Origin of the sequence: Shewanella sp. SACH (genome assembly GCF_001887095.2) — a bacterium.
GTDB classification, from domain to species: Bacteria; Pseudomonadota; Gammaproteobacteria; order Enterobacterales; family Shewanellaceae; genus Shewanella; species Shewanella baltica.
In genome coordinates this window covers 39,983-97,653 of record NZ_MPDG02000002.1, presented here as the reverse complement: position 1 = coordinate 97,653, position 57,671 = coordinate 39,983, and the positions used below count along the sequence as shown (strand labels likewise).

Genomic DNA, 57,671 nt, shown 5'->3' with positions numbered 1-57,671 from the left:
TCAGATCTAAAGGATGAGTATTGGGGATACCGTCGACCTTCTGCCAATGTAACTGTTTCACCTCAGAAGTAGCGAGCAAAGGCTGTTCGGCCTTTTGATACAGTCGAATGGGCCCAATACTGGCTTCAGGCGCTAAAGCATGCCATTGATGTAATATGGCTTTATCGACTCCGGGGAATAGCGGTAACAGGGGTAACAGGTTTTGAGTGTTAACTTGATTCACATAGGCAAAGAATTCGTCATGTTGACGCTTAGCCGCCAGCGTTAACTGCGGCCAATGCTCACCGTTAGTGACAAAGTCGAGCCCTGAGCTCTGTACTTCCCAGCCTGAGTCCTTTGGCTGCCAAACGATATCACCCGCTTGGATTTCAAATCGTTGTGGCACTTCCTTTAAGGTCCATTGCAACCAGCTCGGCTCAAAATGCACCATGGCAGAACTGATACTGCGATCGGCAAACGTAAGCCAAGCCTTAAGATTAACGACCCCTTCTAAGGGTAATTTTTTGCTCGCATCATAGGGATTAGGCTGACGCGATGCCCACTCACCTAAGTCTAATGAGTTAGCCGCCAGATAAATCTGCCCCGTTAAGCTGTCGGGATTCGCGCCATCGCCATTGAGATCTAACTGTAATCCCAGAGATTCATGCTCAGAGGCATTATCATCAAGATACAGTTCCCCTGCACCGCGGTGACGCTCGCCGTTATTGCGCCAATTTAGCTGGCGAATATGGATCGGGCGAAACTCTTGGCGCAAGCTGAGCAGCTGCACTGTGGCATGGGTTAACGAAAATCTGTCGAGTTGCTTGAGCAATAATGCATAGAGCCAATCAACTTGCGGCGCTTTATTGGTTGCGGCAGGATTATTTTCGGTCAGCTTGTCCATGTTTAACGCGATATGGACACCATCAAAATTGACATCTTCGATACGCGGCGTGAAGGTCAGCAGCGATTGCCAAAAATCTAACTTCACTTGCACATTCTTGATAATCAAAGTGACGGGCAGTTGTTCCTGCGGCGGGATCACTAGATTATCTATGTTAATTGCCGGACCAAACGCTTGCCAGTGGGCGGATAATTCCCCCACTTGCACATCAACCTTATATTCGCTTTTTACGTAATCAACCAGTTGCTGACGCACCCCATCAACCTGCGGCAATAAGCCACGGATCAAACTCACTGCAAGCGCAAATAGCACTAAGATTAGCGCGATAAATTGCCAACAAAAACGACTTAGTTTTTTTGCAGTAAAAGGTGCCGCCACTACATCATCACCACATCGTATTTGTGCTGTGAGTACATAGGCTCATTTTGCAAACGGATACGCTTACCTATGTAAACCTCAAGTTCAGCAATCAGATGATTTTCATCGGTATGCAGGCTTTGATACACGGCTGGCGAACAGTACAACAGGAATTCATCGGCATCATAGGCGCGGTTTAAGCGGATGATTTCGCGAAACACTTCATAGGAAACGGTCTCAACCGTCTTCATGCTGCCCGTGCCATGGCAGGCGGGGCATTCGCCGCAAACCACGTGCTCTAAGCTCTCACGAGTTCGTTTACGGGTCATTTCAACTAAACCTAAGCCAGAGAAACCGCTCACATTGGTTTTCACTCTGTCTTTAGATAAAGCACTGGTTAAGCTGCTGAGCACCCGAGCCTTATGATCCGCCGTCATCATGTCGATAAAATCGATAATAATGATGCCGCCGAGATTACGCAGACGTAACTGCCTTGCTATCGCTTGGGTCGCTTCGAGATTGGTATTAAAAATGGTTTCTTCAAGATTTCTGTGCCCAACAAAGGCGCCAGTATTGATATCCACAGTCGTCATGGCTTCGGTCTGATCGATAATCAAATAGCCACCAGACTTGAGCTCAACCTTACGACCAAGCGCACGTTGAATTTCGTTCTCCACATCGTAGAGATCGAAAATTGGCGCAGGCCCTGAATAATGCTCAATCTTCTCGGCAATTTCAGGCATAAACTCTTGGGCAAAGGACTGCAACTCGGCAAAGGTACGGCGAGAATCGACCTGAATACGATCAAGCTCAGTGCCAACAAAGTCACGCACAATCCGCACAGGTAAGGCTAAATCTTGGTATAAGAGCGACACGCCACTGCGCTTACGTCGCTCACTGACCTTTGACCAAACACGCCTTAAAAACGCCGCATCTTGGGATAACTCATCCTCACCCACGCCTTCAGCGGCGGTGCGGATAATAAAACCACCGTCATCATCGACATAGGGCAAAGTGATTTGTTTAAGGCGACTGCGTTCTTCTTCAAGCTCGATACGCTGGGAAACGCCAACGTGGCTAGAGCCAGGCATAAAGACTAAATAACGGGAAGGCAAAGTGATATCGGTAGTCAGGCGTGCGCCCTTAGTCCCCAGCGGATCTTTAACCACTTGCACCATAATGTCTTGTCCTTGACGGACTAATTCGGCGATATCACGGACAACAAAATGACCTTTCTCAACATCGGCGACACATTCAGTGTGCGGCACTATGTCGGACGCATGTAGAAAAGCGGCTTTATCTAAGCCAATATCGACAAAGGCGGCTTGCATACCGGGCAACACACGGCTGATTTTACCTTTATAAATATTGCCAACTAAACCCCGTTTCATCCGGCGTTCAATGTGCACTTCTTGCAGCACGCCATGCTCAACTAAGGCTACGCGCGCCTCAGAGGGGGTTACGTTGATCAGTAATTCTGAACCCATCTTGCGCTGTATTTTATTTGGATTTAAGCGACTGGTATTCACGACTCACCCCATTCGGGAAACTAGATTAATTAATCGAAGTTACAAACTAGAAGTTACCCACTATCTAAGCATGAAAACCGAATAAAGGATCAAGGCTAAGGGTAACTTCATGGAGATACTCGATTAAGAGCCTAAAACCTCCACAAGGTTCATTCTAACCTCAAGCCGCAATACCAGTAACAAGGCGTTAAATCAGCCCAACCTCGGCTAACAACTCACGTGTTTCAACCAAAGGTAAACCCACGACGCCAGAATAACTGCCTTCAATCGCAGCCACAAAGCAACCGCCAAGTCCTTGGATACCGTAACTACCGGCTTTATCCATTGGCTCTTGTGAAGCGACATAAGCGTCGATATCGGCGGCCGATAAAGCGCAAAAACGCACTTGTGTTTCGACTAAGCGCACTGAGGTTTTGAAGCTTAAATCTGCATCTGCTTGGTAAGTCAGCGCCACAGCGGTCATTACTGTATGCGTTCGGCCAGATAATTCAATGAGCGTACGCTTAGCATCGGCCACATCCAGTGGTTTGCCTAATATTTGGTTTTCAAGCACAACGATAGTATCAGAACCTAATACAGCAGGCTGTGACATATCTGCGCATAATGCCAGTCCAGCATGGGCTTTTTCGGCGGCTAAACGTCGTACATAATCCCTTGGCGCTTCACCTTGCTGCACGGTTTCATCGATATCTGGAGCCACTTGCGTGAAACAAAACTCAGGACGACCGAGTCCAATGTGTGCCAATAATTCTTTGCGACGTGGCGAAGTTGAAGCTAAAACTAAATCCACAGTTAGCGAACCTTATAATGACGTCGAACCCGACGTAGAATCCAAAATATCCAAGGCCAGATCACTAATCCTGAAATCGCAGGTAAGAATAGATCCGTATCGAAGACCGCCTCTTGCATGACAAACTCGACCCAGTAAATCACTAAGTGATACATACAAATGAGCAGCATGATCACCAACGACTGTTGCCACTTAGGGAAATTTCGCAATCGCTGGCAATGCAAGATGGCGACATAAATCACCAAAGACATCGCTAAAGAGCGCACACCTAAGGTGGCACCCAATAAAATATCCAACACTAGGCCTAAGACCCAAGCAGTTAAAATATTGTATCTATGGGGTAATGCGATAGACCAGTAGAGCACAATCATCAACAACCAGTCGGGACGCCAAGCATCGACCACACTCGGCAAAGGCATAATCTGGCTGATCACGCCGATAAATAATGTCACCCAAACAATGAAGCGCCCATTGGCGGCTTGAAAACTCATTGGTGCACCTCAGTCGCTGGAGGAGTGGTTTCCGTTGCCGGTTTGGCCACAGTGGCTGCGGGTGTAGTCACAGGCTTAGTCGCGTCTGCAGATGTGCCTTCCGCAGGACTAGCACTGCCTATTTTTGATGAGTTTTCGATAAGCGAATGATCCGCAGCAGGGACTGTGGGCTGATTAGGCAAGGTCACACCCGAATCGGGAGACGGCCAAATCAACAACACATAACGAATACGATCTAAAGCGGCTAACGGTTGGGCCGTGACTCGAGCGTAACTTTGGCCATCTTCAGTCAAAACCTCCATGACTCGCGCAACGGGATAACCTTCGGGGAAACGATTGCCTAAGCCTGAAGTCACTAATAAATCGCCGACACGAATGTCAGTACTCTTGGCCACATGGCGCAGTTCTATCTCATCAAGCTCACCCGTACCATTGGCGACAAGGCGCACATCATTACGGGTAATACGCACAGGTAAGCCGTGTGATACATCGGAGAGCAATAACACTCGGCTGGTCATTTCACTGACCTGCACCACTTGGCCAACAACTCCTTGCGCATCCACCACGGGCTGACCGACAAATACACCGCTACGGGAACCGTGATTCAGCACCACGTAATGATGGAAAGGATCGCTGGCGACCTCTAACACTTCGGCCACCATCTTGCGCGAATCCAGATAGGCGGGTGAGCCTAACAGTGCACGCAAACGCTCATTTTCTTGGCGTAAGTGTTCGAAACGCTGTAAGCGTTCACTCATCAACAGTTGTTGCCTGAGCAGCTCTTTATTTTGCAACGCCAGCATATTGCGGGTGGCAAAACTTTCAGATGACCAGTCAAGCGCCGCACCGGGCACGCTGGCTAAATACTGTAATGGACTAAAGACAGAGGATAGGTTTTGCCGCACAGGATCGAGGCGATGATTAGCCACAAGCAAGGCCACCGACAAAATAATTGCCAGTGTCAGACGGAATTGGTTTGAAATACCACGAACAAAAATTGGCTTCATAGGAAAGCTAAGGCGGTGATTAACCGCCCTATACCGAAGTTAAATTAGGTTTCTTCGGAGAACAGATCGCCGCCGTGCATATCAATCATTTCGAGGGCTTTACCACCGCCGCGTGCTACGCAGGTCAATGGATCGTCCGCCACCATTACTGGAATTCCGGTTTCTTGCATTAATAAACGGTCTAAATCACGCAATAACGCACCACCGCCAGTTAACACCATACCGCGCTCAGAAATATCTGAAGCTAATTCTGGTGGAGATTGCTCTAACGCCACCATCACAGCACTTACGATGCCAGATAATGGCTCTTGTAAGGCTTCTAAAATTTCGTTGCTGTTCAGTGTAAAGCTACGAGGTACACCTTCAGCCAAGTTACGGCCGCGGACTTCGATCTCTAGCACTTCATCGCCAGGATAAGCAGTACCGATAGTGTGCTTGATACGCTCAGCCGTGGCTTCACCAATTAAGCTACCGTAGTTACGGCGAACATAGTTGATGATCGCATCATCAAACTTATCACCACCGATACGGACGGAAGACGAATACACTACGCCATTCAGCGAAATAATCGCGACTTCAGTGGTACCACCACCGATGTCCACTACCATAGAACCCGTCGCTTCAGATACAGGTAAACCCGCACCAATCGCAGCAGCCATAGGTTCTTCAATCAAATATACTTCGCGAGCACCAGCGCCCATGGCTGATTCACGGATCGCACGGCGTTCAACTTGAGTGGCGCCAACTGGCACACACACTAGAACCCGTGGACTTGGACGAAAAAAGCTATTGTTGTGCACTTGTTTGATAAAGTGCTGCAGCATTTTCTCAGTCACATAAAAGTCAGCGATTACACCGTCCTTCATTGGGCGGATAGCTTGGATATTGCCAGGCGTTCTGCCGAGCATTTGTTTAGCTTCTGTGCCGACCGCGGCAACAGATTTCTGACCGGAGCCACCACGCTCACCACGTATAGCAACAACAGAAGGCTCATTGAGCACTATGCCTTCGCCACGAACATAAATTAATGTGTTAGCTGTACCCAAATCGATCGATAGATCATTAGAAAAAATGCCGCGTAGCTTCTTAAACATGTAACTAGCCTGTATTCTGTGGAGTCAGAAGAAAAGAAAAATCAGCTAACTTTATCAATGCCACCCTGATTCCACAAGACCGAGGAGGTTAACAATCGCTAATGAAGTGATTTTTTTTCAAATCGTCCTCTAAAAAACAGTATTTAAGCGGAAAATACTGTTTATTGACGAAAATATCGACAACCGAAAACGAAGAAACATACAAACCAACAACAAATGTCAAACTAAGAAATTGCATTTAGAAACTGTCACTAGGGTTTCAATCGACCTTCAATAAATGAAACTGATGCGCATTTCATACGAAAGGCTCAGTTCGATTCAATAGCTGGAATAACTCAGATTAGTTTACCTCACGCCAATAGATAATTTTGTCATGCCCTCGGTAGCGACCAAAATACGCGCTCGCCCGCGGTTCTGTGAGAACGCTTGGTGATACGCCATTCCAATTCCAGTACCATTCTAGCCATGGAGGTACATCCAAGGGCGCCGTCACTTGACCGCGGTATGGCACGCCACTTGAGGTGACCGCTTGCCAGAGCAACTCAAATTGGCCAGCTTGGAATGTTGCAGTCCCGCCAGAACGAGTAACACCTTGTCCCGCCACTAAGTCGGGCTCAAAATTGTAGCCAAGGCCGGAATTATCAACCAGCGAACCCAAACCATACACTGCGGTGGTGCAGCTATCGTTGGTATTCAATACCCAACTGCTACCATTCCAATATTCAGCCCGAGTCGGCATACGCAGTATTTCAGTTTCAGGACCATAGGTGTTATCCATCACCATACGGCCATGACGAAGGGGTTGAGTGCTGATTTTCTTAGCATTACAGTTAGTGCAAGTACCTGTAGATGCCGCATCCATATCTGGCGAAGCGACATAGGAATAGATGCTATTGGGATGAGGATCGTTATCCATCAATTGCACGCCAATATCAAGCAGCTCGAAAGGGCCATCCTGATACAAATTCGTCGCCACATTTGGGGTTACCCGACTAAAGTTAGCAAGGTAAGTGCCATCGACCGTCGCCTCACCTTGACTCCAACTTTCAGCCTTTATAGGTAATGCACTTAAGCGACTCTGTAAATCGACCCCATTGTTATTGTTTTCTCCCACTAATTTGGCAGTGGCGAGGGAAAATGGTGGGAAATAGTTTTTCGTTATATCCCCCGCGATATTTAAAGCACTGAGCTTCATCGACATAGGGAACAGCTGATCCATATAGCTAAAGCTGCCACAGGCAGGTATGACCGATACGTTACTGACTAAAAATCTATCGGGCACAAAACGGCCAATATTAGCTAAATAGCCAATTGGAATATTTAAGCTGCTTGCCGTCCCTAAATAATTGGGAGTCGCCAGCGCCGCAATTTGGAACACGCCGACTTCGCTAATGGTCTGATTACTGATGGTATTGAGATTATTGGCCTGCGCCGAGTGACTGTAGGATGCCACGCCTAATACCCCATCATGGCCGCCACTGGCGATGCTGGGCGCCACCACTTTACTGGTAAGCTTCATTTGCGTATCAATAAAGTTAGGCGTAGGCAAATTGGCCGTGCAAAAATCCGTATCACCGTCTTTTTCCCATGCCATCGCTTGTACTGTCATGCTGAAACTTTGTCCGGCTTTACGGTAAGCATTGCAACTCATATTCGCACTTGGGCAACTGGCACTGGCGTCCACAGGTTTCACACACAATCCTGCGGGCACACTGACAAACTGATCAGAGCCTATCATCACGAGATCTTGCTCATTACCACTGCCGACATAGTTAGCATCGAGTTGCAATTTGCCCGCATCGGGGTAATTCACTGCAATGCTTGCTTGTCCGTTGGTATCAAACACCAGATTAACCGCCGTAGGCGAGGCACTCGAGGTGCCAATTGCCATATTGTTGATGGTGACGGCTTTAGGCGAGATAGGCGCGCTTGGGGTTTGGTAACTACTCCAGAAATTCAGCGTTTTGGTCTGGCTTTGGAAGCTTGGGACACACTGCTGCGTCACATCAGATTTTTTCACCGCTTTGACTAACACATTAATAGGTTTATTGGCCAGTTTATCGGGCACGTCGAAGATAAAGCCACTGTCGGCGAAAGTCAGTGAGCAAGCATTCTCGCTCAAGGATCCTGAGCCAACTCTACAAAGGGTTTTGCTTAATGGTTTAGTGGTGGGATTAGAGCCCTTCACGCCTAAAGTTACTACACCGGGTGTATTTCGCCTCAGTTGCAGTTGCGCCGTGCCACCGCTGAAACTCACTTGATTACCGCCAACCCATATTCCTTCGGAGGCGGATTCGGGTAACAAGGTCGCCGTCAAAGGATCGGTAAAGAGCTGGCTACAACTGGAGTTGGCACAGGCTCGAATCGTCACGGTTTCGGGATTACAGGTTAATCCCTGACCCGTGTGATCAAACTCAAAATGATCGATTTGGGCGCCAATAGGGTTGGATTTCAAGGCACAAATTTGCACGTTATCAATTTCATGATTGTTATTAGAGCCACCAGTAGATCCAGTAAGTGACATCAAGAAGTCACTGGGAGTCGCCGCCTGCCCTGATTGTGCAATCGCATTAAAAGCGGGGATTAAGGTGACAAACCCCGACCCTGTATTACGTTCAATCTTGACCACTGATTGGCCTGATAACTGCGAGTCTATAGTGATTTTATATCTATGGGCTGGCGAAACATTGTTACCATCGACCGTGGGAGATAAGCAGTTGCCACTGGTATTACTGTTGCCATCGTTACACGTGCCACGTAAATAATTATACCCTGATGTGCCTGCACCGGAACCACGAACTACAACCGACTGACGACGCTGACCCTTACTGCCACCTCCACCCTCGCCAGAGAAGTTACCAAACTCATCGATCCCAATACCCAACCAACCACCAGCAAATCCGCTTATGCCGGGTTTATAGCCATAACCTAACGGCCCACCGAAGGCGCCGGGCTGCGGCGTTATAGAAGCATCAGATAACACCACCGCAATGCCGTCGGCGCCACTTCCACCATAAGCATAATGATCAAACTGGATCTCGACTAAGTTCTTGGCTGCAGGGAATAATCTTTGATAGGTTGAGGCGGTGGACTGATCTGATTTCGCTTCTGTTAAGCGCATACGCCCACTAACAACCGAAGGAGTAAACGAACCACTACTGCGGGAAACCACCCAGTCATTACTCAAAGTGCTTTGGGAAAAATTATCATTAAAACATTGTAAAACAGGCGCGGTTTTCTCCAGTGCAACAAAGCCATAGTCTTCAGCAAGATGACTACGGTCATTATCGCCATAGGTATCCTCGTCGTTTACCATGCTGAGTTGAGTTGCACTCAGATTACAACGTCTTAACCAGCCACCATCGCCACCTCGACGAGAATCTTTCCCCGCAACTAAAGTTGGGGGATTAACAAATCCAGTCAGACTAGTGTTGTAGGCACATTGCTCAGCCAGCGTTTTAGTATTCCCCCCGCCAGTGTGGGTAAGTGCAGTACCGAATTGATAGTGAACATCCTCACCATTCAGTATGACTGTGCCAACACTGGATTTTACCGCTAAATAACCAATCGTTTCTGATTGTAAACTTTGCAGATTACCTGGTTTACATTGACCCCCAGAGCGAACTTCAGAGGTATCTAAATTAAGTTGAATACCACTCGAATTTAGCTGTGCCACGCTTGTCAGCCAACAGGTAGAATTATTACGCGTCTGCAACTGATTCAATACGACATTCAGTGAGGTATTAAGCGGCACACTCGTCCACGCAGAATTACTCATGTTCAATGCATTAACAGTAGAGATTCTACCTGCCTCAAGTTGACTGCCATCGGATAAAACATGAGAACCTGCCGTCACAGCAATCCAATGCACTTCCGGCATACTATTCGAAGCAATATAGCGGTTTGAAGGACTCGTTGGCTCACTTTGCACCCAAGTAAATCCGGTATTAGTCACAGATGACACAAAGGTTGATGCAGGTCCATCGTTGCTAGTATTCGCCGTTGATATTGTCGGCATAAGGAAAATAAGTGGTTTCACGCCAACAGGGAAAGCATTGGCAAACGTCACTGAAGTTGTGGTCGCTTTACCAAACTGTAATTGCAGCGGTGCAACAGGTAAATCTTCATTAATACTGCCACTACTCATAACTAAATAACGACTCGTGACACGACCATTGATAATCGAGTTATCATTAATAGTTAATGTTGCATCGCTATAAACTCGTCCATTGAGTAAAGTGCCACTATTTAGCTGAATATCGCTATAACCGAAAATAAGGGCAGAAGCCGTATTATTTTCATTGAATTTACTGCCATTAAACGCAAATTTCTGTTTAGTAAAAATGCGGACATTACCTTGCAAAATCACCTTAGCATTTTGGTTCAAGGTAAAACTATCTACCCAATAGTCCCCCTCGGGTAAAACGAGCGTCGCCCCGCCCCCAATAGCGATAGTATTGAATCGATACTCATTTTGAGTAGCCGATAAAGTCAGAGTACAAGCAGAATAAAGCGAAACATTGTCAAACTGACTTTGGCCATTACCACCAAGCGTTAATTGCTCGCCACTATTACAATAACCATAACCGCCACCAGTTCCACTACTCGATAAAAAAGCATTGCTCCCAGTTAATTTTAACCCTCGAATATCACTGCCATCGATAGTACATTTTCGCACTCCACCAGAACCGTTATCACAACTGTTATTAGCAAGCCCGCTACCATCGTTACTCGAACAATAATCTAATGCAGCACCACCAGTACCATTAATAATGCCATTACCGTTTATCATCAGCTGTGGCGATGATATCTGATGGCACACGTTAGAGTTATCGCCATGATGCCCTTGAGCAACCTTGGCAAAAATCACACTCTGGTCAATAGGGTCGAATGCCATCACAGCTGAGGGGAAACTCAAGATAAGTACTGCCAATATAGCACGATGAAAAAGATTAATTCCCACGGGCTTCTACCTCAACTTGTCGACTGACGCGCGTTTCGCCGCTTTCGCATACCGCTTTACTGCTGATCTGATATTGCGTGACTGCGCCTACCATATAAGCAGTACAAGTCAACGTCACACTACAGGCATGAAAACCAGTTACATCGGGCGGTGTCCAAACATCCGATGCTAAACACGCTCCGGCGTTACCATTCAATGGAAACAACTTAGCCAGCGCGGCATCGGCGCCACTGTTTGCAGCGGCAAAAGCACGCGTCCCCCATACTTCTTGGGTGAGCCCAACATCACCGTCTTCCACAATATTGATCAGTGCCGATGCCAGCAGAAACATCACGGTAATCACAAACACGCCAATGATTAACGCACTGCCACGCTGCCGCACAGGCAGAGCGTAAAATTTTGATCTTGATAATGATGATCTGGATACTGAGTTACGCCCTACCGAGCGACGATGTGAATTAAGGAACATTGATCACCTGCACTTGATGTCGATATTGGAACGTCTCACCATTAACATTAAATCTTGGCTGCAAGTGCACCATAGCATTATTGACTAGACTCGATGGCGTTAAGATCAACGGCAAGTCATTACTATTATCGAGGCGATTCGCCACACTTTGCGCCATTAGCACGCCCGTGCCCATAGTGGCTGGATTTGGTTGAACGGTATTAAAGTTATAACCAGCATAACGCACTATTTGCAAATGATTACCGCTTGCCCCCTTTTCAAAGCAATAACTCACAGGACTCGAACCAAAATAGATCCGTTGTCGTGGTGATGCTTCGGCAAAACGTGTTGGCGCAGTAAAAGTCAGTGTCACTTGATTACCCGAGATAGCAATCGTTTTAACCTGTGCCCGTTTTTGTCTCGCGCTGCTATACACATCGGCATCAACCAAGGGATAGATCCAAGCGAATTGATTCACGTGAATCGCACTCGCGGTATTATCTAGAATAACTATCCCAGTACTCGCGGCAGCTGCGGGGAGTATTGGCATAGTGAGATAAGTCGTGCTGGCTTCGATAGGCACAAACTCAATACATTGATAGGTCAGCGAATCGGTATTAACTCGCACGCTATTAGGCAAAGCACTACGCAGCTCACGGGTCATTCGCTCAACGGCAAAACGGCTCTGGCTTAGTACCTGATCGACTGAACTCGACTCCACAAAAATCCGCGTACCAAAAATAATAAAACTGCTCACCCCGACCACAAGAATCCCCAGAATCAAGATAACTGTGACCATCTCGACTAAGGTAAAACCTCGTGTGGATGTTTGCATACGCTTTGCTGAAAAAGAGCCCATTAGTAATTGCTCCTCACCAGATTGTAAGTGATCACTTCATTGTCCGGCGTCGTCACATTAATCGTGACTAGCTTAGTATTGGGCGCTGTACCATAGGCAACTGTGACACTTAAACGATAGTTAGGATAAGCAGCGGCATAGGTTTGGGTTGAGTTGAGCATAGTCGCTGTTTCATTTAAACCGTTGTAATCGTCCACATCGTTAAAGCTGTTACGACTCTCACCCACCTCTGGACCCAAGGAAGTGGAACAATTGCTTCCTAGCGGACTACCACAGGCCGGCGTTCCACCATTGGCATTAGTGTTTTGATCATAACGCTTGCCCCATATTTCATTCATCACCGAATGGGCAAGCTCAGCACTGCGTACTCTATGTAAGGTGCTGGCCGCACGATCTGCTTGGGGAAATAACATGCTGGTTAGCATCACTATCGCAATGCCAATCACCAGCATGCCAATCACTAATTCGATAAGGGTAAAACCCTGCTGTGGTTTGGCTTTTTTGGATACTTTTATTGATTTTTTTATTAAAAACAGTAGAGGATTAATTCGCATAAATATAACCCTCGCTGGAGACATTAATCATCACAGTGTCATTAGCAATCACATTAATGCATGGCCCATTACAAGCCAACGAAGTGCTACCATCGATATCGAAATCGAGGCTGAAGTTGCTGCTGTTAGTACTTACTAGCACTAATTGAGCACCACCTTGAAAAGCTTGGCTATAAAGCGGGTTTGGCGATAATGCAGTACCAGAACAAACCGCCCCATTTCGGGCAGAGAATTGACTCACTTGGTAACCAGTGCCAGAGACGGTTACACGAAAACACCTGTCAGTATTATTGAGCGCTTTTTGCTGTACTTGACGCAGCTCGCTAATGAACTCGTTACGTAGGCTATAGGCACTGTAGGAAGACTGGGTAAATAGGCGAGGCAGTACAACCACAGCAAGAATTGAAATCAAGATGATGGTCGTCACTAATTCTACTAAGGTAAATCCGGCCTGTTTTGACATAGAGAAGTTAAGCATCGCTCGGGTTAATTGCTGATTTCAAGTACTAAGTTCAGTTTCTGCCAACGGTATGATTAACGCAAATAAATGTCGGTAAATTATTGGCAGGCTCATTTCTTTAAAATCATGTAAGAACCACATTTTACCTAAAAAAAAAGCCTGCTAGGCAGGCCTTTTATTTAACTAATATTAACAATCTGAAGCATCAGGAACTGCGGATAAAACAGGAGCTACTGTCGCACTCGTAGCTTGTTCATAGGTGATACGACATTCTGCTGGAGCACCTTTTTGCCACATAGTCACAATACCAGTGCCTTCAAATATAATCCAATCTGCACCAGTGCTAGTAACAACTGTTGGATCTGTAGCACTGGTTCCTGCATCGAAAGAAATATCGATAGCATTTTCAAGCTCTGCTTCGTCAGCTTGTAAATAACCAAAATGTGTAACCGCTGGGGTACCGGTACCTATATCTACAGAAGGAGGAATTGTTGCATCAAATGCTTTTTTTTCTTCACCAGCTAACGCAGCTTTTGAATAAACTAAGCTATTTGCACCTTGAATTGATGCTTTTAAGCCATTCAGTGCAGAAACACGCGCATCACCTTGCAGGTTAATAAACTTAGGTGCCGCTGTGACAGCAAGAATACCTAAGATAATGATCACTACGACTAATTCAATTAAGGTAAAACCTTGTTGTCTTTTCATATCAAACTACCTTTCTTTATAAGTGAGTACTCGTGTGAGTACTGATTAAGTTAAGTCACTTCTGAACTAAGCTACTTAAAACATGAACAAAATAAAACTGTTAATTACAGCCTATGGCACAAATGGTGTTTGAGTAAAGCTTAACACTCTACCAGTACCAGGGTTATACACGATTCCTTTCGCACCAGCTGTTGATAAATCCGGTGTAGGAGTCGGTACGCCAGTTGTTTGATTTAGCACCAGTGAAGCCACTTGGTGATAAACACATAAATCTAAACCAGCAACGACAGTGCCTGTAATCGAATTAGCACTGCCACCTGCGCCATCAATCACACGCACGGTATAACGTTGATTACGCGCATCTTGAGTGTAGAGCACATTACGAGGAGCGCTCTGCAGCACGGTATTAAATACTTGTTGGCAACTCGCATCCGTCATCGCAGTCACATCCGTCACGGAAGTCCCTGTAGGATAACCAAAACGTGGATCGAGCGAAACTGACGTACCGTCGAGGATCACGCTGCTATTTTGGCGCCCATCAACTTCCCACTGCGAACGCACAAAGCTAACGGCAGTCGATAAACCACCGGCGACACCGTCAACACTGGCATCTTCAGCATCATCGGTGACATTTAAAAATCGTGGGATCGCGGTTGCGGCGAGTAGCCCTAAAATCACAATCACAATCACTAGCTCTATTAATGAGAAACCTGTTTGCTTAGTTTTCATATATATGCCCCATACCTAAGAAATTTTATTCTAACAGCTAAATCAATTTTAAAAAGCCATTGAGTTAACAATATTTTACGGTGCAGTTAAAAAAATGACCCTGCCAGAGTTCAGTTGATAGCCTAAACTATCGCCATTGTGTGACCGATAGTGACAGCTGTTATCCTTAACTAAGTAATCAGCAACCAGCCCTGCGTTATCCACTTCTGCGCCCATAAGTTGTTGCCACAAATCTTGGCAACCTTGGCCGTTTAACTGTTTAGGTTGCGGCCAACCTAAACCATTCACATCAACGACACTTGGCTCAGTTTCCTTGGCGGAATTGTCAAACGCCTCCCAATTCAACTGCAATTGTGGCGGCTTGCCCAAAGATAACCATTGGGAGCGCGCCATCACCAGTACATTTAAAAAACGCGCATGATCTACTTCTAATCCACGGGCCGCAATTTGCGGTAGGGTAAAAAAGTACTTAGCTCCAATCACCGCCATGATAACCAACACTAACCCTATGGTTATCATACGCCCATAGATGCGTAATAGATCGCTTTCTGCCTTTTGCTGAGTCTGCATTTAGCCTCAGCCCCACACATAAGATAGAAGATAAACATTATCCATATCGATTATTTACCGCCCTTGACCACATTAAGCATATCCCACATGGGCAGGTATATCCCTAAGGCCAACACGAGTACAATCATGGCCACAAAACCGATCAAAATAGGCTCCAATTTAGCGGTGAGGTTCTTTAAATCATAGTCTACTTCGCCCTCATAGAAGTCTGCCGCATCATTGAGTAATTGATCGATTTGCCCCGTCTCTTCACCCACTGCCACCATTTGCAGCACCAACGGCGTAAATAACTTACTCTGATTCGATACCCTTAGCATAGAGTCACCAGACTCAATTCCACGGCGCATACCGACTATTTTGTCGTGCATATAGGCATTATCTACCGCATCAGCCACTAAACTTAGGGCTTGTGTCATAGGCACGCCAGCGCTCAGCATCATAGAGAAACTGCGACAATAACGGGCTAACGTCGAACGCTCGATAATCGATCCTACGGCGGGGATGTGCAATTTCCACTTATCCCACTGTTTCTCGCCCTTTTCCGTATGGTGCCAATAACGGATGCCAATGATAGTGCCAATCAGCGCCACCAACATCAGCGCCCAATAATTCACAAACAGATTCGATGTACCTATCAACACTTTTGTCGCCCAAGGTAAGTCGGCGCCAAAGCGGGAAAACATCTCGGCGAACTTAGGGATCACCATGATATTGAGGATCACCATAGCGAGTGCAATCGAAATCAATACAAACATGGGATAACGCATGGCCGATTTAATTCGTCGCCGCGTTTCCTGCTCACGCTCGATATAACCCGACAGCTGAATAAAGGCATCTTCTAACTTACCGGTGTTTTCTCCCACGTGCACCATAGAAACAAACAAGGAATCAAATACATCGGGATGTTGATTCATGGATGATGACAAGGGCCGTCCTGCGGTGAGCTGCTCAGAAATATCGTTGAGCGCATCTTTCATCCGCTGGGAATGTGCCGTTTCAGACAAACCCGCAATCGCCCGTAAAATCGGGATGCCAGAACGAGTCAGAGAATACATTTGCCGAGTAAAAATCTGTAATTCTTCTAACGCGACTTTACCGCCAAACAGCTGGGTCAGTGAGAATGACTTAACCACTTTAGCGACTTTGACTTCGAGGGGAATAATCCCCCGCGCCAATAGCATGTCAGCGGCAGCACTTTCCGACGCGGCATCCAACTGCCCCGTAACGGATTGACCTTGACCACTGCGTCCACGGTATTGATAAATCGGCATAATTACGCCTCAACGCCTTGTTGGCTAATAATATCCTTCGACAAAGGTATCTGAGATTCACTCACGTCCTCTACCAGCTTAGCCACCTCTTCAATGGTCGTCATGCCTTCGCTCAAATATTGCAACGCTGACTCGGCGAGCGGGGTAAAGTTAGGGCTCTGCAACGCGGCTCTGGCGAAATCCTGCGGATTACCGGTACGCATCGCATCGATCATCTTTTCGTCGAGCTCGAGGATCTCAAAAATACCAATACGGCCACGATAACCACTGCCGTTACAACTCTGGCAACCGGTACCGATTCTAAAGTTTGCATGGCTAAAATCTTTACGACTCACACTACTCAGCCAAGCTTTTTCCTGCGGTGTCGGCTGATACTCAACGCCACAGTTATGGCAAACGCGGCGCACTAAACGCTGGGCAATAATCACCCTTAAGGCACTGGCAACTAAATAACTCGCAGCGCCCATATCGAGTAAACGCAGCGCACTGGTGACCGCATCGTTAGTATGCAAGGTTGATAGCACAAAGTGACCCGTCAATGCGCCCCTCAGACCAATCTCCACGGTTTCTTGGTCACGCATTTCCCCTACCATGATGATATCGGGGTCTTGACGTAAGGTGGTGCGCAATACGTTGGAAAAGTTCAAGCCAATCTTATGGTTAACTTGTACTTGGTTGATCCGTGGCAATTGATACTCGACCGGATCTTCCACCGTGATGATCTTACGGTCGGCGGTATTGAGCTCGCTCAAAATACCGTACAAAGTGGTGGTTTTACCGCTACCCGTGGGACCAGTGACCAACAACATGCCGTGGGGGCGTTTAATCTGTTTACGAATACGCGCCAAAATTGCGGGTGGCATACCAGTTTCGTTTAGGGTCAATAACCCCGCCGATTGGTCGAGTAAACGCATTACCACAGATTCACCGTGGTAAATCGGCATGGTCGACATACGCACATCGATATGGTGACCTTTAATTTCCATATGAAAACGGCCATCCTGCGGCAAACGTTTTTCAGAAATATCGAGACCCGCCATCAACTTAAGTCGCAACACTAAAGCCGCGGCAATATTAACTTCATTCAGAATCGTTTCGTGTAACTGACCATCGATACGCTGGCGAATACGTAGGGCTTTATCACCGGGTTCGATATGAATATCCGAAGCGCGCATTTGCACTGCATCCTCAAAAATCGACTGCAGTAACTTAACCACTGTGGTTTCATTGTCACTGTCGCCAGAAGTCAGGCTGGCTAAATCGAACATCTCATCGGCGGCGTATTCTTCTTCGAGCTTACCGGCGATCTGAGCAATTTGGTCTGTACGGCGATATAAGTTATCAAACGCTTGTAGCAGTTGCTGCTCGGGCGCTACCGCTAACTTCAAACGCTTAGGTGCGATAAGCATTTCGAGGTGATCGAGCGCCTGCAAATCGGCTGGATCACTCATAGCTACCAGTACGCTATCGCCCCTGTCTTCAACCGCTAAAGCGCGGAAACGTCGGGCTTGCACCTCAGGAATAAGATGCACGACTTCCGCTGGGATTGGCATTTTACTGATATCAAGCAAAGGCACATTCAATTGTTGCGACAAGAACTGCAGCAACTGATGCTCAGTAATCGATTGCAAATCAATGAGGGTACGGCCCAGTTTTTTGCCCGTATTGCGCTGCTCGCCTAACGCCTGTTGCAACTGCGCTTCGGTAATAATGGCTTCTTGAACTAACAGATCGCCCAAACGCATTTTTAATCTGGGTTTCATTGGCTATCTCCTAGCTGAGTCAAACGTTGTTCGATAAAGGCACTCGCCTGCGCCGATAAGCCTCTGTGGCCTAATGCAGTCCGATAGGCTTGGCGTGCTTGGGTAAATTGCTGCTGCGAATCAAGCGCATAGGCCAGCCCCATCCACCATTTAGCCTGTTGAGGTTCTTGTTGTAATAACTGCCTGTAGGCTTGTTCCGACACGGAAAACTGCCCTAGCTTTTGCGCCAGATCCGATTGTGCCATCCACTTTTGTCTCGCCAGCGGATGCGTATCAGGTATGTTAGCTAACGTCACTAATGCGAGATCAGCCTGACCAGCGGCTTGCTGAACCCGAGCGAGCAATAAGGCAAAGTCTAACTGCTGTGGGAATAACAGCATGCCTTGCTGTAACACTTCACTGGCTTTGGCTAATTGACCTTGGCCATAATGCAGCGCAGCCAATTGCTTGCGCGCTTCGTGCATGTTGGGTTCAAGCGCTAATGTTTGCTCATAATAACTAATGGCATCTTTGAGCTTGCCATCCCTTTCTGCCTCGCTCGCTAGCGTGAACCGCTTCTTTGCCAGCTGCTTTGGCGTTAACTTCACCTCAGTAATCGCCATTTGCCCTTGTTCTTTGGGCGCGAGTTGATGAGTCCCCGTATCCGCTTTAAATTCTTGTACGTTAAGCCCATTACTCGCGTTACCTTCATTATCGGCGGCCACACTGGCCCGCTCCGACATCATTAACGCAAAGGGCGCAGCTACAGTGACCTCGGCGCTACGCACACTCGACGTCGCACGATTTAGCTGCGAATGGCTTGGCTCGCTTACCGTATCGACCTTGTCATCTGCGAGTGCAAGGCTCACGTCTGCTTGTGGTTTTTGTTGGGGTTGCGACTGAGACTGAGCTTGTTGCTCATGCTCAGCTTCTTTTGCGGTTCCCAATTCTGGTGCCTGACTCGATGCCACTTCGGTGGCACTTGGTTCAAACTCTTCACTATTCGCTGTCATCGCTGCCGCAATCTTCTGTGTCGTCGCAAGCTTCAATGGTTCAGCAGCGGCATCGACGTTAGGTGAAGACTCTTTTGAGGCAACACTGTCGATCCGCACAGACTCAGTTTGGGCGGTTAATGTATGTTGTTCCTGCGCTTGAGATGAAGCTGTCGCTTCTGCAGGCTTTGCCATGAAAAATTGCCAGCCATAAACCGCGCCGCCACCGAGTAGCAGTGACACACCACAGAGCAGCAGCCAGTGAGATGATGAACGCCTGCGAGCTAAATATTGCACCTGCGGCTGAGCCACATTGCTGAGTTCATGCCCCTGCTGACGTTTGTCGAGATCCTGCAGCATCTTGTTGATCACGCTCATACAACACTCCTCAAAACGTGTTGTAATCCCAAACCGAACACCACAGTTATCAGAGTGAAAAAAGGTAGCCATTTCCACGACAATAACCGACGAACACTCGCATCTTCAGTGTCTTGAATCGCCGCTTTAACGTGGGAGGTTTGCACACGCGTAGCGCCCTCGCCGAAACTCAGTAACAAGGCTTTATGGGCAAGAATATTGATCAATCTGGGGATCCCTCGGGACGCATAGGCAATCTGGCGTGTTTCCCGTGATGTAAAGAGTGGTTCGCCCGCACGCCCTGCTATGGCTAATCTGTGACGAATATAAGCATCGGTTTCATCCCATGTCAGTGGGCGAAGGTTGTAGCTAAAAGTAATACGTTGTCTTAATTGCCTGAATTCTTGGCGTTTAAGTCTTACATCAAGTTCGGGTTGCCCAAATAACACCACCTGCAATAACTTACGCGTCTCGGTTTCGAGATTAGTGAATAACCGCAGCGCCTCTAAACTGTCGTCCGGCAATGCCTGCGCTTCATCGAGCACTAATACAATGGCGTGACCATGGGCGCTCAATGCTAAAAGCTGCTGCTGGATAAGTCCAGTGAGCTGCTGCTGGTCGATATTACTGGCGTATTTAAGGCCTAACTCACTCGCCACCGCCCAGCGTAACTCTGCAGGCGTGAGGTAAGGATTGGGTAAATAGGCGCAATGGAACTTAGTCGGTAATTCATTGATAAGCTTACGGCAAATCAGAGTTTTACCAGTCCCCACTTCCCCTGTCACCTTGATAAAACCTTCGCCCGTTTGTAGCGCAGTTTGCAACACTTGCAAGGCTTCTACGTGTGGCGATAGGCCGAAAAAAAATCCGGTATTAGGTGTCAATGAAAATGGGGCTTGGTTTAAGCCAAAATGCTTCTGATACATAGAAGCTTACTTTGTCTCCGGATACCAACGATCTAATAAGGTCTTAGAACGTTGTAGCTCAGTTTTCCAAGTATCGACGCCAACTACCGTAGGTTTTAACAGAATAATCAACTCGGTTTTTTTCTTTTGCTTGCTACGGTTTTTAAACAATTCACCGAGGTAGGGAATATCACCCAACAAGGGCACTTGCGATACCACTTCAATGCTTTCACTCTTCATCAAGCCACCGATGATGACCACGTCACCGGAAGCGGCGCGGATAACGGTATCAGACTCGCGAATTTCACTCTGTGCTAAAGGTAGCTCCAACGAAGCGTCACTCACTTTGATGTCTTTAGTCTGCTCTTTCACATCGATAACGGATGGATGCACGTGCAATAACACATTGCCGTCACTATCAATTTGCGGCGTGACATCTAAGGCAATGCCTGAGAAAAACGGCGTCAGCTCGACTTGTGGTGTGGTCACAGGTGGCGTGCCACCAACTGTCGTCGATGAAACGTCAGTGACAAAGTACTCATCAGTACCGACTTTAATCACCGCTTTTTGGTTATTCGATGCAGTCACCCTTGGGCTAGACAATACATCCACATCGCCTTGGGTATCTAACAGATTGATCATGGTCGTAAAGTCGGAGCCTTTAATGCTCAGCGAGGTCACGCCACCAATCGCCGAGGTGATTTTATCGCTTAAACCAGGGCCTTTCGAAGTCCCAAAATTCACATTCGTATTGCCAACATGACCAAGCACATTGTCCCATTGGATGCCCTGCTGATAGCCATCAGATAAAGTGACTTCGATGATCTTAGCCTCCAAGATCACTTGGCGCTGCAGATGACTCTCGGCAGAATTTAAGAAAGTGCGAACTTGGCGTAATTCACTTGGGAAAGCACGAATGGTCACTAAACCCGCCTGCGGTGTGACCACCACTTGCCGCCCATTACCTGTGTCACCAATAATCGCCGTCAGCGTTTCTTTTAGCTCGCCCCAAAAATCAGTCTTAGTGCGCGAGCGGATAAAGGTACCGTTACTGCTATCGCTGCTGCCATTGCTGCTGGAGTTACTACCATTACTGCTGTTGGAATTATTATTACTCGAACCACTGTTATTTGAGTTGTTATTGCTCGAATTACTATTGGAATTATTGCTATCGGAAATGCGTCCAGAACTCACTGAGGTCACTGATAAGCCGTCGCGCTCCATATAAAGATAATTCAGCGGGAAAGTCTCAGTACGCATTCCAGCGGGGAACACTCTTAGAATACGCCCTTCACGGCTCACTTCGTAACCGTAGATATCTTCAACCACTTGAATCGCTTCGCTTAAGGTTACACCTTTAAGAGATAGCGAAATCGTACCTTGCACATCAGGATGCACGGCAACACTCAGCGGCGTACCTTGGACTAAGCTTGGAAAAAATACTTTAGCATCCACATCATGAGCAGAGACATCGAAACGACGCTCAGTTTCCAGCGCAGGGGTTAAGCCTGACAGTAAAGCGCCCGAATTCAATTCTCGCTGAACCGCATCCGGCATAGTCGCAGGCGGTGGCGTCGTTGATGCCGTAGCCGTCGCCATTGAGGCCGCTAATTCCGCCTTACTCGCCTCCGGCTGTGGCCTATTTGTGGTCTGACACGCCACAAGGCAAAGTGAGAGCAGAGGTGTAAAGTATTTAATCGCTTTCATCTGAGGTGTATTCCCTATCTCTCTGTTATTGCTTGAAACAATGTCAATTTCCGTCCATCGGACAGCGACACATAAGCGGGGGTTATCTTGACAATACTCAGCCCCTCAATGCTGTCGCCAACCGACAATATCTTGTTATTTATCACAGCATAAGCCGTGTTGCCTGAACTCACTATACTGTTAAGTACCATTGCCTGAGCCTGCGCTTGACTCGCATGACCCACCACAGCAAAACCTTTACCGGGCAAGGTAGGGTCGCGCAGTGATTCAGCAGACGCCATAGGGCTGCTGACCAATAACAACACACTGATAATATAAGACTTATTTAGAGACACTGATAAAGTCCTTATTAATACTCAAGGTATAAAGTTCAATCTCTACTGTCGCTTGGGGATATTCTGCAACTTTATAGTCGAGACGCTTCCAATAAAGTTTATCTGGCATGGCCTCTACGGCTTCCACAAAGCGCAACACAGAGAAATAATCGCCCTCTAAGCTCATACGAATACCATGGCTATACAGATTGAGTTTCTTCTCGTCACCCACAGCTAACAGGGGAATAGGTGCTATCGACATAAACTTAATTAATTTAATCCCTTGCACTTGTCCCAGTAAATTACCCAGCAGCTCTGGCATATAGTCTGCCGGCACCATATCCACCATCTGCTCATTGAGCTGGGCATCTAAGGCTTGATTCTGTTGCTCTAACAAGACTAAACGCTGTTGGTAATCTTGATTGGGATCCAAGGCTAAACGTTGCTGATACAAGTCAACCTGCTGGGCCGAAATCGCGTTTTCCTGCTCTAAGGCTTTTAGCTGTTGTGACAACGCCACATGGGTTTTCCACAAAGACTCTAAGGGTAAATAACTCAGCATACCGACCACGGCCAGAATGGCGACTGAGATCAGCACTCGCTCACGGCGACTTAACGCATCAAACTGTTGTCCTAGTTGGGCTAACTTTTGCTTCATTGCGCGGCCTCCTCCTTGTTATCGCTCTTCAAGGTAAAGGCCAAAGGTTTATCTTCACCGCGATCCATGCTCATCGACGAGAAAGCTTGCCCCTTTAAAGTCTGCGTAGTCTTAAGTTTGCCAATCCACTGCGGAATGCTTTGGGGATGGTCGGCAAAACCTTCGAACATAAAATCTTGCTCATTAATGACGATATGACTAAGCCACACGCTAGCATCCGACACGACCGCTAAATCTTTAAGTACAGGCGCAAAACCTCGGCTGGTTAGAGAGGCCCTAAGGCTCAATTCACCCATGAGTAACTGCTTCAGCTCTAACTGTTGTGCCGCTAAATCCACTCGCGCAACGAGATCGGCATCGGGTTTACGCGCGGCAATTTGTGCTTCTAATGCCTGTTTTTGGGTATCGAATTGCAGCTTTTGCTGAGCAGCCAATTGCTGAGCCTGTTGCAGCTCACTGACTTGCCAGTAGCTATAACCGCCTAAAGCCGCAAATAGGACCAAAAATCCCGCAGCATAAGCCCCCAAACGTGCAAAGGTTAATCTCTGCTTCGGCGGAAGTAAGGAAGGAGTGTAGAGATTGACTCGGTATTTAATCACTCAGCACCTCTGGAAAATTCGGCGAAGGCTAATCCCGCCATTCGCGCGCCAACACAGCTTTTATCGATGACATTCACAGCTTGATTAAAGTTTGCCGACACTAGCTTAGCTAAAGTATCCACGGCACCATCAGCGAGAAGTTCAATAGAAGATACCGGAGCTTGCCTTAACTGGCTTTCAAAGTAATCCATAGAGCGCTGAATTTCTAAACTTAAATTGTCTGCCATGCCATAAGTTAACTCATCGGCTTGGGTCTTATCCAGCTGAGCAAATCCGCGCACACGCCGCTGCATATACAGCTGACCTTGCTTAACCACAGTCAATAACAACTCTTGCCCTGGAATATGGCTGACCACCAGACGAGCTTGGTTGTCATCACCAAATAAGTTGGTCATGGCTAACTCTTCGATACTGATACCGATAAGTTGTAAATTTTGTTCATGAATGACCTGTACCATACTCACGAGTTTAGCTTTATCGACCACTACCACATTGATTTTATTACTGGGAATGGGTGACTCGAAATAGTCTAAATGGATTTGCGGCACAGGTAGCGTAACCATGTCTTTAATTGACCACAGCAAGGCTTGGGATAATTCGACAGTATCGACATTGGGTTTATCGGTCAGCAGTAATTGATAAAGCCCTGAAGCCAAAATCAGTTGTAACTGGGCATTAGGGAAGGATTTAGCGACGGCAGCAAACGCCGATGACCAGTGTTCATCTTTAAGCTCAAACGGTAACCACTGCTCAGCACTATCTCCTTGAGCAGGTGCGTAAACCCATAATTTATCGGCACAAACATAGACGCCAAGGCTAGTCGGATCCGTTCTTTTCTGCCAAAAGGCGAGTCGACCTATAAGACTTTTTTCCATAAAGATGCCTGTAACCAACTGAATTTAAAAGCGTGAGTAGTCTCTTATGCTTAAACTTCCTGTTACTCCACTCTCCAGTGTTCCTTGCCCTATGAGCTGCTTTATACCTAATTTAAACGGCAAACGTCATTATTTTGGCACTGAATAGTTTAGCTGCAAATACTCGTATTTTATAGATAAATACGTGAATAATAGGATCTATTTGTCTCTAAGACGACATTAGTCACCCAAATACCGCACTTGCCTTACTTAGCTTCAATGGGTTCACTGAAATACATTCCCTGTGCTGCGCCAACGCCGAGGATTTGCAGTGTCTGCCATTCTTCGAAGACTTCAATCCCTTCGGCACAAACTTGCACTTCCGTTCGATACAAACCGCCAATCAAGCTACGAATGAATAATTGGTTTTCTGGGCGTAAATGAATATGCCGCACAATCGATCTATGTAGCTTAATTAAATCAAAATGACATTCACGAATATAGTAAGTGCCAACGACCTGCTGGCCTACATGATCGACGCATAATCTCGCGCCCATTTTACGGATCATATCTAATTTAGGCTGTAACTTTTCTTGATGTTGAATAACAATATCTTCCGACACTTCGAAAATCAGTCGCGTGGTCAGATGGCGATATTCTAACAGCGTCGTTTTTAGCCATTGGGTAAAAGCTCGACTCATTAGCGAATCCAAACTCAGATTAATACTGTATATCTGTGGCGCTGATTTCTTATTTTTTTGAGTATTCGACACGCCGTCCGATAATTCATTCGACAGTAACAATAATACCCGCTCAATAATTTGCCGTTCGACTTGCGGCATTAAACCACATTTATTCGCCATTGGAATAAACAGTGTGGCACGAATTAACGCTCCTTGATTATCCCGCGCCCGAGTAAATATCTCTTTATGGTGCTCATTACCATCTGAATCAATTATCGGCTGGCTAAAGGGGAAGAATCGCCTTTGCACTAATGCGTTTTCTAAAAAGCTACGCCAACGCACCGAGCCTTTAGCAAACTCTTCATCAATCGCGCCTTTGTCGTACATAAACCAATTACTGTTACCCTGTAATTGTGCCGCCCTCAAAGCCATATCGGCTTCTTCAATTAACTGCGCTGCATTGTCGCCCGCGGTAAAATAAGCGCATCCGAGGTGGAAAAAGTTATCGGTATTCTCGACTTCGGGTAACGGCTGGCTCAAACATATCTTAAGCAACTTACTGGCAAATTGGTCGGCTTCGATTAACGAGATTTGCGGCACGACTATGGCAAATTGATTGTGGGAACGACGGGCAAAAATACTGTTGGCTTGGGTTTGCAGTAATTGGCTTATCGCGTTAACAGTCGAGTTTAATAACTCTTTGGTTACCGCTTCACCTTGGGATTGCTGCAGTAAATCCAGATCATCCATCTCTAATAAATAAATCACCCCATGGGCGAGCATCGCCTGATTATGGCTAAGGGCGTCGAGACGGTTATTTAAGAAAAGTCGATTACCAATGCGCGTTTCCGCATCGAGAAAAGTATTAGAACGAATGAACTTGTCAAAACGACCGCGCTCTTTTTGTGCGTCTTGTAATTCTTCTAACAACTTGGTCAAAGCACGGTTAATCAGCCTTGGCTTGCCATTTCCGGGAGTCGCGAGTGCTTGCTCGTGCTTACCTTGCAGAATCAATCGACTGCGTAAGGCTAATTCTTCAATGCCATCCAATTGCTGGGAAAACCATAAATAGCCAAAACGCACTAAGGCAGCCACAGCTAACACACCGACCAACAGGATCAGGATTTCATACCAACTAAAAGTGTAATGCTCGAAGGGTTGAGTCAAAGTCAGCTGCATGCGCAGACCAGATTTTGGATCTAACACATGGTCATACACCATGGCATTTTGCGTAGTGAGATTGCCTTCATAGGCAAAGATCACTTCATCTTTCAAGGTCAGCCGAAAATCAACAGCATTGTAGGCGAGCAGCATGGGCGGCAGCCAAGCCTCCAAATCCCAATCGGGTTGGTGTTGATATTGGTCCACTAACATAGTTTCGAGTTCGGCGACTTTTTGCTGCTGAAATTTATAGGTCAGCTGCACGAAACTCATCATAGCGCTCAGCAAAAATACGAAGGCAATAGCTGCTAATGACATTAACCAAAAGCTGGTTAATTTTGTAGTTAACATTCGGGTGAATTTCATCTATCCGCTATCCTGCAGGATTATTATAATTATTTGTGCGATTTTAACAGGAGTACAACAAAGTTGTCCGTTGATTATTCAGTAGCATAACCTAAAAGGCAACCAAGACGCTGTGACTTTAATGTCCACTTAAAAACAAAAAAGAGGCTAATTAGCCTCTTTTCGATGTTTTTACCACTTTTAGCCTAGTCGGCGTATTTAGGTAAAGTAGGGATAGCAGCAACACCTGAGTCGATAGCCGCCTGTGCAACCGCACGGGCAACATTAGGCAATAAACGTGGGTCCATAGGTTTTGGCAGCACGTATTCGGGGCCAAAACTCAGTGAAGTCACATTAGGATAAGCCTTTAATACACTCGCAGGCACAGACTCTTTTGCCAGTGCAGCAATGGCATGAACCGCGGCGATTTTCATCTCATCATTAATGCATGACGCACGCACATCCAAGGCACCACGGAAAATAAACGGGAAACACAATACGTTATTCACTTGGTTTGGATAATCGCTGCGACCGGTACCCATGATCAAATCGCTACGCGTTGCGTGAGCCAGTGCCGGTTTGATTTCAGGATCTGGGTTAGAACAAGCAAAAATCACCGGCTTATCAGCCATCAGCGCAACTTCTTCTGCACCAATCACGTCAGGACCTGATAGGCCTAAAAACACGTCTGCGCCTTTAATAACATCAAGAAGCGTGCGTTTATCGGTATCATTCGCAAATAGCGCTTTATATTCATTAAGATCCGTACGGCCAGAATGAATAACACCTTTAGTGTCTAGCATATAAATGTTAGCGCGATTCGCACCACATTTGACCAGCATAGTCATACAAGCAATGGCAGCAGCACCGGCGCCCATACACACAAACGTTGCGTCGCTGATCAACTTGCCTTGAATTTCCAGCGCATTAATCATACCTGCCGCAGTCACAATTGCGGTGCCGTGCTGATCGTCATGGAATACCGGCACTTTACAACGGGCAATCAATTCACGTTCGATAACAAAGCATTCGGGCGCTTTAATATCTTCAAGATTGATACCACCAAAAGTGTCAGCAATCGCTGCAACTGTATTGATAAATTCTTCAGGCGTATTGTGGGTGATCTCAATATCAGTCGAATCGATATTTGCAAAATGCTTGAATAATAATGCTTTGCCTTCCATCACAGGTTTAGAAGCCAAGGGGCCTAAATTGCCTAAACCTAAGATCGCCGTACCATTAGTAATCACGGCAACCGTATTACCTTTATTGGTATAACGATACGCATTGTCAGGATTAGCCGCGATTTCACGCACAGGCTCAGCCACACCAGGGCTATAAGCTAGGGCGAGATCGTGACTCGTTTCGGCAGGTTTGGTAAGGCAAACTGCGGTTTTGCCTGGTATTGGAAATTCATGATAATCGAGTGCTTGTTGACGAATATCTGACATTTTAAAATCCTGAAATGCGACATTTATAATTTATGAGAGTAAGGCCTACCAACACACATCTAGTCTCACCAAAGGGTGATGTTAACAGTCTGGCTGGTCGGGGTAAGATACGCCAATAAGGGGAATTTTTAAATAAGAGATTCAGAAATTTCACTTTAGCCTGCAAATAGACCCTCTAAGCTTAGTTTTATAAACTTATCTCCTATAATAAAGCTACATTTCTTAATATATTTTGTAGGAAACAAACATATATTTTGTAGTTATAGCGCTAGTTGTAGCGCGTTAATCTCAAAAATGTTGGTTAAATTACAATATATAGCGGCTAGCATATTTATCTTATAGTTAATTGCTATAAATAAGTCGAATTACATACTTGAACTCGCAATACGCAATAAGTTGACGATTAATTGAGTGAAGTCGTACCAGATGGGGGATTTAACATAAGTATTAAGATAGGCGTAAATAAAGCGGTTCGGCAAATGATAGAAAGCAAAAAGGCGCCATAGGCGCCTTTTCTAGAAACATTGCAATCGCAATTATTTCTTTGCAAGCACTGCGAAGCGCTTGTTGAATTTGTCGATACGACCGCCTGTATCAACAACTTTTTGTGTACCAGTGTAGAATGGGTGACATGCACCACATACGTCTAAATGCAGATCTTTACCAGCAGTAGAGTTTACTTTGATAACGTTACCACAAGTACAGTTTGCAGTGATGATAGCGTATTTTGGGTGGATACCTGGTTTCATTGGGGTTACCTCAAAAGTGTAAGGCCATGTCGCTCTTCCAACCCGTAGTCGGACACCACATGCATGTTAATAACAATATGTTTAGGGCGCAGAATGGTACAGCATACCCACAAGGGATACAAGTAGATTATCTGAGCGTTTGACGGTTATTCTGCGTCTATTTTAACTTTAGTTCGCCGCTTCATTTTCCCGCCTCTTTAGCTTCAAACATCGCCTGCGCCTCTTTGGCGTTAGCATGCTGTGCCAAAATCATTTTTGAAGGACAGGACAGAGCCGCATTACTCTTGAGTGCGTTGATTTTATTTTTTGAGAACGCCGCTGGATTCGCCTCGTAGATCGCCAGCATAGCGCCATAAACACTCACGTCCCAATCGTTGGCATAGCGATTCGCGATACGCCACAAGGTCTCACCAGCAAGATAAGTTAACTGACAATGTTCAGGTATCTGCGAAGCTGTTGGGGACGTTTCAGCAGCATTCGCCTTGAGTTCGCTATGTGTTGTCTTCGCAGTTTCTGTAGCTACGACTTCAGACATAACAGTCTCAGGTACTACAGTTTCAACAGGCATTGTTTTAACGGCAACAGATTCAGACATCACAGTTTCAACAGGTGTTGTTTTAACAGCAACAGGTTCAGAGGTTTTAACCACAGGCTCTACCTCGGCAACCTGTGTATTTTGCTCATTCACTGCTTCAGGGAATTTAAAGCCAGTCACGACTTCAGGCGCTGGCACTGTGGGCTTAGTATTTACATGAGTATCTACATGAGTATTTGCAGCCGCGATAACTGCCGTCGCAGGCTTAGCCTCCAACTCTCGCGTGGATTCAGCGGCCACTTTTACAGATTGAGCATTCACTTTATCCGCACGCTTTTGCACCAGCGCTGTCGTCGTATTTTTACTGCCCGATGCCGCTTTTGCGGTTAGCGCGGCCGATGTTGGCTTAGCCTCACCAAATAGATTGATACTTTTGACCTCATACCAACGGTCGAGTCGATACTCCCTCACTAAGAGTTTAGCGTTGTCATCTTTTACATCTTCAACACCCGTGAGCAAAACTAAAAAGCGATTAAGCTCCTCAACCATTAACTTTTCTTCGCTGCCGGCTTGCTGCACTACAAACTCTAAGCGCGACATGTCTTGATTGTCCGCAATCACATTCACCCTGAGTTTAGGATAACCACCTAACTCAAACATACGGCTGTTAACGCTCACATGGGAGACTTGTGCCATGCTAGGTGCGCTACACACTAACGCGAGTAGACCTAATGATTTCACTATATTAGCCATTTATTTACTCTCAACTATCCTTGGTAAACCATCATTAGGGCTAGCCCTAGCCAGCCGCGCTGAGTACACTAAACTACATTCTTGCCTAAGACTTGCCTGCATATGTCATTGTTTGTCGAAGTTGCGTTACCTGTGCCTATGCGGCAAACCTTTAGCTACCGCGTACCCGAAACTTATCCTAGTACACCGCAGATAGGCGTGCGCGTTAAAGTCCCCTTCGGTCGTCAACAATTAATCGGATTAGTCACAGGTATCACAGATACATGTAGCTTAGCGCCTAAGCAGATTAAGTCTGTGCTTGAGTTTATTGACGATAAACCTTTGCTGCCTGAATCACTCTATAAATTAACCCTTTGGGCCGCGAGATACTATTTTTGCAGCCAAGGGCAGATGTTAACCCAAGCCTTACCAGTGGCCCTACGTAAAGGGCTCGATGCCGCGCCGCAAAAGATCCAATTCTGGCAATTAACTGAGATAGGCCAAAATATTGCGCCAGAAGCGGTTAAGCGAGCACCCGCACAGAAAAAATTACTCGAGTTACTCAAACCAGCCAGCTTAACCCAAGAAGAAGTGATCAGCTTAGATATTAGTAAAGCGGCACTTAAAGCACTAGAAGAGAAAGGCTGGGTGGCACACCACGAAAAAATTGCCGAGCTTAACCTCGACTGGCGCACCACACTCGAAATGGACGAAACGCCACATAAACTCAATAAAGAACAAGCCGTCGCCGTTGCCACTTTAAATCTGCAACAAGGGTATCACTGTACTTTATTAGAAGGCATTACCGGTTCGGGTAAAACAGAAGTCTATTTGGCGGTGCTAGAAGAAATTCTTAAGCAAGGCAAGCAAGCGTTAATTTTAGTGCCTGAAATCGGCTTGACGCCCCAGACTATCAATCGCTTTAAGCGCCGTTTTAAAGTCAATGTCGCCATATTGCACTCAGGGTTAACCGACAATCAAAGACTCGAAGCTTGGCGCCAAGCCCGCTGTGGTCAGGCCGCCATCATTATCGGCACCCGCTCGGCTTTGTTCACGCCGATGGCCTATCCCGGCATCATCATACTTGATGAAGAACACGACAGTAGCTTCAAACAACAGGAAGGCGTCGGTTATCACGCCCGCGACTTGGCAGTCATGCGTGGCCATTTAGAATCAATTCCTGTGATATTAGGCACGGCAACCCCCTCACTCGAAAGTCTACAAAATGCCTTAAGTGGCCGTTACCATCATTTGCAATTGGGTGAGCGCGCTGGCTCGGCTAAAAAAGTGCGCCAAGGGATTATCGACATTAAAAATATGCCGTTAAAAGCAGGAATGTCGGTGCCGCTGCTTAACGAAATCCGTCTGCATTTAGACGCAGGTAACCAAGTATTACTGTTTCTCAATCGCCGCGGCTTCGCACCCGCTCTGCTTTGCCACGAGTGTGGGCACTTACACGAGTGCGACCGCTGCGACGCGTTTTTCACAGTGCATCAATCCCTTGGTGAAATTTGCTGCCACCATTGCGGCAATCAATATGCCATACCTAAGCAATGTCACAAATGTGGTAGCACTATGTTGATGGGCCAAGGTATAGGCACAGAGCAACTCGCCGAGGCACTGCAACAGGAGTTTCCGAAACATCCAGTGGTGCGCATCGACCGCGATACCACTCGCCTAAAAGGCTCATTAGAAACCCACTTAAACGCAATTCATAAGGGCGAATATAAAATCCTCGTCGGCACGCAAATGCTGGCCAAAGGTCATCACTTTCCTGATGTGACGCTTGTTGGGCTACTCGATGTCGATGGCGCCTTATTTAGCGCCGACTTCCGCGCGCCCGAGCGTTTTGGGCAACTCTATACCCAAGTCGCCGGTCGTGCTGGGCGCGCCAGCAAACCCGGCACGGTATTATTGCAAACTCACCAGAGCGACAATCCTATTTTGCGGGATTTGCTGCATCGCGGTTATGGCGAGTTTGCCCGCAGCCAGTTAAAAGAGCGTCAACAAGCACTGCTGCCGCCAGCATGGCACATGGTGTTGGTACGCGCCGAAGCCCATTTAGCCAGTGATGCCGATAACTTTCTCAACGCCTTCGCCGCGCTCTTGCCGCAAGATAAAGAATTTGAGGTGATTGGTCCTATGCCAGCGCCCTTAGATAAAAAAGCCGGCAAGTTCCGTCGCCAACTGCTATTCCAAGCGAAAAACCGCAACCGTCTGCAGCAAGAGTTTGAACGTATTCATCCGCTTGTAGAACAGCTTATCGAAGCCAAGCGGTGCCGATGGAGCTTAGACAGAGATCCGCAGGATCTCCTCTGAGTCGAGTATTTGATAAGTATTTAAGTGCCATTTGATAAAAAATCATCGGGAAGATAGCAATTGTTAACCACAAACGGCTAAAATATGCGGTTATTCCCTGTATTCACTCTTAAAGTTAGTGCCGATTAGAACCCATGAAATCACATATCCAATCATTACTTGAACAAACTCTAGAATCCTTTAAACAACAAGGTATTGTGCCTGCTGACTTTGAAGCGCGCATTCAGGTAGATCGAACCAAGGATAAGAGTCATGGCGACTTGGCAACCAACTTAGCCATGATGCTGACTAAGGTCGCGGGCAAGAATCCACGCGAATTAGCCCAACTGATCATCGACACCTTACCGGCTTCGGCTTATGTGGCTAAGGTTGAGATCGCAGGTCCTGGCTTTATCAACTTTTTTATCAACGACAGCGCCTTAGCGGATCAACTGCAAAATGCCGTCAACGATGAGCATTTAGGTATCAAGTTACCGACACCGCAAACCGTTGTTGTTGATTACTCTTCACCAAACCTCGCCAAAGAAATGCACGTAGGCCATCTGCGTTCAACCATCATTGGTGACAGTGTGGTGCGTGCGCTGGAATTTTTAGGCCATAGAGTCATTCGTCAAAACCATGTCGGCGACTGGGGCACACAATTTGGTATGTTGCTGGCCTATATGGAAGAGCTACGCGCCAAAAATGGTGAGAAAGCGCAACTTGAACTGTCTGATTTAGAAAACTTTTACCGCGCTGCCAAACTGCGCTTCGACGAATCGGCCGAGTTTGCGACCCGCGCTCGTCAATTAGTGGTTGAGTTGCAATCTGGCGACGAATACTGCAACAAACTGTGGCGCGAATTTAACGACATTTCGTTGAGCCACTGCCATGAAGTCTACGCCCGTTTAGGTGTGAGCCTGACCCGCGCTGACGTGCACGGTGAAAGTGCCTATAACGCCGATCTCGAGCAAGTAGTTAAAGATTTAGATGCCCAAGGTTTATTAACCGAAAGCAACGGCGCCAAAGTTGTGTTCCAAGAAGCCTTCCGCAATAAAGAAGGTGAGCCACTACCAGTGATCATCCAAAAAGCTGATGGCGGCTACTTGTATGCCACCTCAGATCTTGCGGCAATGCGCTACCGTTCGAACGTGTTAAAAGCCGATCGCGTACTGTATTTTGTTGACCTACGTCAGGCGCTGCATTTCCAACAAGTCTTCAGCCTAGCCAAGCTGGCTAAATTTGTTCGTGAAGATATGTCATTGGAACACTTAGGTTTTGGCACGATGAACGGCGAAGATGGCCGTCCATTCAAAACCCGTAGCGGCGGCGTCGTTAAGTTAGTCGACCTGTTAGAAGAAGCCAACGTGCGCGCACTAGAACTCGTTCGCAGCAAAAATCCAGATATGGATGAAGTCACGCTGACTGAAATCGCTCGCGTCGTTGGGATCAGCGCCGTTAAATATGCTGACTTGTCGAAAAACCGTACCAGCGATTACATATTCAGCTTCGAGCAAATGCTCAGCTTCGAAGGCAATACAGCGCCTTACCTGCTGTACGCTTACACCCGTGTTGCGGGCATCTTCAAGCGTGTAACTGATCTGGATTTAAACCAAGCGAAAATCGTGCTTGAGCATGAAAAAGAGAAAGACCTCGGTAACAAGTTAGCGCAGTTCGGCGAGATCCTCAGTCGCGTTGTCGATAAAGGCCAACCGCACGTACTGTGTGCTTACCTGTATGAATTAGCGGGTGCTTTCTCAAGTTTCTACGAAGCGTGCCCCGTGCTTGCTGCCGATAACGACGCGCAAAAGAACAGCCGTTTATTACTCGCACAACTGACGGCTCGTACGTTACAAAAAGGCCTAAATCTACTCGGTATCGAAACCTTAGAGCGGATGTAAGCCATGAGTAATCGCGATTATGCCAATAGAAGGCCGCAGTCGGGCGCTAAACCGCGCCCAGTCCGCGCGACTCGCCCAACCCGAGCAAAGCCTTCACAATCTAAATCAGCGCCGCGTAAGAAGCTGCCGCTGACGCTGATAGGCTTTGTCATACTCGCTGTGGGTTGTTTCGTCTATTTTCTATGGAGCATTAAAGATAATGCTCAGCAAGAAGAGCAGCCGAGGCCAACTCCGGCTAAGAAAACTGAAGTCCGAGTTAAGCCGCAAGAAAATGTAGTGCTCACCCCTAAGGTGAAAGAACCCGAGCGTAAAGCCGTCGTTATTCCTGTGGCGACAGAGGAGACAGCAGAGCCTGTTGCTCCGCCGAAGAAGGACCCTAACGCTCTGCCGCCTCAACCGAAGGAAGAATGGACCTATCTCAGTGAGCTTGAAAACAAGCATGTTGAGGTCGATATTCCCGATGTGGTTGCGAGCCGAACACCGATGCAATATCAGTTGCAGTGCGCTTCTTTCCGCCAAGAATCACAGGCGAACGAGATGAAAGCCGTGATCGCTTTCCAAGGTTTAGAGGCGCAAGTAAGACAGGTCGAAGGTACGACAGGTATGTGGTACAAAGTCGCTTTAGGTCCTTACGAACGTAAGCGTGATGCAGAACGTAAGCGTCATACGCTGCAAAATGCGGGGATTAATGGTTGTCAGATTCTGGCAATCCCTAAATAAGGCTTCACCCTTTCTAGGCGTTTTTTAAATACCTAGTCACAAAAAATAGCGGCCAGCGTTTATCGCTCGTCGCTATTTTTTTTATCCGCTAGACTTAATGTGATCTCGCTTTAGCTTGCCACATAACATCACTCACTATTCACCCAAGCTCACCTCGATATCCCCAGTTTTAAACAGCCCTATTTTTTAAAGTACTGTTTTGTTGAATCTATAACTGATTATTTATAAACAATAAAATCCTTTATTAATAAAGATTAATATGCAGTTTAATTGACCTAGATCAAACTTAGGCGTATCTCTTAAGTAACAGCAAGACTGTTGTATCTGTGTCAAATCCAACCTTAGGGTGAAGTATTATGAATGCATTAATAGAGATAGAAGCCACCGAATTCAGCCAACTTTTCAAAAGTGGTGACATGCTAGGAATTAGAATGTTTATGGAGCATGTTCGCATGCCGCTGGATGTTCAAGACAAGATTTATGACGAAATTTCAGCGCTTCAGCAATTAGAGCAAAACCAAATTGCGAAACTCATTGAAACCCACGCCCATTCCCAAATTCATGAACGCCTAGCTTATTAGCCTTCCATTCAATGAAAAATTTATCTATGCCCAACTGCAGCTTCTGGCGGTTCATTCAACAGAAGCTGTATGATCTCCCCCTCTCCTCTACACTATCCGCCACACAAACCGTCACACACATCATCCAATTACAGCCAAAAAAATAAGGCCAAATACCTGAGTATTTGACCTTAATAATTCAGCTTAATAACTTCGTTTAACCAGAGCCTTAGCTCGGTTTTTCTTCCGTTAAGCCTATGCTATTCATCCAGTAATCGAAATCCACCATATTACCCGGCAATACCACTCGGCTATTCTTCTGGCTTAAGCCATCGAGCTGTTTAAAGTACTGTTCACCAAGTTGCATCCGCAGGGCATTGTGGCCACCCGGCGCGGCAATAACAGTGGCAAGACGTTCGATCGATTCCGCCGTCGCGCGGGAAATGGTTAAAATTTCCTCAGCCTTACCTTCAGCTTCGTTAATACGGCGCTGCATCTCACCTTCAGAGCGGTTTACCGTCTCAGCTTTAACGCCTTCTGAACGGTTAATTTTGCTCTGTTTATCACCTTCACTCTTAGCCAATAATGCCCGGCGCTCACGCTCAGCATTCACTTGCATTTCCATGGCATTTTTAACCGTTTCAGGTGGGGTGATATTTTTAATCTCATAACGATGCACGCGTATTCCCCACAGGGCACCGGCTTGATCTAATACCTGCACTACCTTGGCAGAAATCACATCACGCTCTTCGAACGTGCGGTCAAGGTCCAGCGTCCCAATGACAGAGCGTGTGGTGGTTTGCGCCAACTGGATAGCCGCGTAGCGATAATCAGTAATACCGTAACTGGCTTTGACTGGGTCGGTCACAGAGATATAAATCACCCCGTCCACTTCAACGTTAACTTCGTCGCTCGAAAAACATTCCTGCGGCGGTACGTCGATGGTCTCTTCTTTCAAATCATGAATGAAAGCGACTTTGTCCACAAAGGGGATCAAGGTATGGAAACCCGCATCTAAGGTGCTGTGGTACTTACCTAAACGCTCCACAATATAAGCCGACTTAGTGGGAACGAGTCGAATCGATTGGAAAAGCTTAATCACGAAAATGGCAAAAATCAGTCCCCAAATTGCCATCACAATCAAATCTGTATCTAATGGAATATTCATTATCGCGCTCCTTTGCCACTATTATTCTGGCCACTCACTGTCTGAGTGACTTGCTCCATGCCTTCGAAGAAACCTTCGAGTTTCGCCATTTCAGCGGGGACCACAGAGACTTGTGCATCATTGAGGATCTTGCCAACCTGAGCGATAAACTGCTCTTTTAATAACATATTCATCGCATCGGTGCCGCCATTAACCGCTAACGCCTGCGAGATCATTGCCATGCCTTCGGATTTCGCTTTAGCGATAATAGCAATCTCTTGCCCGGTACCTTTGGCTTCATTAATCCGTTTCTGCTTTTGACCTTCTGACAGGTTAATCGCCTCTTGGCGCTCACCTTCAGACATATTGATCATCGCCGCTTTTTCCGCATTGGCCAACGTGATTTCGGCGCGTTTGCGACGCTCGGCTTCCATCTGCTTCTCAAGGGTGTGGATCACATGGCGCGAAGGGGTGATATTGCGAATTTCATAGCGCAATACTTTGATCCCCCAAGGCTCAGACGCCTTATCGATTTCCCGCACTATGGATTCATTCAAGCTATCACGCTCGGAGAATGTCTCACTCAAACTCAGCTTACCAATCTCAGAACGCATTGTGGTTTGGGCTAAATTCACCGCCGCTTTACGATAGTTTTCAATACCATAACTCGCCAATTTGCCGTCCATCACTTTTAGGTAGACTAAGCCGTCCACTTCCAGTTGAGTGTTATCTTTAGAGATACAGCTCTGTGGCGGCACATCTAATACTTGCTCACGGGTATCATGACGGTAGGAGACGCGGTCGAAGAAAGGGATCAAAAAATGAAATCCAGGGCTTAATACTGCACGGAATTTGCCAAGACGCTCAATGACATGCACTTCACGCATCGGCACGATAAGCATCAACTTATAGAGAATAAAAAAGATAAATAAAATGACTAAGGTAAATACAAACATAGATTCCATCCTTTAGTTTTTGGAAGCTTCTATTGAAATAGGCTCAACGACTAGAGCGATATTTTCACGACAAATAATTCTGACTTCGGTCCCCGCAGCGATAGTGGTGCCATCGCCAAGCGCTGGCCATTCACTACCTTGAAACTCCACTCGCCCGGGTGTTTGCCCAGGACCTATGGTCTGCTTTACACGAACAATTTGATTGTATAGATCGATTGCTTCATCCGTGTTATCCACATGGGAATCACCACCAACGAGCCTTTGAGTCACTTGTCTGAAGGCCAATAACAGCACAATGGCCGAGATAAACCATAGGGTCATGCTCTGCACTACGCCTTCGACTAGCCCTATGCCTAACGCGCCAGCCACGACTAAACAAGCCGCCCCCAGCAACACTATGATGCCACCGGGAACCACTATTTCGGCGAGCATGAATACTAGCCCCACCACAGCCCACACTAAAATCGGATTTGAAAACTCCATATTTCCCCCTGAAATGAGAGTGTCCTTTGCAGCAACTATAACAGCAGCGTTTCGGATAAGCGACATAATATGTCAAAATTTACTAAGCCAAACGCGCAATCAATCGCCTATGTGTTAAGCCTCATTCTCCCACATCCACACGGTGAAGCCCTTAGGTTGTTTTAAAATTAAGCATAATCAATTCAAAAAGATAGCCAACATAAAAGGAAATACTCATTCAATAAGAATAAAATCCATTTAAAATCAATTGGCTAAAAATTGATTTTCACCATAATGATTATGTGATTTTGACAACAACATTCGATAAAAACTTTGAATAAATGTAAATTTTTGCATATATTGCCCCCACTTTTGTGCCAGTCCTTTGACGTACATCCACGCTAGGTTTGAACTTACCCATCAAACCATGCCATAGGTCAGAGAGCTGATTGAGTAAGACACGAATTAACTTCGACCTATACAACAGGAAATAACAATGAAAAAAACATGCCTATGCCTAGCACTCATGCTTTCTCCTCAAGCATTTGCGGGTGACTTAGTACAATGGTGGGATTTCAGTGCAACAGCCCTCTATGGCGAAGACTACGATTTAGCACCATCGGACAAACAAGCCACTATCACCTTAGAAACGGCGGGCGGCTGGAAATACGGTGACTGGTTTGCCTTCCAAGACTTTATCTATTTCAAAGGTAACGATACAGGCATGGAAAGCACTACCTATGGTGAGATTTCGCCACGCTTCAGTGCCAGCAAAATCCTCGGCGAGAAAATCGCCTTTGGCCCAGTGACAGATTTGTCTCTGGCGCTAACCTATGAAGAAGGTGAAGGCCCAGTTCACAGCCTGCTTTACGGTTTAGGCGTTGATGTCGCCGTGCCTTATTTCACTTACCTAAACTTTAATACCTATCGCCGCAATGGCATGAGCACAGGCAACAATAGTGACGGCTGGCAGTTCACCCCAGTATTTCGCATCGACATTCCCGTTGGCTCAGCCAACATAGTGCTTGATGGCTTTATCGACTGGGTATTTGCCACCGATGATAATGGCTACGAACAGAACTTCCACTTCAATCCACAGTTAAAATACGATCTTGGTAAGAGTCTGTTCGGTGATCATCAAGCCAATAAATTATTGGTGGGTATCGAATACGATTTGTGGACCAATAAATACGGTGTGAAAGGCGTCGATCAAGACACTTACTCTGTGATTGCCCAGTACCACTTCTAATCGGTATAGACACAATTTTGAAGTAACAAAAAAGGTGCCATTGGCACCTTTTTTAGTTTGTTCACTCACTTTGCAGGGGAGTGTCGCTTAGCGTAATAAAAATTAGGCTAACAGTTTTTTCGCTGCAGCAACCACGATAGAAACCGCGCTTACTTCGGTTTTCTTCATTGTGGCTTCATCAGGAATTTCTTGTTGGGTGCGGTTTACAATCACACCAGCAACACAGGCTGCACGCCAGCCTTGAGTGGCACACATAGTGAATAAGGTGGAAGATTCCATCTCATAGTTCAGTACGCCCATATCTTGCCATTCTTTCATTGAACCCGCGAAACGGCGCGTTACACGGCCAGTGACAGTGTCATAACGCTCTTGGCCTGGGTAGAAAGTATCAGAAGAAGCCGTTACGCCAATGTGTGGCTCTACACCTGCATCGCGACACGCTGCAACCATAGCAGTGGTACATTCAAAGTTTGCAACCGCAGGGAACTCCATAGGTGCAAAGTGTAAGCTCGCGCCATCTAAACGCACTGAAGCTTGAGTCACAATCACATCGCCCACATTGACATGGGGTTGAATTGCACCTGTAGTACCAACGCGCAGGAAGGTATTCACACCTAATTGTGCAAGTTCTTCTACTGCGATAGAAGTCGATGGACCACCGATACCGGTTGAACACACGACTACTGGCTTGCCATCGGCATAAGCTAAATAGCTTGTATACTCGCGGTGGCTAGCAAGAAACGTCGCATTGTCCATTAGTTCGGCAATACGTTTTACGCGCTCTGGATCACCAGGAACGATTGCCAAAGTTGCACCATCGAGCATTGCTTTGGTCAAACCTAAATGAAATACATCAGCCATTGTGAAAACCCCTTTCATTTTTGATAATTAAATTCTTATAAAATCGACTTTAACCTAGTATCGAAGCGGTGAAGGTTAACTTGATCACAGAATTATCGGCAAGAAGTAATTGTTTAGTCGTAATGAAATTACCAATTACCCTCACATCTGCTCACAAGATAGCAAATTTGCCCGCGCTGCGAATGTCAGTCTGATTTATGCCTAACAAAGTGTGAACCAGATCCTAATCACATGCCATAGACAGCGGCCGAAATCATCTAATCCAATGATTTATAAGTGATTAAAATAAATCATCATTTAGTATTAATCTGAAGCAGGGCGAAGAGTGATCTAAGTCACATTTCACTGTAGAGTGAAAGGTTAGGGTTAAGGCGAAACCAGAAGTGTAGTAGATGACGACAAGGAGAATGCCGATGTTTCCAGAGTACAGAGAATTAATTTCCACCCTGAAAACCCAAGATGCTCATTTTCAACGTAAGTTTAACGAGCATAATCAGTTAGACGAGGAAATCAAACAACTGGAAAAACGTGTCGCCAGTGATTTCAATCCGACAGTGAAAGAACTCAAAAGCAGAAAGTTACACCTAAAAGAAGAGATTTATCAGATCCTCAAATCCCACGAGTAATCCCAAACTTCTTTAGCGAACAACAAGGGCGCCTAAGCGCCCTTATTCATGTCAACGTAATCGCTTATAGATAGTAATCTTTCAGCGGTGGGAAACCGTTAAAGCACACTGCCGAATACGTCGTCGTATAAGCGCCAGCGGTTAACCAATACATGCGATCACCAATGGCTAAGTCATTCGGTAAACCATAGCTGTAGTGCTCATACATGATATCGGCACTGTCGCAGGTTGGGCCGGCAATCACGCATTTATCCAGCTCGCCTTGACGATCGGTATAAATCGGAAACTTAATCGCCTCGTCCATCGTTTCAATCAAGCCTGAGAATTTACCCACATCGGTAAACACCCAACGCTCTAACGCTGTGTAGGATTTTTTGCTGATCAGTACCACTTCAGACACTAAAATCCCCGCGTTAGAAATCAACGAACGGCCCGGCTCCAGAATAATCTGCGGTAAATCGTCACCGAAATCTTCCTTCAGGAAGTGAGTGATCTGCTCGGCATACACACCCAATTGATTGGTTTTATCAATATAGTTAGCAGGGAAACCGCCGCCCATATTGATCATCTTCAGGGTGATATTGTGCTCATCACGCAGACGGTCAAAAATGCTTTTCACTTTACCTATGGCAGAATCCCAAGCACCGATATCACGTTGCTGAGAACCCACATGGAAAGAAATACCAAAAGGTTCTAAGCCCAATTCCTGCGCCAATACTAATAGCTCATAGGCCATTTCGTTTTGGCAGCCGAATTTACGCGATAATGGCCAATCAGCCGTGTCTGTACCTTCGGTCAAAATGCGCACGTAAATACGCGATCCCGGTGCTTCTTCAGCGATCATTCGCAGATCGGCTTCTGAGTCGGATGCATACATACGCACGCCGCGCTCATAAAATGCACGTACATCTTGACGCTTTTTAATGGTATTGCCGTAGCTGACTCGGTCGGTTGTCACGCCGACATTCATGACCATATCTAGCTCATAAATCGAGGCAATATCAAAGTTTGACCCTTTATCTTTAAGTAAAGATAAGATCTCGGCCGCGGGGTTTGCCTTAACTGCATAATAAACGTTGGCGTAAGGAAAACTATTAACCATGTCATCGTATTGTTTCGCTATGATACTGGTATCAATCACTACGAACGGGGTTGCTTTGTCTTTGGCAAACGCTTCAATACGCTTGAATGTGTCCATGTCATAATAGTCAGCAACATCAATAGATTGAAATTGGCTCATTGGGCCAGAGTCTCCTTTGGGTCAGGTAGATAAAAGTGAGTGTAATGTCTTAAAAAACGTGCGCAGTAAACGATATTTTATCGCTTTACGCAACGAATTTTTATGCTGAATTTATAACTTTTTATTCCACAATGTTTTAAGGGGCTAAACCACCAAAAAAAGCCTCTATAAAACAAATGATTATGCACACAAACCCTAATACCAATCGTATTAAATATCTGTTCATTGAGCGGGAATTCAACGCGCTTTAGACAAGGCGAAGGCTTGAAGGCATAGTGGTGCTCTGTCGAAAGCCTTGAACGCAGTATAAAGCGCGTTGCCATGCCTTTAACATCAGCCGCCCTTCGGGAGCCACACAGGCATCCCACTCCGGTGTTGCATTGACTTAAAAGGGAATAACCATTTCTGCGTCAATGCGCCTTGGATTGAGATGCCTGTGAGGCTCTGAACTGATTAGATATTTAATGTGATTGGTATAAGGTAAATTTGTGTGCATTATCAGAATAAAAAGTGAATTTTTTACGACGTTATCGCAAAGGAGATGGATAGACTGGCTCAAGCCAACATATCCATCCCAAAGCGATAAGCTTGAGGGGGCTAGCGCACCACGAAAGAAGGCTAATCTGATGCCTTAAAATAGTTCAAGTAAATTAAATCGTTACTGCGGCTGATTCAGTTTTGCGAGTGCTTGGCCCAAGGCTTCACTGGAATCAAAATAGGCGATATCTAAAATATTACGCTGATTGAGTAATATCATAGTGGCCATATCTTTGGTATCGGGTAACAAGCGACTGATCTCACCTTCCCTATCTAACCCAATCGCAAAGGGTAAATCTTGCATTTGTGGCACAGCAACAAACTTAGCGATTAAAGAAGGCATGCCACTGATATCGGCGACATAAACTAACCCATTAGGCATTTGAGTCGCACTCAGAGGCGTGAGTGCTTCTTTAATCACATCGCCGCCTTTCATGCTGCGGCTAAAGAGTAAAACTTGAGTTTCATCTGTCACACTTATCGTTTGATCATTTTGATCAAGAAGTGAAATAGGATTAATCGCATCGCCAGCAACATAACTCGCAGCATACGCCCACATGGGGGTTAATAGACAAGACAGACATAACAACAGCGTTTTCATAAACACTCGACTCCATTATTGGATAGGCGGACAGCATACCTGACTCCCCCTATCGACTCATTAAACCAACCGCGATTACATGATACGCTTCACACATGCATGGCGAATAAGTATTTGATGGGATTTCTGCGCTATAATCGCACAGTTAAGTTTATTACAAGGATATCATAATGATAACACCTGGACTCGATCAGGAATTGCAGCAACTACAAGGCGTTTATCAGCTGATCACAGAGTTTCTAGTCACCTATAGCTTCCAATTGGTCGGCGCTTTGCTGATCTTTTTACTGGGGTTGTGGGTCGCCAGTAAGGCATCACGTTTAGTCGCGAAGCAGTTCGAAAAACACAATATCGACATTACCTTAAGCAATTTTGTCAGTAACCTTATCCGCATTCTGATCATCATCATGGTCGGGATTATCGCCCTCGGCAAAATTGGCATCAGCGTCACCCCTATGGTGGCAGCCATTGGCGCCGCCTCCTTAGGTGCTGGCTTAGCCTTGCAAGGCATGTTAGCCAACTATGCCGCCGGCGTGACCATTATCGTCACCCGTCCTTTCGTGGTGGGAAACACTATCGAAATCAAAGGGGAAAGCGGTGTCGTTAAACGTATCCACTTAGGCATGACCATTCTGAGTAATGAGGAAGGCGAGCAAATCAGCATTCCCAATAAGCATATCGTCGGTGAGATCCTGCATAATTCCTTTAGCAATAAACTGGTCGAAACCCAGTTTAATCTCAGTTACAACACAGATCCCGAACGGGCCATTAGTGTGATCACTGAGTTATTGAGCAACAATCCCTATGTCTATCAAGAGACCATGCCCAATATCGGCATCAATGGTTTTAATGCTATCGGGATTGAAATGGGAGTGCGCTATTGGGTGCCCACGCAAAGCTATTTTCAGCATAAATATAAGGTGAACTTAGCCCTCTACAACGCCCTTAAGCAGGCGGAAATCGAGATTGCCTGCCCCATCAGGGAGATCCATCTGCAAGATAAATAACGCTAATGATCATGGGTTGACCGGCGTAGTCGGTCAGCCTAGCCCACATTGTAAATTTGCATTCTTGTACGAATTTACGTTTACTATGCTCCCAAATATCGATAGTGATGGATTACTATGTTGTTGATACTCATAATTATTGCTTTTGTTGTACTGTTTATTTTCTTCGCTAAATATCAAAAAAAACAAGCTCAAGCCGAAGCGCTTGCCGCAGGAGAGCCCAATGCGCTACTCCATCATGGCATCGCACTGATTAATAAAGATCAAGTAGAAGCAGGCTTAGATTTTATTCATCAAGCCGTGGATAAAGGGTTGGCAGTTGCGGCTATCACCCTTGCCGAATTATATTCGGGCCGATTTCCACAAGTGCCAGCCGATGCTAAAGCCTCGAACGATTGGTATAAAAAAGCGGCCGAACTCGATGCCCAATACTTATCACTGTTAACGCTACCGAATTTGCTTTCGCCTGAAGCGCAAACTCGGGAAGATCTAGAAATGCTGGAGGCTCAGCTCAAACCCAATGCTGAAGCAGGCGATGCCGCCTTTCAGTATGAACTTGGGCTTTTATATGAAAGGCAGCCTTTACTCGATCCAAATGCGACTCAAGCCATTGATTGGTTTGAAAAAGCCGCAGCCCAACAACATCCAGATGCCGATTACCACCTAGGGGCGCTTTATTGGCATGACAAACGAGTGACGTCTGACTTTGCCAAAGCGAGACAGTACTTTGAAAAAGCGGCGGCTAATGGCGATGAACTGGCCAAAGAGCACTTAGGCAATATGCTCCTCGCTGGCCAAGGTGGGCCAAAAGATGTAGCTCGTGCAGAGGCTTTGCTCAGCGAACAAGCCGAAGACAATGATTTCAGACAATTTTACTTGGGTAGACGCTTCTTTTATGGCGAAGATTTTCCAGTGGATTATGTCAAGGCCCGTTATTGGTTAACGAAATCCTTTGAAGCAGGTAATAGCTTTGCTCAGGTCACGCTGGCCAATCTTTTACTCGTCGACCCGCAAAATGATGATGACTACCTAAAAGCCAAAAATTACTACGAAGAACTCATCACAGAATGGAATGAAGACGCCTTATCAGGCTTAGGCAAAGTACATGAACAAGGCTTAGGCGTAAGCCGCCAGCCGATTAAAGCGTTAATGTATTATCAGCTTGCAGCCATGAGCCATAGCGCTGACCACCTAAAAGAATTAGCTAGATTGAGTCAACAACTGGGCAGCTTAGAGGTAAGAGAGGCCGAGCGGCTGCATGACAGTTTCTTGCATCAGTATCCGATCCCCACTGAGCAACAAGCCTATTTCTATGGCAACAAGGCTGAATCATTTCTAAGTGGTGAAAATCCTACGCGAGAGGATCTACAGGCAGCAGAAGCTTGGTACATTAAATCGGCAGAGCTAGGTAATGAAAATGCCATGCAAGAACTGGTCGATATTTACGGCGCGGAGCGATTAAACAAGCCAGTACAAGTGTTTATTTGGTCTAGCTTATTACTGCGTCATTTTGGTAAATATGGTATGAATAGCGACCAGCTGCTCTATCAAACCAGCGCTAAATCTTGCTTAACAGAATCTGAACTTGCCTACGCCGAAACCCAAATTGAGGCCATTGAGACCCAATTAACGCCCTATCTTGAGTCTGTATAGGTAAGTTTCGCAGCAGCGAATGAGTCCCAAAAAAGGTTTGGCCAAATTAAATAAGCCAAACCTTTTAGTGATAAAATAGAGTGCATTTATAATTACTTAAAAAGCATAGTGGATTTATAAGCACTACAATCATTGTATTCACTAAACCTGTACGGCTAAATGACTAGACATAAAACCTAGTCGGATTAACTGTCCAGCCCGATAATTAAAACTGACCATTTTAATAGGCAAGATGAATGAGGCTGATACTGATAATCGTCATTTCATGCTTATTTCTGCCCCAAGCGAGAGCAGAAACCTCTGCTATTGTCTGGCAAGCACACTGCCGCGATAGGCATCCTGTTATTTATTTCGAAAATGGTGAGTGCAAAGGCCCAGGTGCTGCGGTGATCAATCAAGTTATCACCCGTCTAGGTCACAAGGTAAATTGGAGTAATGTGCCTTGGGCACGCACGATAAAAGTCGCCGAAACGGGACAAGTCGACCTCATTCCCGTCCATTCGATGACACCCGAGCGCAACGATTTTCTGGACCCTATGCTACTGGGCTACGACAAGCGCTACGTCTATTACTTTGCCCTTACGAATCGACAGCTTGAGGTCAAAAATTTCGATGAATTAAAGCCTTATATCATTGGCGCACTCAGAGGCGCTTTTTACTGTCCGCAGTTCAATGACAATCAAAATCAACTGAAAGTGTCTTTTGTTAATGATAACGGCCAGTTAATCAATATGTTGAAGGCAGAGCGTATCGATTTAGCTATCACCTCCGAACAACATGAGATGCAATTCTTTGCTAAAGATCCCCAGCTTAAGCAGATGGAATACGTCGACATCAGCAAGAACGGCCGCTATTTCAGCATTCCGCTCATGTCGCCGCTGCATCAATATGCCAAGCAAGTTCACCAGATAGTCGACGACATGCGCACCTCAGGCGAAATCACTCGGCTATTTGAATCCTATGGTGTCGAGCCTCCGCTAAATCTCACCGAATCGCCCACCACTCACTAATCTGATTGCTGTTTAGCCAAAGGGTGACCCAATGAAACATAAACAGCCTTAACTAGCCCGTTCCCTGCAATACCCTTTGAGATCTTAGTGTTTCACTAAGATCTCTTTTTTATGATGTTGCCACTCTGGCACAAACGCAGACATTTAGACTCAGCCATTCTTCAGCCTTGCCCCAGTTTGTCTCATTGAGTGACGCCGTACGGTAGTTTGACTCTGTCTATCCGCCAAATCACCTGATTTTTATGGCATTTATTTTGCGTAGTCATAACGTGTTCAATTGCGGCAACCTATATGACCTCGGGCAAAATCCCACAAACAGTATCCAATCCTTCATTCAACCGTTTACTCGGTGAAACCAGTGGTGCCTTTGCCGACTTGGGCACTTTTTTACCTTTGGTGTTGGGGCTGATTGCCCTCAATCAATTTTCGCCCCAAGGGATATTTTTGGGGTTTGGTTTATTCGCCATCTTAAGCGCACTGTTTTACCGTCGCCCTATTCCCGTACAACCGATGAAAGTAATCGCCGCACTGGTAATCGCCCAAGGCTTAACCCCTGGTATGTTGCAGGCAAGCGCCATGTTGATGGGTATTATCCTGTTAATTCTCGCCTTTAGCGGCGCCATTACGTGGCTGGCCAAACAGTTATCCCAAGCTGTGAGTGTGGGCATTCAACTCGCTATAGGTCTGCAACTGATGTGGATGGGCACTAAGATGATGAGTGAGTTTTGGTTAATTGGCGTCGGGGCTTTTGTATTACTTTTTATCAGTAAATTTTTGCCGCTTCGCTACCTTGCCATGCCCTTAGTCATAGCAGCGGGGATGATTTGGCAAGCAAGTACACAAACTAATTTAGTCACTAACTTCGATATTCAAGCAGTGACAGCGCCATTTCAATTGGCTTGGCCGACGTCTGTTGAGTGGACTTCCGCCGCGCTTTTATTGGTTTTACCACAACTGGCTCTCACCTTAACCAATGCAGTGATCGCCACGTCTGTAATGGCGCAGGAGAAATTCCCCGAAGATGCTGCCAAGCTCACACCCAAAAACTTCGCCATTAGCTCAGGTCTTGCCAACTTACTGCTCGCGCCCTTTGGCGCCTCGGCCATGTGCCACGGTGCGGGTGGACTTGCGGTGCAATACCATTTTGGTGCCCGCACTTACCTAGCGCCGTTAATTTTTGGCAGCACCTGTTTAGTGATAGCCCTGTGCTGGGGTAGCCATATCGCTTGGCTATTAAGCCTTATTCCTATGGCAATCCTCGGCAGTTTGCTAACCACTGCGGGGCTGCAACTGGCGTGGTCGAAACGCTTAATCGATGGTAAGCCTTTCTGTATCTTTGTGATTTTATCCACAGCCGTCACTTGTCTTGCCATCAACGCCGCCGCAGGGCTCGCAGTGGGGATCATTCTAGAGCAAGGTCGCCGCACTTGGGCCATGTTGGCCATGCGTTAATCGCTTCCGACTCGCTGTAATAATGGTTCCCAAAAACAAAAAGCGCGTTTAATTACGCGCTTTTTGTTAACCATTAAAACCTCTTCCAACTGCCATCAACGAGAACGAGAGTTATAGCAGGCTAAAAGGTTCTTGCAGGATTGGTCGGTGTGTCTTTTTGCGCCAGCGCCCATTTAGCAATGGCATCTTTACGCATAAAGCCAACGCTGGCGTGACCTTTCGCGTACTGAATAAACTTATCTAAGGCGGTCACCAATCCAGGAGCGCCACCAATACGGTCGTGCACACTGATCGACATCATACGTCGCTGCGCCGAACCTTCTTGATAGAGCATGTCGAACTCATCCTTCAGTTCCTGCAAAAAGGCGGCGGCCGTCATAGCAGTGTTGCCACCAAAACGTCCTATATCATTGTTACGTAAAGTGTAAGGCACAACCGCAAAAGGCTTATTTCCTACTGGGATAATTGAAGGTTCATCCCGCGATAGGTCATCGATGTGATAAATAAAACCTAAGTCCTGCAAAATATTGAGGGTTTGAGTACTATGGCGCATCCAAAAGGCATTAAAACCTAAGGGGCGCTGACCAGTGATCCTTTGCAGCGTCTCAATACTCGCCACATAGGAGGCGCGTTCCTCTGCTGGCGACATGCTGTACTGTGGCGTCCACGTTTGTCCGTGGCCCGAAATCTCATGCCCCTCATCTGCAACTTGTTTGGCAAGTTGAGGATGTAGCTCAGCGGCGCGCCCAACCATGTGAGAAGTCACCTTGATATTGTGCTTACGCCACAAGCGCAGCAGCCTTGGAATACCTTCGTTCATACCGTAGTCGTACCAAGTCGGGGTGATGGTATCTGGATAGCCCTTTTCCATCGGCGGAAACGGCCCTTCGGCATTTTTATCTTGAGCACCTGCTTCAAACTGCATTGAGATTGAAATCACTAACTGCTCACCACTTGGCCAAAATATTTTGTTCATACCACTGCCACCTGAACTTTTGGAGTCATTTTCTAAGGTATCTAATGATGGTAAACCAATAGCCAGCGCTGTTTGGCTTAGGCCGAATCCAGCAGCGATGGCGCCACCTGCCATTAAAAATCGTCGACGTTGATTCATGATTGAGTCCCTGCAGCTAATTGAGAAAATAGCGTTTGATAATCTTCGAGGTGCCAGTTATCTGTGATGAAACCATCCCGTACTCGATACATGTCAACAGCACGAAAATCGATTTTCTGCCCTTGGCCTTTTTGCTCACCAAAGACACCAGTGAAGCGGCCATTAAAACGCAGACGCACCACTGCACGATCGCCAACGACTAGCAAATGCTCAACTGAAACAGAGAGATCGGGGACCGCTGCCCTAAATGCCTTTGAGGCTTCGAGTGGACCCGTGATTCCCTGTGCGCGGCCAGCGGGCAGAGTACGGTCGATAAAACCAGTCGCCAATGCGCCGTGGGCAAAACTTGCATCGCCCGTGTGCCAAAAACTAGCATACAACAAGGCGGCGCGGGCGATAGCTTGTGCCTGCGGTGATTCATCAGAAATCGTTTCCATTGCCGCCACTTTTGGCACTAACGACGCTGATACTTTAGTTATTTCAGGGGTCGCGCCGACTTGGTCGGCCATCGCATCTAAGCTCAGACTAGCTAAGCTAAAACCCACCATTGCGATACCTATAAAACCTGAAAACCATAGACTTAAGCTGAGCCATGCAGGATATCGCTGCACAGATAAACGGTTAACCCTATCCATTATGCCACCTCATCCTCATCCGAACGGATAACGGCTCTCAATGCTTCGTTGTATGTAGGATAATCGGTATAACCCGCCGCACTACCGCCAAACAAAGGCCCTTTGTCGAATGCAGATAAAGGCAATTGATGCATTAAACGGTAAGGCAAATCAGGATTGGCAATAAAAGGACGACCGAAGGCGACTAAGTCCGCATAACCGCTATCAATCACCTCATTGGCACGCGCCACATCGTAGCGACCCGCAACAATAATGCTGCCCTTAAAGACTTTACGCAGCTCGACTCTAAAGGACTCTGGCACCTTGGGCGCATCATCCCAATCCGCCTCTGAAAGATGTACATATGCCACGCCTAATGCCGATAAATGCTTAGCCGCTAACAGAATAGTGTCTACAATTTCAGGACACGCCATATCTTTAAACGTCACATAAGGGGCGAGGCGAACCCCGACTTTATTGGCACCAATTTTCGCACTCACGGCTTGGACAATTTCGAGTAAAAAACGAATGCGATTTTCCTGAGAACCACCGTAGACATCAGTTCTGTGGTTTGAATTGGTGCGTAAAAACTGGTCAATCAGATAACCATTGCCGCCGTGAATTTCGATTCCATCAAAACCCGCCGCAACCGCATTCACACCCGCCTGTGCAAAATCGGCCACCACACGGTCGATATCCGCTTGCACCATAGCTCTAGGTTCTGGGCAATCCACCATTTGTCCTTCAGGATGGGCTTCATCCACAATCCATACTTTCGTGCCAACGGGCGCAATGGCCGATGGCGCAATCGGGGCATTACCCTGCTGAAAAATCGGGTGTGATACACGGCCAACATGCCAGATTTGATTGAAGATTTTACCGCCTGCTTCATGCACTGCCGCAGTGACTTTTCCCCAGCCCTCAATTTGCTCAGCGGTATACACGCCCGGCGTAAATGAATAGCCTTGGCTGTCATCGGAGATTTGTGTCGCTTCTGTAATGATTAGCCCCGCCGAGGCGCGCTGGGCATAATATTGCGCCATCAGGTCATTAGGAATATTGCCTGGCTGCGTAGTACGCGCCCGAGTCATAGGAGCCATCACAATGCGATTGTTTAGGGCCAGTGACGCTAATTTGTAAGACATGAATAGACTCATACACACTCCGAACCAGAAATTAAGATGAAACATCAGTGGTGCAATTGTGCATTAGTTAATCTATATTGATAATCAGGCTATTATTAAAATCATTTTCAAAAATAATTTGATATGTATCATTTAAACGATCTGCAATTAGCGCTGCGTATCGCAGCCTTAGAGAGTCTCTCGGCAGCCAGTAAAGAAATAGGCATGACGCCGGCAGCGGCAAGTGCCGCGCTGCAAAGATTAGAGAAAAAGCTGGGATGTCAGCTATTTGCTCGCTCAACGCGGCGCTTACAGCTCACAGAAGAAGGGCGGATTTTTCTCGATTCGGCGAAACCTGCACTGGCGATTCTCGAAACCGCCAGCGCCAATTTAGCCGAACACAGGGGTGAGCTTAAGGGCGAAGTACGTCTCGCCTTACCTTCGGATATTGGTCGCAGCCAGATCCGTGCTTGGCTCGATGAATTGATGGACAGCGCCCCAGAACTAACAGTGCAGCTGTATTTTGGCGATCATATGACAGACTTAATCGACCAAAATATCCATTTGGCTTTGCGCTATGGCCAGCTTGACGACTCAAACCTTAAAAGGCGTCAGCTCGCCATGACCCCAAGGGTACTGGTCGCCTCACCCGCTTATCTGGCACAACACGGCACACCAAGCACGCTAAATGAACTTAGCCAACACGCAGTACTGATCTTAAATCGCGGCGGTGAGCCGTGGCAGAAATGGAAGTTAAGTCATAACGGCGCCCCCGTTGAAATCGAAGTCAGGGGCCAACGTTTCTGTAACGATGGCGCAGTGATCCGCGACTGGGCACTCTCAGGTCGTGGAATTGCCTATAAGAGTTGGCTCGATGTGGCGCAAGATGTGACCGAAGGCAGACTCCACTTAGTGCTAGCCGATAAAATAGCCCCACCGATCCCACTGCAATTGGTATATCTACAAACCGATTATCCCAGCCATAAGATCCGTCGCACCATAGAGTTTTTAGTAGAAAAGCTCAGCCAGTTCTCCCAAAACTATCCACTGCCCTAATGGTAATTTATTCCTTGGGAAGCACGACTGTCACCACACAGCCCTGTTGCCACGGCAACAAGACTTGCGTGGATTGCTGGCAGTTTTCGATTTGAATGCTGCCATGGTGGCGACTGACCACATCCTTACAGATAGCTAAACCTAGGCCTAACCCCGCATCTTTAGTTGAGGCGAATGATGCCATCAACTCACTCGCCTGTCCCTGTAACCCTTCACCATTATCAATCACTAACACTTTGATTTCATTCGGTTGAAAATAGATATCGATCCATAATTGCCGCACACGGTTATCGCCGCAGGTCTCTAGCGCATCTAAGCTATTTTTTACTAAATTGACCCACATTTGGCTTAAACCAACGCTATCGCCCATCAGTTCAAAGGGCTCACCCTGCACTCGCACATTCACTTGCACATTCGCTCGGTCTAGCTCGCGCCGCAACAGAGCTAAAGCTTCTTTCACCACTGGCACTATATCTAAAGGTTCGGTCTTGGCCTGACGCCGCTTGAGTAAACCGCGAATACGATGCACAATCGCTCCGGCGCGAATCGACTGCGCATTAATTTTACCGAGTACATCATAGAGTTCCGGATTATCTTGCCCAAGCCTTTCCAGTTGCAGCATGGCACCTTCGCTGTATTGGGTAATGGCGGCTATGGGTTGATTGAGTTCATGGGCAAGTCCTGCACCTATTTCCCCAAGAATCGCCGCACTTTGCAGTCGCTCAAGCTGCAGTGCCTTGTCCTTTAATTGACGCTCAGTGCTAACTAAAAACTCACTTTTCTGGCGAAACTTATATTCAAGCCACAGGTGATAAATGGTGGAAATAATGAAAATTAACAACAGTGCACCACCCCATTCTTTATTTTTTGCCATCCATTTGTATACGGTTTGATAAAGTGGTGGTGATGCTCCCTGTAGTTGTAATTCTTTAAATAACTCAATCACTTTTAACTGGCTTACGGGCGCAGTCCAGCCCAAAGTATCGGCGGTAATTGCTGCAATATGATCGGCGGGTAAATCGAATAAGGCACGGGTAATCGCCATCGTCAACTTAGGAGAAACCGTATCCGCCGCAGCGAATGACCAGTTTGGGTATAACTGAGTGCTCACCTCGCAATCATATCCTGCAGGCGTGGCAGGATGGATAACCCGATAATCGACCTGATTAACAAGACCCGTTGCGATCATTTCCTCTAAGGTACAAAAAGGCGCTATTGCGGCGTCGGCACTGCCATCTCTGACTTGATAGATAAGCGGTTCTAACGGGAACCCGAGGAAGCGCACTTGCCCAAAAAACTGTTCGGGTAAAAAGCCCATTTTATGCAGTAACCCCATGGCCGCCTGATACCCGCCTAATGCCTGCGGATCACTCGCGACCACATTGCGCCCGCGCAAATCCTGCAGAGTGCGGATAGGGCTATCGGCGCGGACGATAATAGTTGCGCCTATGGTAAAAGTGCTGCCCTGATGCTTGCGGCTCTTCATCGTCGCGAGCCAAGACAGCGGGAAGTTATTGCTTAGATGCAGATATTGCCCGGGGTTGGTGACGATAAACTGCAAATCATGGCCGAGTAACTGACTACGCATACCATTAAAGTCGACGGGCGCCACTTCAAAATGGCTATTGGGCACTTGTTCAGTCAGGTAATCCATCATAGGTTGCCATCGCTGCTTGGCCTGTAATACGCCGTGGTTGGCCAACACTCCGACTTTAAAGTGGTTCACCTGTGGCACGTCATCGGCATAGGACTGATTGAGCCCAATGACACTTAGGCATAATCCCATCACTACCGCTTTACACCAAGAGCCCGTCGTCATCACCGCTATTACCCTGTCTGATATGCCATTAAACGACTTTAGCTCGCAGATAAAAATCAAGCTGTGAAATGCCGCCAAACTCTGGTTTCTGCCCTAAGATAATCGGCTAATTTAGTGATGTACCTCCCAAGACCTAGGCTTAAAATTGAGCCTGACACAGACGCGGCTTAAGCTGATATGGCCTCCCCCCACCCCACATGCCCACATGCCCACAAGGAAATCCATGTCTACAAAACTGCCGCTGTATTTAGTCGATGACGATGAAGCGATTCTGGATTCACTGGGTTTTATGCTCGGGCAATTTGGCTACCAAGTACAAACCTTCAACAGCGGCCGCGACTTCCTTGCGCACTGTGCATTATCGCAGGCAGGCTGCGTGATTTTAGATAGCCGAATGCCGGAGATCACCGGCCAAGAAGTGCAGCAAAAACTGCTCGAAACCCACAGTCCGCTTGGCGTCATCTTTCTCACTGGCCACGGCGACTTACCTATGGCGCTGAGCGCCTTTCGTAAGGGAGCCTGCGACTTTTTTCAAAAACCGGTGTCCGGCAAGGCATTAGTACAAGCGATAGAAAAGGCGCAATGTGAAAGCCAAACGACCTTCGAGCAGCAAAGTCTGCAACATAAGTTTGACCAACTGACCGAGCGCGAGCAGCAAGTGTTAGCCCATGTGATCCAAGGCATGACCAATAAGCAAATCTCGGAGGCGATGTTTTTATCCCTACGCACGATTGAAGTACACCGCGCCAAAATCATGAAAAAACTCGAAGTGAACAATATGGCAGAGCTAGTGCAACACTTAGGCAATCTGAATTCTGTCTTCTAAGTCAATCACCCGTGATCACTAAAAAATCGTTAAGTCTTCTCGCCACGCATATGGATTTAACCGTTAAACCCTTTTACCCAGACCATTCAAGATACCGTAACAACACAGTTTTCATCCTACCTGCGACAAGCTGTCGCAGTTTGTGCATTTGGCTTTGTTAAATATCGTATCAGCCCGCACAATCACGCCATAGGTTCCTTCCTTTGTGCCCCGCAGGCGCTCAAGAAATCCACTGCTTTTTGAACCTCCACCCGAGGGTAACTATGCCCTCGGGGATTTTTTTCTCCCATCCGCGAATGCCTTACTCCGAGATAACAACCAAAGTGGAAATTGAACGATCCAGTTCTAGCTCCATCTGTAAAGCGGTTATATACTTCCCAACCATCTCAAATAATAAGAATCATGGAAGAGCGAATGTTCAAACCTTTAATATTACTCAGCTTTAGCACCTTAGCCTTAAGCTGTATGAGTGGCTGCGTTGGGCCGCTTAATTCAAAATGTGATACAAACTCCCCCTACAGCAAACAAGAATGCAATGCAGCCGACGCCGCTGTTTATGTTGCAGCCGCCATATTAGAAGGCCCAGATAAAGGTCAAACGTGTAACGATATGTCGGACAAAGCAAAACAAGACTGCTTCGCTCAGCAACAAGCCCTGAAAGAATCATTAGAAAAACACGCTCGAAAATAGCATTAAGGAAGATGAATGAAAGCCTCCATTTTTATTGCCGCGACCCTCGACGGCTATATCGCCACTCCCGATGGGGATATCGACTTTTTAAACCAGCATCCCAGTACAAATCCCGATGAAGACTTTGGTTATCATGCCTTTATCGACACTGTCGATGCGATAGTGATGGGACGTAAAAGCTTTGAAAAAGTCCTCTCCTTCGATTGTGATTGGCCCTATGTGAATATCCCAGTATTTGTATTAAGCCGCAGCGGTGTAACTGTGCCCTCGGCGTTAAGTGAGCACGTAAAAGTGCTTAATGGCGATGCAGCAAGCATTAGCGAACAACTCAAAAACCGTGGCTTTAAGCATCTCTATATCGATGGTGGACAAACGATCCAAGGCTTTTTAGCGGCGGGGTTAATTCAGGAACTCACGCTCACTCGTATCCCCACTTTACTGGGTAAAGGCATTCCCCTCTTTGGCGACTTAGCTCAAGCGCTTCAATTAATGCCAATCCACACGCAGCAGTATGACAATGGCTACGTACAAACCCGCTACCAAGTGATAGACGAAACCGCTTTATAAGTCGTTTACCTGTGGGCGATGACATTAATGACGAAGGTAACCCCTGCCATTTTGCGGCTTGCCCTCCTCTATTTGAGTTCATGTAACCAAAACGTTAAACAGAATGTTAAACAGAATGTTAAACAAATAAATACTATCAATGACATACTGATTGCGAATCGAAGTTCCGTTAGAATATCCCCCTCTAACAGATAGGTGAGCAATATGAGTCGTTTGCAGTCATCGAAGGGTTTTACATTAATAGAACTGGTTGTGGTCATTATCATCCTTGGGATCTTGGCCGTCGTTGCGGCACCTAAGTTTTTAAACCTAGGCCAAGATGCCCACGATGCTAGAGCCAAAACCGCATTTGCGGCCTTTACCTCTGGCGTTAAGCTTTACCACAGCTGCTGGCTTGCAGGCGGTCACTCAGGTTATACCCAAGATCTCGCTTGCTATGGCGATGGTAAACTCGACTCGAGCACGACAGGATTTCCACTGGGAACAGAGACTGCAACCGCTGATGCCGGTGTTAAATTGCAGGGCGATTATTGCGGTCAGTTATGGCAAGGTCTTTTGGCTAATAATGAATTTATCATTGCTACTCAATATACTTGGCGCACAGTTCCCAATGTCGACATTGTTTACTGGTATGGTGCCGTCGACATTACCGATCCCAATGCTTACTGTATTTTCAACTATGTCTCGGACGATCGCAGCTTCGGCAGTGAAAACTGGGATTTTAAATACTATCCCTATAGTGGAAAGACTGAAGTCGGTCGCTCAACCCTTCCCCAGTAAGCGCTTATTTTTGCAGCCAAAGGTGCGCGAAAGATCGCAAACTCCTTTGGCTTTTCTCGCTATAACTTGAATTATTGTCATCTATCCCCATATCTACTCCATCATCCACCGCATGATTTGTCATTGCGGGCCAGAGAAGAGGATTCATTGTGACCACTATCGTATCAGTACGCCGTAATAATCAAGTTGTCATCGCCGGCGATGGCCAAGTCTCCCTAGGCAATACCGTAATGAAAGGTAACGCCAAAAAAGTGCGTCGCTTATATCACAACAAGGTACTGGCAGGTTTTGCAGGCGGCACCGC

At 46.6% G+C, this 57,671-nt stretch carries 52 protein-coding genes and 1 pseudogene (1 of these 53 cut by a window edge); 16 read left to right on the top strand and 37 right to left on the bottom strand.

Annotated features, from left to right (window positions below; genetic code table 11):
* From BM607_RS08280 to BM607_RS08150, 27 genes are all read right to left on the bottom strand, one after another.
* Positions 1 to 1,261, bottom strand: partial view of a YhdP family protein gene (locus tag BM607_RS08280; protein WP_071938706.1) — the start only. 3,086 nt of this gene lie to the left of the window's left edge; 1,261 of the gene's 4,347 nt are visible here — the first part of the coding sequence; the start codon lies at positions 1,259 to 1,261; its stop codon lies off the left edge, out of view.
* Positions 1,261 to 2,727 carry a ribonuclease G gene (rng, locus tag BM607_RS08275; protein WP_006087039.1) on the bottom strand — a complete coding sequence of 489 codons (1,467 nt, stop codon included), beginning with the start codon at positions 2,725 to 2,727 and terminating at the stop codon, positions 1,261 to 1,263. Before rng ends, BM607_RS08280 begins: the two co-directional genes overlap by 1 nt.
* A 229-nt stretch (positions 2,728 to 2,956) precedes the next feature.
* Entirely contained in the window at positions 2,957 to 3,559 is a 603-nt protein-coding gene (locus tag BM607_RS08270; protein ID WP_006083253.1) for a Maf family protein, read from the bottom strand.
* 2 nt (positions 3,560 to 3,561) lie between these two features.
* Entirely contained in the window at positions 3,562 to 4,050 is a 489-nt protein-coding gene (mreD, locus tag BM607_RS08265) for a rod shape-determining protein MreD (RefSeq protein ID WP_006083254.1), read from the bottom strand.
* The gene (mreC, locus tag BM607_RS08260) at positions 4,047 to 5,057 is read right to left on the bottom strand and encodes a rod shape-determining protein MreC (protein ID WP_071938707.1); all 1,011 of its coding nucleotides are present in this window, start codon (positions 5,055 to 5,057) and stop codon (positions 4,047 to 4,049) included. The genes mreD and mreC overlap by 4 nt, the downstream gene beginning before the upstream one ends.
* Before the next feature lie 44 nt (positions 5,058 to 5,101).
* Entirely contained in the window at positions 5,102 to 6,151 is a 1,050-nt protein-coding gene (locus BM607_RS08255; RefSeq protein WP_006083256.1) for a rod shape-determining protein, read from the bottom strand.
* Positions 6,152 to 6,491: 340 nt separating this feature from the next.
* Positions 6,492 to 11,114: a DUF6701 domain-containing protein gene (locus BM607_RS08250; RefSeq protein ID WP_071938708.1), complete on the bottom strand. Its 4,623-nt coding sequence runs from the start codon at positions 11,112 to 11,114 to the stop codon at positions 6,492 to 6,494.
* Positions 11,104 to 11,583, bottom strand: a complete 480-nt coding sequence (locus tag BM607_RS08245; protein WP_071938709.1) for an MSHA biogenesis protein MshP — start codon at positions 11,581 to 11,583, stop codon at positions 11,104 to 11,106. Before BM607_RS08245 ends, BM607_RS08250 begins: the two co-directional genes overlap by 11 nt.
* The gene (locus BM607_RS08240; protein WP_071938710.1) at positions 11,573 to 12,421 is read right to left on the bottom strand and encodes a type II secretion system protein; all 849 of its coding nucleotides are present in this window, start codon (positions 12,419 to 12,421) and stop codon (positions 11,573 to 11,575) included. The genes BM607_RS08245 and BM607_RS08240 overlap by 11 nt, the downstream gene beginning before the upstream one ends.
* The gene (locus BM607_RS08235) at positions 12,421 to 12,975 is read right to left on the bottom strand and encodes a type II secretion system protein (protein WP_071938711.1); all 555 of its coding nucleotides are present in this window, start codon (positions 12,973 to 12,975) and stop codon (positions 12,421 to 12,423) included. The genes BM607_RS08240 and BM607_RS08235 overlap by 1 nt, the downstream gene beginning before the upstream one ends.
* A complete protein-coding gene (locus tag BM607_RS08230) occupies positions 12,965 to 13,453 on the bottom strand; it encodes a type II secretion system protein (RefSeq protein ID WP_071938712.1) in 489 nt (162 codons plus the stop codon). The genes BM607_RS08235 and BM607_RS08230 overlap by 11 nt, the downstream gene beginning before the upstream one ends.
* 171 nt (positions 13,454 to 13,624) lie before the next feature.
* Positions 13,625 to 14,143 carry a type II secretion system protein gene (locus BM607_RS08225; RefSeq protein ID WP_071938713.1) on the bottom strand — a complete coding sequence of 173 codons (519 nt, stop codon included), beginning with the start codon at positions 14,141 to 14,143 and terminating at the stop codon, positions 13,625 to 13,627.
* Between the two features lie 111 nt (positions 14,144 to 14,254).
* Positions 14,255 to 14,872 carry a prepilin-type N-terminal cleavage/methylation domain-containing protein gene (locus tag BM607_RS08220; protein ID WP_071938714.1) on the bottom strand — a complete coding sequence of 206 codons (618 nt, stop codon included), beginning with the start codon at positions 14,870 to 14,872 and terminating at the stop codon, positions 14,255 to 14,257.
* 75 nt (positions 14,873 to 14,947) lie between these two features.
* Positions 14,948 to 15,442 (bottom strand): hypothetical protein, encoded by a 495-nt coding sequence (locus tag BM607_RS08215; RefSeq protein ID WP_011847941.1) that lies wholly within the window; start codon positions 15,440 to 15,442, stop codon positions 14,948 to 14,950.
* A gap of 50 nt (positions 15,443 to 15,492) precedes the next feature.
* Entirely contained in the window at positions 15,493 to 16,713 is a 1,221-nt protein-coding gene (locus tag BM607_RS08210; protein WP_071938715.1) for a type II secretion system F family protein, read from the bottom strand.
* Between the two features lie 2 nt (positions 16,714 to 16,715).
* Positions 16,716 to 18,476, bottom strand: coding sequence for a GspE/PulE family protein (locus tag BM607_RS08205; RefSeq protein ID WP_006087049.1), 1,761 nt, complete (start codon positions 18,474 to 18,476; stop codon positions 16,716 to 16,718).
* Positions 18,473 to 19,825, bottom strand: coding sequence for a tetratricopeptide repeat protein (locus BM607_RS08200; RefSeq protein ID WP_071938716.1), 1,353 nt, complete (start codon positions 19,823 to 19,825; stop codon positions 18,473 to 18,475). The genes BM607_RS08205 and BM607_RS08200 overlap by 4 nt, the downstream gene beginning before the upstream one ends.
* Positions 19,822 to 20,730: an AAA family ATPase gene (locus BM607_RS08195; protein ID WP_071938717.1), complete on the bottom strand. Its 909-nt coding sequence runs from the start codon at positions 20,728 to 20,730 to the stop codon at positions 19,822 to 19,824. Before BM607_RS08195 ends, BM607_RS08200 begins: the two co-directional genes overlap by 4 nt.
* Positions 20,731 to 20,736: 6 nt before the next feature.
* Complete coding sequence (mshL, locus tag BM607_RS08190; RefSeq protein WP_011847946.1) at positions 20,737 to 22,416, bottom strand: pilus (MSHA type) biogenesis protein MshL; 1,680 nt, start codon at positions 22,414 to 22,416, stop codon at positions 20,737 to 20,739.
* A gap of 14 nt (positions 22,417 to 22,430) precedes the next feature.
* Positions 22,431 to 22,751, bottom strand: coding sequence for an MSHA biogenesis protein MshK (locus tag BM607_RS08185; protein ID WP_071938718.1), 321 nt, complete (start codon positions 22,749 to 22,751; stop codon positions 22,431 to 22,433).
* On the bottom strand, positions 22,738 to 23,388 hold the full coding sequence (locus tag BM607_RS08180; protein WP_071938719.1) for an MSHA biogenesis protein MshJ: 651 nt from the start codon (positions 23,386 to 23,388) through the stop codon (positions 22,738 to 22,740). Before BM607_RS08180 ends, BM607_RS08185 begins: the two co-directional genes overlap by 14 nt.
* Positions 23,385 to 23,987, bottom strand: a complete 603-nt coding sequence (locus BM607_RS08175) for a hypothetical protein (RefSeq protein ID WP_006083273.1) — start codon at positions 23,985 to 23,987, stop codon at positions 23,385 to 23,387. The genes BM607_RS08180 and BM607_RS08175 overlap by 4 nt, the downstream gene beginning before the upstream one ends.
* Positions 23,984 to 24,862: a hypothetical protein gene (locus BM607_RS08170; protein ID WP_063883333.1), complete on the bottom strand. Its 879-nt coding sequence runs from the start codon at positions 24,860 to 24,862 to the stop codon at positions 23,984 to 23,986. Before BM607_RS08170 ends, BM607_RS08175 begins: the two co-directional genes overlap by 4 nt.
* Before the next feature lie 245 nt (positions 24,863 to 25,107).
* Complete coding sequence (gene csrD, locus BM607_RS08165; protein WP_071938720.1) at positions 25,108 to 27,051, bottom strand: RNase E specificity factor CsrD; 1,944 nt, start codon at positions 27,049 to 27,051, stop codon at positions 25,108 to 25,110.
* Positions 27,052 to 27,236: 185 nt separating this feature from the next.
* Positions 27,237 to 28,481 carry a malic enzyme-like NAD(P)-binding protein gene (locus BM607_RS08160; protein ID WP_071938721.1) on the bottom strand — a complete coding sequence of 415 codons (1,245 nt, stop codon included), beginning with the start codon at positions 28,479 to 28,481 and terminating at the stop codon, positions 27,237 to 27,239.
* A gap of 536 nt (positions 28,482 to 29,017) precedes the next feature.
* Positions 29,018 to 29,230, bottom strand: a complete 213-nt coding sequence (gene rpmE / locus BM607_RS08155; protein ID WP_006083277.1) for a 50S ribosomal protein L31 — start codon at positions 29,228 to 29,230, stop codon at positions 29,018 to 29,020.
* Between the two features lie 181 nt (positions 29,231 to 29,411).
* Positions 29,412 to 30,518 carry a FimV/HubP family polar landmark protein gene (locus tag BM607_RS08150; RefSeq protein WP_071938722.1) on the bottom strand — a complete coding sequence of 369 codons (1,107 nt, stop codon included), beginning with the start codon at positions 30,516 to 30,518 and terminating at the stop codon, positions 29,412 to 29,414.
* 102 nt (positions 30,519 to 30,620) lie between these two features.
* Between BM607_RS08150 and priA the strand changes: the two genes are divergently transcribed.
* The 4 genes from priA (at position 30,621) to BM607_RS08130 (ending at position 35,997) form a co-directional block, all read left to right on the top strand.
* Entirely contained in the window at positions 30,621 to 32,816 is a 2,196-nt protein-coding gene (priA, locus tag BM607_RS08145) for a primosomal protein N' (protein WP_071938723.1), read from the top strand.
* A gap of 134 nt (positions 32,817 to 32,950) precedes the next feature.
* The gene (gene argS, locus BM607_RS08140; protein WP_071938724.1) at positions 32,951 to 34,696 is read left to right on the top strand and encodes an arginine--tRNA ligase; all 1,746 of its coding nucleotides are present in this window, start codon (positions 32,951 to 32,953) and stop codon (positions 34,694 to 34,696) included.
* A gap of 3 nt (positions 34,697 to 34,699) precedes the next feature.
* The gene (locus tag BM607_RS08135; RefSeq protein ID WP_012088109.1) at positions 34,700 to 35,416 is read left to right on the top strand and encodes an SPOR domain-containing protein; all 717 of its coding nucleotides are present in this window, start codon (positions 34,700 to 34,702) and stop codon (positions 35,414 to 35,416) included.
* Positions 35,417 to 35,772: 356 nt separating this feature from the next.
* Positions 35,773 to 35,997, top strand: a complete 225-nt coding sequence (locus BM607_RS08130; RefSeq protein ID WP_006083282.1) for a hypothetical protein — start codon at positions 35,773 to 35,775, stop codon at positions 35,995 to 35,997.
* 208 nt (positions 35,998 to 36,205) lie between these two features.
* Here the strand turns inward: BM607_RS08130 and BM607_RS08125 are convergent, their stop codons facing one another.
* The 3 genes from BM607_RS08125 to BM607_RS08115 are packed head-to-tail and all read right to left on the bottom strand — an operon-like array spanning position 36,206 to position 38,562.
* On the bottom strand, positions 36,206 to 37,144 hold the full coding sequence (locus BM607_RS08125; RefSeq protein WP_011847954.1) for a stomatin-like protein: 939 nt from the start codon (positions 37,142 to 37,144) through the stop codon (positions 36,206 to 36,208).
* Positions 37,144 to 38,079 carry a slipin family protein gene (locus BM607_RS08120; protein ID WP_006083284.1) on the bottom strand — a complete coding sequence of 312 codons (936 nt, stop codon included), beginning with the start codon at positions 38,077 to 38,079 and terminating at the stop codon, positions 37,144 to 37,146. Before BM607_RS08120 ends, BM607_RS08125 begins: the two co-directional genes overlap by 1 nt.
* A gap of 12 nt (positions 38,080 to 38,091) precedes the next feature.
* Entirely contained in the window at positions 38,092 to 38,562 is a 471-nt protein-coding gene (locus BM607_RS08115) for an NfeD family protein (RefSeq protein WP_063883326.1), read from the bottom strand.
* 475 nt (positions 38,563 to 39,037) lie between these two features.
* On the opposite strand from BM607_RS08115, the gene BM607_RS08110 reads away from it, so the two are divergent.
* Positions 39,038 to 39,790 carry an outer membrane protein OmpK gene (locus BM607_RS08110; RefSeq protein ID WP_014620883.1) on the top strand — a complete coding sequence of 251 codons (753 nt, stop codon included), beginning with the start codon at positions 39,038 to 39,040 and terminating at the stop codon, positions 39,788 to 39,790.
* Between the two features lie 102 nt (positions 39,791 to 39,892).
* On the opposite strand, the gene udp is transcribed toward BM607_RS08110, so the two are convergent.
* Positions 39,893 to 40,651, bottom strand: a complete 759-nt coding sequence (gene udp, locus BM607_RS08105; protein WP_006083287.1) for a uridine phosphorylase — start codon at positions 40,649 to 40,651, stop codon at positions 39,893 to 39,895.
* A 413-nt stretch (positions 40,652 to 41,064) separates the two neighbouring features.
* On the opposite strand from udp, the gene BM607_RS08100 reads away from it, so the two are divergent.
* On the top strand, positions 41,065 to 41,277 hold the full coding sequence (locus BM607_RS08100; RefSeq protein ID WP_006083288.1) for a YdcH family protein: 213 nt from the start codon (positions 41,065 to 41,067) through the stop codon (positions 41,275 to 41,277).
* 64 nt (positions 41,278 to 41,341) lie between these two features.
* On the opposite strand, the gene BM607_RS08095 is transcribed toward BM607_RS08100, so the two are convergent.
* Positions 41,342 to 42,517, bottom strand: a complete 1,176-nt coding sequence (locus BM607_RS08095) for a type III PLP-dependent enzyme (protein WP_006083289.1) — start codon at positions 42,515 to 42,517, stop codon at positions 41,342 to 41,344.
* A gap of 658 nt (positions 42,518 to 43,175) precedes the next feature.
* Entirely contained in the window at positions 43,176 to 43,655 is a 480-nt protein-coding gene (locus BM607_RS08085; RefSeq protein ID WP_012088107.1) for a hypothetical protein, read from the bottom strand.
* A 170-nt stretch (positions 43,656 to 43,825) separates the two neighbouring features.
* On the opposite strand from BM607_RS08085, the gene BM607_RS08080 reads away from it, so the two are divergent.
* The 4 genes from BM607_RS08080 (at position 43,826) to BM607_RS08065 (ending at position 48,777) form a co-directional block, all read left to right on the top strand.
* Positions 43,826 to 44,662 (top strand): mechanosensitive ion channel family protein, encoded by an 837-nt coding sequence (locus BM607_RS08080; RefSeq protein ID WP_071938726.1) that lies wholly within the window; start codon positions 43,826 to 43,828, stop codon positions 44,660 to 44,662.
* Positions 44,663 to 44,779: 117 nt separating this feature from the next.
* Complete coding sequence (locus tag BM607_RS08075; protein ID WP_071938727.1) at positions 44,780 to 46,315, top strand: tetratricopeptide repeat protein; 1,536 nt, start codon at positions 44,780 to 44,782, stop codon at positions 46,313 to 46,315.
* 236 nt (positions 46,316 to 46,551) lie between these two features.
* Complete coding sequence (locus tag BM607_RS08070) at positions 46,552 to 47,325, top strand: transporter substrate-binding domain-containing protein (protein ID WP_071938728.1); 774 nt, start codon at positions 46,552 to 46,554, stop codon at positions 47,323 to 47,325.
* A gap of 291 nt (positions 47,326 to 47,616) precedes the next feature.
* On the top strand, positions 47,617 to 48,777 hold the full coding sequence (locus BM607_RS08065; RefSeq protein WP_071938729.1) for a putative sulfate/molybdate transporter: 1,161 nt from the start codon (positions 47,617 to 47,619) through the stop codon (positions 48,775 to 48,777).
* A gap of 121 nt (positions 48,778 to 48,898) precedes the next feature.
* On the opposite strand, the gene BM607_RS08060 is transcribed toward BM607_RS08065, so the two are convergent.
* From BM607_RS08060 to BM607_RS08050, 3 genes are read right to left on the bottom strand one after another with little or no spacing between them, the layout of a single operon-like run.
* On the bottom strand, positions 48,899 to 49,891 hold the full coding sequence (locus BM607_RS08060; protein WP_063883315.1) for a polysaccharide deacetylase family protein: 993 nt from the start codon (positions 49,889 to 49,891) through the stop codon (positions 48,899 to 48,901).
* Positions 49,888 to 50,526 (bottom strand): ester cyclase, encoded by a 639-nt coding sequence (locus BM607_RS08055; protein WP_071938730.1) that lies wholly within the window; start codon positions 50,524 to 50,526, stop codon positions 49,888 to 49,890. The genes BM607_RS08060 and BM607_RS08055 overlap by 4 nt, the downstream gene beginning before the upstream one ends.
* Positions 50,526 to 51,662, bottom strand: coding sequence for an alkene reductase (locus tag BM607_RS08050; protein WP_071938731.1), 1,137 nt, complete (start codon positions 51,660 to 51,662; stop codon positions 50,526 to 50,528). Before BM607_RS08050 ends, BM607_RS08055 begins: the two co-directional genes overlap by 1 nt.
* 111 nt (positions 51,663 to 51,773) lie before the next feature.
* Between BM607_RS08050 and BM607_RS08045 the strand changes: the two genes are divergently transcribed.
* Positions 51,774 to 52,685, top strand: coding sequence for a LysR family transcriptional regulator (locus BM607_RS08045; RefSeq protein ID WP_071938732.1), 912 nt, complete (start codon positions 51,774 to 51,776; stop codon positions 52,683 to 52,685).
* Between the two features lie 7 nt (positions 52,686 to 52,692).
* Here the strand turns inward: BM607_RS08045 and BM607_RS08040 are convergent, their stop codons facing one another.
* Positions 52,693 to 54,504: a PhnD/SsuA/transferrin family substrate-binding protein gene (locus BM607_RS08040; RefSeq protein ID WP_071938733.1), complete on the bottom strand. Its 1,812-nt coding sequence runs from the start codon at positions 54,502 to 54,504 to the stop codon at positions 52,693 to 52,695.
* A 223-nt stretch (positions 54,505 to 54,727) separates the two neighbouring features.
* On the opposite strand from BM607_RS08040, the gene BM607_RS08035 reads away from it, so the two are divergent.
* The 5 genes and pseudogenes from BM607_RS08035 to BM607_RS22120 all read left to right on the top strand — a co-directional run.
* On the top strand, positions 54,728 to 55,330 hold the full coding sequence (locus BM607_RS08035) for a response regulator (protein ID WP_071938734.1): 603 nt from the start codon (positions 54,728 to 54,730) through the stop codon (positions 55,328 to 55,330).
* Between the two features lie 414 nt (positions 55,331 to 55,744).
* A complete protein-coding gene (locus BM607_RS08030; RefSeq protein WP_071938735.1) occupies positions 55,745 to 56,020 on the top strand; it encodes a hypothetical protein in 276 nt (91 codons plus the stop codon).
* Between the two features lie 15 nt (positions 56,021 to 56,035).
* Positions 56,036 to 56,587, top strand: a complete 552-nt coding sequence (locus BM607_RS08025) for a dihydrofolate reductase family protein (protein ID WP_071938736.1) — start codon at positions 56,036 to 56,038, stop codon at positions 56,585 to 56,587.
* Positions 56,588 to 56,791: 204 nt separating this feature from the next.
* A complete protein-coding gene (locus BM607_RS08020; protein WP_006087084.1) occupies positions 56,792 to 57,367 on the top strand; it encodes a prepilin-type N-terminal cleavage/methylation domain-containing protein in 576 nt (191 codons plus the stop codon).
* Positions 57,368 to 57,516: 149 nt separating this feature from the next.
* A pseudogene (locus BM607_RS22120) lies at positions 57,517 to 57,671 on the top strand (HslU--HslV peptidase proteolytic subunit); the annotation flags it as partial.

What these genes read in the sequence shown, in the direction of transcription:
- BM607_RS08255 (WP_006083256.1), bottom strand. Translation starts at nt 6,151, where the DNA reads ATGTTTAAGAAGCTACGCGGCATTTTTTCTAATGATCTATCGATCGAT.
- rng (WP_006087039.1), bottom strand. Translation starts at nt 2,727, where the DNA reads ATGGGTTCAGAATTACTGATCAACGTAACCCCCTCTGAGGCGCGCGTA.
- BM607_RS08120 (WP_006083284.1), bottom strand. Translation starts at nt 38,079, where the DNA reads ATGTTTGTATTTACCTTAGTCATTTTATTTATCTTTTTTATTCTCTAT.
- BM607_RS08240 (WP_071938710.1), bottom strand. Translation starts at nt 12,421, where the DNA reads ATGGGCTCTTTTTCAGCAAAGCGTATGCAAACATCCACACGAGGTTTT.
- BM607_RS08220 (WP_071938714.1), bottom strand. Translation starts at nt 14,872, where the DNA reads ATGAAAACTAAGCAAACAGGTTTCTCATTAATAGAGCTAGTGATTGTG.
- rpmE (WP_006083277.1), bottom strand. Translation starts at nt 29,230, where the DNA reads ATGAAACCAGGTATCCACCCAAAATACGCTATCATCACTGCAAACTGT.
- BM607_RS08225 (WP_071938713.1), bottom strand. Translation starts at nt 14,143, where the DNA reads ATGAAAAGACAACAAGGTTTTACCTTAATTGAATTAGTCGTAGTGATC.
- BM607_RS08245 (WP_071938709.1), bottom strand. Translation starts at nt 11,583, where the DNA reads ATGTTCCTTAATTCACATCGTCGCTCGGTAGGGCGTAACTCAGTATCC.
- mshL (WP_011847946.1), bottom strand. Translation starts at nt 22,416, where the DNA reads ATGAAAGCGATTAAATACTTTACACCTCTGCTCTCACTTTGCCTTGTG.
- BM607_RS08110 (WP_014620883.1), top strand. Translation starts at nt 39,038, where the DNA reads ATGAAAAAAACATGCCTATGCCTAGCACTCATGCTTTCTCCTCAAGCA.
- BM607_RS08115 (WP_063883326.1), bottom strand. Translation starts at nt 38,562, where the DNA reads ATGGAGTTTTCAAATCCGATTTTAGTGTGGGCTGTGGTGGGGCTAGTA.
- BM607_RS08035 (WP_071938734.1), top strand. Translation starts at nt 54,728, where the DNA reads ATGTCTACAAAACTGCCGCTGTATTTAGTCGATGACGATGAAGCGATT.
- BM607_RS08055 (WP_071938730.1), bottom strand. Translation starts at nt 50,526, where the DNA reads ATGGATAGGGTTAACCGTTTATCTGTGCAGCGATATCCTGCATGGCTC.
- BM607_RS08025 (WP_071938736.1), top strand. Translation starts at nt 56,036, where the DNA reads ATGAAAGCCTCCATTTTTATTGCCGCGACCCTCGACGGCTATATCGCC.
- csrD (WP_071938720.1), bottom strand. Translation starts at nt 27,051, where the DNA reads ATGAAATTCACCCGAATGTTAACTACAAAATTAACCAGCTTTTGGTTA.
- BM607_RS08210 (WP_071938715.1), bottom strand. Translation starts at nt 16,713, where the DNA reads ATGCCGATTTATCAATACCGTGGACGCAGTGGTCAAGGTCAATCCGTT.
- argS (WP_071938724.1), top strand. Translation starts at nt 32,951, where the DNA reads ATGAAATCACATATCCAATCATTACTTGAACAAACTCTAGAATCCTTT.
- BM607_RS08170 (WP_063883333.1), bottom strand. Translation starts at nt 24,862, where the DNA reads ATGGAAAAAAGTCTTATAGGTCGACTCGCCTTTTGGCAGAAAAGAACG.
- BM607_RS08065 (WP_071938729.1), top strand. Translation starts at nt 47,617, where the DNA reads ATGACCTCGGGCAAAATCCCACAAACAGTATCCAATCCTTCATTCAAC.
- BM607_RS08235 (WP_071938711.1), bottom strand. Translation starts at nt 12,975, where the DNA reads ATGCGAATTAATCCTCTACTGTTTTTAATAAAAAAATCAATAAAAGTA.
- BM607_RS08125 (WP_011847954.1), bottom strand. Translation starts at nt 37,144, where the DNA reads ATGAATATTCCATTAGATACAGATTTGATTGTGATGGCAATTTGGGGA.
- BM607_RS08020 (WP_006087084.1), top strand. Translation starts at nt 56,792, where the DNA reads ATGAGTCGTTTGCAGTCATCGAAGGGTTTTACATTAATAGAACTGGTT.
- BM607_RS08230 (WP_071938712.1), bottom strand. Translation starts at nt 13,453, where the DNA reads ATGCTTAACTTCTCTATGTCAAAACAGGCCGGATTTACCTTAGTAGAA.
- BM607_RS08070 (WP_071938728.1), top strand. Translation starts at nt 46,552, where the DNA reads ATGAGGCTGATACTGATAATCGTCATTTCATGCTTATTTCTGCCCCAA.
- BM607_RS08135 (WP_012088109.1), top strand. Translation starts at nt 34,700, where the DNA reads ATGAGTAATCGCGATTATGCCAATAGAAGGCCGCAGTCGGGCGCTAAA.
- priA (WP_071938723.1), top strand. Translation starts at nt 30,621, where the DNA reads ATGTCATTGTTTGTCGAAGTTGCGTTACCTGTGCCTATGCGGCAAACC.
- BM607_RS08050 (WP_071938731.1), bottom strand. Translation starts at nt 51,662, where the DNA reads ATGAGTCTATTCATGTCTTACAAATTAGCGTCACTGGCCCTAAACAAT.
- BM607_RS08040 (WP_071938733.1), bottom strand. Translation starts at nt 54,504, where the DNA reads ATGACGACGGGCTCTTGGTGTAAAGCGGTAGTGATGGGATTATGCCTA.
- BM607_RS08045 (WP_071938732.1), top strand. Translation starts at nt 51,774, where the DNA reads ATGTATCATTTAAACGATCTGCAATTAGCGCTGCGTATCGCAGCCTTA.
- BM607_RS08130 (WP_006083282.1), top strand. Translation starts at nt 35,773, where the DNA reads ATGAATGCATTAATAGAGATAGAAGCCACCGAATTCAGCCAACTTTTC.
- BM607_RS08150 (WP_071938722.1), bottom strand. Translation starts at nt 30,518, where the DNA reads ATGGCTAATATAGTGAAATCATTAGGTCTACTCGCGTTAGTGTGTAGC.
- BM607_RS08160 (WP_071938721.1), bottom strand. Translation starts at nt 28,481, where the DNA reads ATGTCAGATATTCGTCAACAAGCACTCGATTATCATGAATTTCCAATA.
- BM607_RS08075 (WP_071938727.1), top strand. Translation starts at nt 44,780, where the DNA reads ATGTTGTTGATACTCATAATTATTGCTTTTGTTGTACTGTTTATTTTC.
- BM607_RS08180 (WP_071938719.1), bottom strand. Translation starts at nt 23,388, where the DNA reads ATGAAGCAAAAGTTAGCCCAACTAGGACAACAGTTTGATGCGTTAAGT.
- BM607_RS08030 (WP_071938735.1), top strand. Translation starts at nt 55,745, where the DNA reads ATGTTCAAACCTTTAATATTACTCAGCTTTAGCACCTTAGCCTTAAGC.
- BM607_RS08060 (WP_063883315.1), bottom strand. Translation starts at nt 49,891, where the DNA reads ATGAATCAACGTCGACGATTTTTAATGGCAGGTGGCGCCATCGCTGCT.
- mreC (WP_071938707.1), bottom strand. Translation starts at nt 5,057, where the DNA reads ATGAAGCCAATTTTTGTTCGTGGTATTTCAAACCAATTCCGTCTGACA.
- BM607_RS08085 (WP_012088107.1), bottom strand. Translation starts at nt 43,655, where the DNA reads ATGAAAACGCTGTTGTTATGTCTGTCTTGTCTATTAACCCCCATGTGG.
- BM607_RS08205 (WP_006087049.1), bottom strand. Translation starts at nt 18,476, where the DNA reads ATGAAACCCAGATTAAAAATGCGTTTGGGCGATCTGTTAGTTCAAGAA.
- mreD (WP_006083254.1), bottom strand. Translation starts at nt 4,050, where the DNA reads ATGAGTTTTCAAGCCGCCAATGGGCGCTTCATTGTTTGGGTGACATTA.
- udp (WP_006083287.1), bottom strand. Translation starts at nt 40,651, where the DNA reads ATGGCTGATGTATTTCATTTAGGTTTGACCAAAGCAATGCTCGATGGT.
- BM607_RS08080 (WP_071938726.1), top strand. Translation starts at nt 43,826, where the DNA reads ATGATAACACCTGGACTCGATCAGGAATTGCAGCAACTACAAGGCGTT.
- BM607_RS08200 (WP_071938716.1), bottom strand. Translation starts at nt 19,825, where the DNA reads ATGAGCGTGATCAACAAGATGCTGCAGGATCTCGACAAACGTCAGCAG.
- BM607_RS08095 (WP_006083289.1), bottom strand. Translation starts at nt 42,517, where the DNA reads ATGAGCCAATTTCAATCTATTGATGTTGCTGACTATTATGACATGGAC.
- BM607_RS08215 (WP_011847941.1), bottom strand. Translation starts at nt 15,442, where the DNA reads ATGCAGACTCAGCAAAAGGCAGAAAGCGATCTATTACGCATCTATGGG.
- BM607_RS08195 (WP_071938717.1), bottom strand. Translation starts at nt 20,730, where the DNA reads ATGTATCAGAAGCATTTTGGCTTAAACCAAGCCCCATTTTCATTGACA.
- BM607_RS08100 (WP_006083288.1), top strand. Translation starts at nt 41,065, where the DNA reads ATGTTTCCAGAGTACAGAGAATTAATTTCCACCCTGAAAACCCAAGAT.